This window comes from Pseudoalteromonas sp. NH0006-46 (assembly GCF_057547735.1).
Map to the genome: position 1 here is coordinate 57,672 of NZ_BAAJML010000012.1, position 57,177 is coordinate 114,848.

Annotated in this window: 48 protein-coding genes and 2 pseudogenes; 27 read left to right on the forward strand and 23 right to left on the reverse strand. The window is 40.1% G+C overall.

Features of this window, described 5'->3' with window-relative positions; translation table 11 throughout:
- Positions 1-116: 116 nt before the first annotated feature.
- Entirely contained in the window at positions 117-503 is a 387-nt protein-coding gene (locus AC27I2_RS17955) for a YkgJ family cysteine cluster protein (RefSeq protein ID WP_487205070.1), read from the reverse strand.
- A 353-nt stretch (positions 504-856) separates the two neighbouring features.
- Between AC27I2_RS17955 and AC27I2_RS17960 the strand changes: the two genes are divergently transcribed.
- Together AC27I2_RS17960 and AC27I2_RS17965 are read left to right on the forward strand one after the other, a co-directional pair.
- The gene (locus tag AC27I2_RS17960) at positions 857-1,285 is read left to right on the forward strand and encodes a hypothetical protein (RefSeq protein ID WP_058403943.1); all 429 of its coding nucleotides are present in this window, start codon (positions 857-859) and stop codon (positions 1,283-1,285) included.
- A gap of 69 nt (positions 1,286-1,354) precedes the next feature.
- A complete protein-coding gene (locus AC27I2_RS17965) occupies positions 1,355-1,954 on the forward strand; it encodes a DUF1287 domain-containing protein (protein WP_219423073.1) in 600 nt (199 codons plus the stop codon).
- A gap of 27 nt (positions 1,955-1,981) precedes the next feature.
- Here AC27I2_RS17965 and yfaE read toward each other — a convergent pair whose 3' ends face one another.
- The 5 genes from yfaE to ubiG all read right to left on the reverse strand — a co-directional run bounded on the left by yfaE (position 1,982) and on the right by ubiG (position 7,535).
- Positions 1,982-2,254 (reverse strand): class I ribonucleotide reductase maintenance protein YfaE, encoded by a 273-nt coding sequence (yfaE, locus tag AC27I2_RS17970; RefSeq protein WP_058403944.1) that lies wholly within the window; start codon positions 2,252-2,254, stop codon positions 1,982-1,984.
- Complete coding sequence (nrdB, locus tag AC27I2_RS17975) at positions 2,254-3,384, reverse strand: class Ia ribonucleoside-diphosphate reductase subunit beta (protein WP_006794448.1); 1,131 nt, start codon at positions 3,382-3,384, stop codon at positions 2,254-2,256. Before nrdB ends, yfaE begins: the two co-directional genes overlap by 1 nt.
- A gap of 65 nt (positions 3,385-3,449) precedes the next feature.
- Complete coding sequence (gene nrdA / locus AC27I2_RS17980; protein WP_487205071.1) at positions 3,450-5,732, reverse strand: class 1a ribonucleoside-diphosphate reductase subunit alpha; 2,283 nt, start codon at positions 5,730-5,732, stop codon at positions 3,450-3,452.
- Between the two features lie 412 nt (positions 5,733-6,144).
- Positions 6,145-6,825, reverse strand: coding sequence for an HAD family hydrolase (locus tag AC27I2_RS17985; RefSeq protein ID WP_487205072.1), 681 nt, complete (start codon positions 6,823-6,825; stop codon positions 6,145-6,147).
- Complete coding sequence (gene ubiG, locus AC27I2_RS17990) at positions 6,825-7,535, reverse strand: bifunctional 2-polyprenyl-6-hydroxyphenol methylase/3-demethylubiquinol 3-O-methyltransferase UbiG (RefSeq protein ID WP_487205073.1); 711 nt, start codon at positions 7,533-7,535, stop codon at positions 6,825-6,827. Before ubiG ends, AC27I2_RS17985 begins: the two co-directional genes overlap by 1 nt.
- Before the next feature lie 177 nt (positions 7,536-7,712).
- On the opposite strand from ubiG, the gene gyrA reads away from it, so the two are divergent.
- From gyrA to AC27I2_RS18040, 10 genes are all read left to right on the forward strand, one after another.
- A complete protein-coding gene (gene gyrA, locus AC27I2_RS17995) occupies positions 7,713-10,412 on the forward strand; it encodes a DNA topoisomerase (ATP-hydrolyzing) subunit A (RefSeq protein ID WP_058403948.1) in 2,700 nt (899 codons plus the stop codon).
- A 117-nt stretch (positions 10,413-10,529) separates the two neighbouring features.
- Positions 10,530-11,612 (forward strand): 3-phosphoserine/phosphohydroxythreonine transaminase, encoded by a 1,083-nt coding sequence (gene serC, locus AC27I2_RS18000; protein ID WP_487205074.1) that lies wholly within the window; start codon positions 10,530-10,532, stop codon positions 11,610-11,612.
- The gene (gene aroA, locus AC27I2_RS18005) at positions 11,612-12,889 is read left to right on the forward strand and encodes a 3-phosphoshikimate 1-carboxyvinyltransferase (RefSeq protein WP_487205075.1); all 1,278 of its coding nucleotides are present in this window, start codon (positions 11,612-11,614) and stop codon (positions 12,887-12,889) included. The genes serC and aroA overlap by 1 nt, the downstream gene beginning before the upstream one ends.
- Before the next feature lie 106 nt (positions 12,890-12,995).
- The gene (cmk, locus tag AC27I2_RS18010) at positions 12,996-13,706 is read left to right on the forward strand and encodes a (d)CMP kinase (RefSeq protein WP_138530164.1); all 711 of its coding nucleotides are present in this window, start codon (positions 12,996-12,998) and stop codon (positions 13,704-13,706) included.
- Positions 13,707-13,801: 95 nt separating this feature from the next.
- Positions 13,802-15,469 (forward strand): 30S ribosomal protein S1, encoded by a 1,668-nt coding sequence (gene rpsA, locus AC27I2_RS18015; RefSeq protein WP_006794164.1) that lies wholly within the window; start codon positions 13,802-13,804, stop codon positions 15,467-15,469.
- A gap of 66 nt (positions 15,470-15,535) precedes the next feature.
- Positions 15,536-15,823: an integration host factor subunit beta gene (ihfB, locus tag AC27I2_RS18020; protein WP_006794165.1), complete on the forward strand. Its 288-nt coding sequence runs from the start codon at positions 15,536-15,538 to the stop codon at positions 15,821-15,823.
- A gap of 21 nt (positions 15,824-15,844) precedes the next feature.
- Positions 15,845-16,126 carry a lipopolysaccharide assembly protein LapA domain-containing protein gene (locus AC27I2_RS18025; protein ID WP_138530166.1) on the forward strand — a complete coding sequence of 94 codons (282 nt, stop codon included), beginning with the start codon at positions 15,845-15,847 and terminating at the stop codon, positions 16,124-16,126.
- A 2-nt stretch (positions 16,127-16,128) separates the two neighbouring features.
- Positions 16,129-17,265 (forward strand): lipopolysaccharide assembly protein LapB, encoded by a 1,137-nt coding sequence (lapB, locus tag AC27I2_RS18030; RefSeq protein WP_487205076.1) that lies wholly within the window; start codon positions 16,129-16,131, stop codon positions 17,263-17,265.
- Positions 17,266-17,428: 163 nt separating this feature from the next.
- Entirely contained in the window at positions 17,429-18,133 is a 705-nt protein-coding gene (pyrF, locus tag AC27I2_RS18035) for an orotidine-5'-phosphate decarboxylase (RefSeq protein ID WP_487205077.1), read from the forward strand.
- A gap of 93 nt (positions 18,134-18,226) precedes the next feature.
- Complete coding sequence (locus AC27I2_RS18040; RefSeq protein ID WP_487205078.1) at positions 18,227-18,601, forward strand: hypothetical protein; 375 nt, start codon at positions 18,227-18,229, stop codon at positions 18,599-18,601.
- A gap of 37 nt (positions 18,602-18,638) precedes the next feature.
- Here AC27I2_RS18040 and AC27I2_RS18045 read toward each other — a convergent pair whose 3' ends face one another.
- Positions 18,639-19,475: a CvfB family protein gene (locus AC27I2_RS18045; protein WP_138530170.1), complete on the reverse strand. Its 837-nt coding sequence runs from the start codon at positions 19,473-19,475 to the stop codon at positions 18,639-18,641.
- Positions 19,476-19,477: 2 nt separating this feature from the next.
- Positions 19,478-20,800, reverse strand: coding sequence for a DEAD/DEAH box helicase (locus AC27I2_RS18050; RefSeq protein WP_487205079.1), 1,323 nt, complete (start codon positions 20,798-20,800; stop codon positions 19,478-19,480).
- A gap of 199 nt (positions 20,801-20,999) precedes the next feature.
- Here AC27I2_RS18050 and trhO point away from each other — a divergent pair, with 199 nt between their 5' ends.
- The 5 genes from trhO to AC27I2_RS18075 all read left to right on the forward strand — a co-directional run bounded on the left by trhO (position 21,000) and on the right by AC27I2_RS18075 (position 28,967).
- Positions 21,000-22,007: an oxygen-dependent tRNA uridine(34) hydroxylase TrhO gene (gene trhO, locus AC27I2_RS18055; RefSeq protein ID WP_058403958.1), complete on the forward strand. Its 1,008-nt coding sequence runs from the start codon at positions 21,000-21,002 to the stop codon at positions 22,005-22,007.
- A gap of 171 nt (positions 22,008-22,178) precedes the next feature.
- On the forward strand, positions 22,179-23,192 hold the full coding sequence (locus tag AC27I2_RS18060) for an efflux RND transporter periplasmic adaptor subunit (RefSeq protein ID WP_219423066.1): 1,014 nt from the start codon (positions 22,179-22,181) through the stop codon (positions 23,190-23,192).
- 2 nt (positions 23,193-23,194) lie between these two features.
- Entirely contained in the window at positions 23,195-26,275 is a 3,081-nt protein-coding gene (locus AC27I2_RS18065; RefSeq protein WP_487205080.1) for an efflux RND transporter permease subunit, read from the forward strand.
- An 88-nt stretch (positions 26,276-26,363) separates the two neighbouring features.
- A complete protein-coding gene (locus tag AC27I2_RS18070; RefSeq protein ID WP_487205081.1) occupies positions 26,364-28,259 on the forward strand; it encodes a DUF294 nucleotidyltransferase-like domain-containing protein in 1,896 nt (631 codons plus the stop codon).
- Positions 28,260-28,262: 3 nt separating this feature from the next.
- Positions 28,263-28,967 carry a 3'-5' exonuclease gene (locus tag AC27I2_RS18075; RefSeq protein ID WP_487205082.1) on the forward strand — a complete coding sequence of 235 codons (705 nt, stop codon included), beginning with the start codon at positions 28,263-28,265 and terminating at the stop codon, positions 28,965-28,967.
- 55 nt (positions 28,968-29,022) lie between these two features.
- On the opposite strand, the gene AC27I2_RS18080 is transcribed toward AC27I2_RS18075, so the two are convergent.
- The 4 genes from AC27I2_RS18080 to pxpB all read right to left on the reverse strand — a co-directional run bounded on the left by AC27I2_RS18080 (position 29,023) and on the right by pxpB (position 34,551).
- Positions 29,023-30,603 carry a BCCT family transporter gene (locus AC27I2_RS18080; RefSeq protein ID WP_138530181.1) on the reverse strand — a complete coding sequence of 527 codons (1,581 nt, stop codon included), beginning with the start codon at positions 30,601-30,603 and terminating at the stop codon, positions 29,023-29,025.
- 381 nt (positions 30,604-30,984) lie between these two features.
- A complete protein-coding gene (gene asnB / locus AC27I2_RS18085) occupies positions 30,985-32,658 on the reverse strand; it encodes an asparagine synthase B (protein ID WP_487205083.1) in 1,674 nt (557 codons plus the stop codon).
- Between the two features lie 288 nt (positions 32,659-32,946).
- Complete coding sequence (locus AC27I2_RS18090) at positions 32,947-33,897, reverse strand: 5-oxoprolinase subunit C family protein (RefSeq protein WP_058403965.1); 951 nt, start codon at positions 33,895-33,897, stop codon at positions 32,947-32,949.
- Between the two features lie 3 nt (positions 33,898-33,900).
- Positions 33,901-34,551, reverse strand: a complete 651-nt coding sequence (gene pxpB / locus AC27I2_RS18095) for a 5-oxoprolinase subunit PxpB (protein ID WP_138530183.1) — start codon at positions 34,549-34,551, stop codon at positions 33,901-33,903.
- 246 nt (positions 34,552-34,797) lie between these two features.
- Here pxpB and msrA point away from each other — a divergent pair, with 246 nt between their 5' ends.
- Positions 34,798-36,087, forward strand: coding sequence for a peptide-methionine (S)-S-oxide reductase MsrA (msrA, locus tag AC27I2_RS18100; RefSeq protein WP_487205084.1), 1,290 nt, complete (start codon positions 34,798-34,800; stop codon positions 36,085-36,087).
- An 882-nt stretch (positions 36,088-36,969) separates the two neighbouring features.
- On the opposite strand, the gene AC27I2_RS18105 is transcribed toward msrA, so the two are convergent.
- The 9 genes from AC27I2_RS18105 to AC27I2_RS18145 all read right to left on the reverse strand — a co-directional run bounded on the left by AC27I2_RS18105 (position 36,970) and on the right by AC27I2_RS18145 (position 46,763).
- Entirely contained in the window at positions 36,970-37,851 is an 882-nt protein-coding gene (locus AC27I2_RS18105; protein WP_058551925.1) for a LysR family transcriptional regulator, read from the reverse strand.
- A 328-nt stretch (positions 37,852-38,179) separates the two neighbouring features.
- The gene (locus tag AC27I2_RS18110) at positions 38,180-38,836 is read right to left on the reverse strand and encodes a CoA transferase subunit B (protein WP_487205085.1); all 657 of its coding nucleotides are present in this window, start codon (positions 38,834-38,836) and stop codon (positions 38,180-38,182) included.
- Between the two features lie 14 nt (positions 38,837-38,850).
- Entirely contained in the window at positions 38,851-39,549 is a 699-nt protein-coding gene (locus tag AC27I2_RS18115) for a CoA transferase subunit A (RefSeq protein WP_058403974.1), read from the reverse strand.
- 251 nt (positions 39,550-39,800) lie between these two features.
- The gene (locus AC27I2_RS18120; protein ID WP_058403975.1) at positions 39,801-40,697 is read right to left on the reverse strand and encodes a hydroxymethylglutaryl-CoA lyase; all 897 of its coding nucleotides are present in this window, start codon (positions 40,695-40,697) and stop codon (positions 39,801-39,803) included.
- Positions 40,697-42,688: an acetyl/propionyl/methylcrotonyl-CoA carboxylase subunit alpha gene (locus tag AC27I2_RS18125; protein WP_487205086.1), complete on the reverse strand. Its 1,992-nt coding sequence runs from the start codon at positions 42,686-42,688 to the stop codon at positions 40,697-40,699. The genes AC27I2_RS18120 and AC27I2_RS18125 overlap by 1 nt, the downstream gene beginning before the upstream one ends.
- A gap of 8 nt (positions 42,689-42,696) precedes the next feature.
- The gene (locus AC27I2_RS18130; RefSeq protein WP_487205087.1) at positions 42,697-43,467 is read right to left on the reverse strand and encodes an enoyl-CoA hydratase/isomerase family protein; all 771 of its coding nucleotides are present in this window, start codon (positions 43,465-43,467) and stop codon (positions 42,697-42,699) included.
- Positions 43,468-43,480: 13 nt separating this feature from the next.
- Positions 43,481-45,088, reverse strand: a complete 1,608-nt coding sequence (locus AC27I2_RS18135; protein WP_487205088.1) for a carboxyl transferase domain-containing protein — start codon at positions 45,086-45,088, stop codon at positions 43,481-43,483.
- 10 nt (positions 45,089-45,098) lie between these two features.
- On the reverse strand, positions 45,099-46,274 hold the full coding sequence (locus AC27I2_RS18140) for an isovaleryl-CoA dehydrogenase (RefSeq protein ID WP_487205089.1): 1,176 nt from the start codon (positions 46,272-46,274) through the stop codon (positions 45,099-45,101).
- 54 nt (positions 46,275-46,328) lie between these two features.
- Positions 46,329-46,763, reverse strand: a complete 435-nt coding sequence (locus AC27I2_RS18145) for a MerR family transcriptional regulator (protein WP_010557391.1) — start codon at positions 46,761-46,763, stop codon at positions 46,329-46,331.
- A gap of 330 nt (positions 46,764-47,093) precedes the next feature.
- On the opposite strand from AC27I2_RS18145, the gene AC27I2_RS18150 reads away from it, so the two are divergent.
- The 7 genes from AC27I2_RS18150 (at position 47,094) to AC27I2_RS18180 (ending at position 54,788) form a co-directional block, all read left to right on the forward strand.
- Positions 47,094-48,275 carry a thiolase family protein gene (locus AC27I2_RS18150; RefSeq protein ID WP_058403979.1) on the forward strand — a complete coding sequence of 394 codons (1,182 nt, stop codon included), beginning with the start codon at positions 47,094-47,096 and terminating at the stop codon, positions 48,273-48,275.
- Positions 48,276-48,366: 91 nt separating this feature from the next.
- Complete coding sequence (locus AC27I2_RS18155) at positions 48,367-49,857, forward strand: CoA-acylating methylmalonate-semialdehyde dehydrogenase (RefSeq protein ID WP_058403980.1); 1,491 nt, start codon at positions 48,367-48,369, stop codon at positions 49,855-49,857.
- A 136-nt stretch (positions 49,858-49,993) separates the two neighbouring features.
- On the forward strand, positions 49,994-51,151 hold the full coding sequence (locus tag AC27I2_RS18160; RefSeq protein ID WP_058403981.1) for an acyl-CoA dehydrogenase family protein: 1,158 nt from the start codon (positions 49,994-49,996) through the stop codon (positions 51,149-51,151).
- Between the two features lie 10 nt (positions 51,152-51,161).
- On the forward strand, positions 51,162-51,947 hold the full coding sequence (locus AC27I2_RS18165) for an enoyl-CoA hydratase (protein ID WP_487205090.1): 786 nt from the start codon (positions 51,162-51,164) through the stop codon (positions 51,945-51,947).
- Entirely contained in the window at positions 51,947-53,098 is a 1,152-nt protein-coding gene (locus AC27I2_RS18170; RefSeq protein ID WP_487205091.1) for an enoyl-CoA hydratase/isomerase family protein, read from the forward strand. The genes AC27I2_RS18165 and AC27I2_RS18170 overlap by 1 nt, the downstream gene beginning before the upstream one ends.
- Positions 53,099-53,108: 10 nt before the next feature.
- Positions 53,109-54,008, forward strand: a complete 900-nt coding sequence (mmsB, locus tag AC27I2_RS18175) for a 3-hydroxyisobutyrate dehydrogenase (protein ID WP_138527714.1) — start codon at positions 53,109-53,111, stop codon at positions 54,006-54,008.
- Positions 54,009-54,017: 9 nt separating this feature from the next.
- Complete coding sequence (locus AC27I2_RS18180; protein WP_138527712.1) at positions 54,018-54,788, forward strand: SDR family oxidoreductase; 771 nt, start codon at positions 54,018-54,020, stop codon at positions 54,786-54,788.
- Positions 54,789-54,859: 71 nt separating this feature from the next.
- Here AC27I2_RS18180 and AC27I2_RS18185 read toward each other — a convergent pair.
- Together AC27I2_RS18185 and AC27I2_RS18190 are read right to left on the reverse strand one after the other, a co-directional pair.
- Positions 54,860-55,155: pseudogene (locus tag AC27I2_RS18185) on the reverse strand (tyrosine-type recombinase/integrase); the annotation flags it as partial.
- Between the two features lie 266 nt (positions 55,156-55,421).
- Positions 55,422-56,101 (reverse strand): annotated as a pseudogene (locus tag AC27I2_RS18190) (integron integrase); the annotation flags it as partial.
- 281 nt (positions 56,102-56,382) lie between these two features.
- Between AC27I2_RS18190 and AC27I2_RS18195 the strand changes: the two are divergent.
- Positions 56,383-56,799, forward strand: coding sequence for a hypothetical protein (locus AC27I2_RS18195; RefSeq protein WP_487205092.1), 417 nt, complete (start codon positions 56,383-56,385; stop codon positions 56,797-56,799).
- Positions 56,800-56,877: 78 nt separating this feature from the next.
- A partial coding sequence (locus tag AC27I2_RS18200) for a hypothetical protein (RefSeq protein ID WP_487117605.1) occupies positions 56,878-57,177 on the forward strand: 300 nt, incomplete at its 3' end.

Below are 57,177 nucleotides of genomic sequence, written 5' to 3' on the forward strand. Positions count from 1 at the left end.
GTTGTGATATAATATAACAGTTCAAAATTAGCGGATCAACAATGTTATACTATAACTTATGATTTTGCGTTTAATTAACTAAAATTAGTGTTAAGTCACTGAAGTAAAATTGTGATTCATCTACTATCAATCATTAATACATTGAGTTTGTCTTGGGCACGTTTTTGATTTTTTAAATCGCTGGGCTCTATCATTTCACATTCATCGCGAATCATTTCGGCTATAAGGCTAGGGTATTGGCGACAATCTTCAGGTCGATCTAAGTAAATATTGCATATGAACTTATCTTTAGCGTTTTTGTGTTTTTTAGGCTCAATTGCTAAAAAAGGGCAGCCGCTTAATTTATTACCTGTGTCTGGATCAAACCAAATTTGATTACCTTGTACATATTGATAAATTTCAGGATTAAATAGTGCCCACATTTCTACTTCTTCTGTTGAAACGTCGAGGTCACCACCACCATATTTGGTACAGCATTTACCACATTGGTTACACGCTTTCATAGCCTATCTATCTTTAGATTTTTTGATAGTTTTGAGTGTAACAGCCCATCTTCAAATTGTTTGAAATTATTATTTTTATTAATTTAACCATTTCATACTTATGTATGAGCAGTAGATAAATTTAATTCATGTGGTGTGCTTTAAAAATAAAAGTAATTAAGGTTATTTAAAAAGTGTGAATTTTTGTGACAGGGTAGAATTTTATAAACCACTTATACTTTAGTTATTATTTCGCATTTAAATTGTTTGCTGCACACTTTAATGTTGTATGATCGTCCTAAAGGCATATTTAATTAGCCATTTAAATCTATATTTTGCTATTTTAAGCATAAATACATTGAGGGTGATACGTAATGATGAATACAAAAGTATACAAAGCGGTACACGATTTGGCTGAAGAGTTAATGAATGCGGCAAACAAAAATGATCGTAAACGCTTTGAGTTACTTTTTTCTAAACTTAAAGCGATTTGTGAAGAAAACGAAAATACATCTAAAGATCACCCTGTTCAGTGGGAAACACTTGCTGATTTTACAGAAGAGTTAGAAGACGCTATTACCACTTACGAAAAGGCGTTAGCAAAATCCATTGCTATTAATAATAAAGACCATATGTCGTCAGTTGCATTTTCTATGGCAACATTACAATTAGAACTTGGCCAAAAAGAAGAGGCTATAAAAAATCTTCAAAGTGCTAAAGTTAGTGCAAATAAAATTGAAGATAAAGAACTTAAAGCCGAAATACATGACCTGTTAGAATCACTGGTTGAAGAAGAAGGCTAATTGAAAGCGCAATTTAATTTTTGTATATAGAATTAATGGCCATGAAGGTAGCGTTTTAAAAGGGGAGTTATGTTCAAACACGGTTTATATTTATTTACATTTTTACCCTTCTTTACGCTTGCTAACTCTTTCAATCAGCAAATAACCGCAGCGCTGATTGAAAGGACCACACATAATATTACGTATGACGGCAGTTATCATTCAATAAAATATCCCGGTGGTGATGTACCAAGTAATATTGGTGTTTGTACCGATGTTATTATTCGCGCTTACCGTCAATTGGGTGTTGATTTACAACAAAGAGTACATGAAGATATTCGAGCAAATTTTGCTAGATATCCGTCTCAGCGAATTTGGGGTCTAAAAAAGCCGGATAAAAATATTGACCACCGGCGCGTACCAAACCTTCAAGTATTTTTTAAGCATAATGGCATAGAATTGGCCATTTCTAGAAACTCACGTGATTATAAAGTTGGCGATATAGTTACTTGGAAGCTGCCTGGTAACTTACCTCACATAGGTATGGTTGTTACAGAAGCTTCAAACAGCGGTAAAAAAGCTCAAATTGTACATAATATAGGGCGCGGGCCAGAACTAAGCGAAATGCTATTTGATTATAAAATTACTGGTCACTATCGTTTTACTAATAAACACTATAATGATCAGTAAGGAATGTTACTGCTATAAAGGTATTTATTATTTTAGATTAATACGTATATCGCCGTTGGGTTTACTACAGCATAAAAGTATTTCACCATCGCGAACAAATGCGAGTGGTTCTTCGTTATATTGAACATTACCAGACACTAAGGTTGCTCGGCAAGCACCGCAGTAGCCTTCACGACATTGATAAGCAACATCTATTTTTTGAGATTCTAAGCAGTGTAAAAGAGAGGGGCAGCCAGGGCTATATTCAATGCGCTGGCTGTTTTCTGCAAGTGTTACACTTGCAGTCGTTTCATTGCTCATTATAAATCAAAGTCACCAAATTCAGCTGCATCAACTTGTGAGTCTATTTGACCTACAAGGTATGAACTGATTTCAGCTTCTTGTGGCGCAACTTGAACATTATCAGATACTAGCCATGAATTAATCCATGGAATAGGGTTGCTGTTGTTTTCAAATTGAGCCGGTAAGCCAATAGCAGTCATACGTGCATTAGTAATGTATTCAACATACTGACATAAAATATGCTTGTTTAAACCAATCATTGACCCATCTTTGAATAGGTATTCTGCCCATTCTTTCTCTTGCTCAGCAGCTTGTACAAACATTTTAATTGCTTCGTCGCGACATTGGGCTGCAACAATTGCCATTTCTGGGTCGTCTTTACCATCTTGCATGATATTTAAAATATGCTGTGTGCCAGAAAGGTGAAGTGCCTCATCACGTGCAATTAGCTTGATAATTTTAGCATTACCTTCCATCAGTTCACGCTCAGCAAATGCAAACGAACACGCAAAGCTGACATAAAAACGAATTGCCTCAAGAATGTTTACCGACATCATCGCGAGGTAAAGTTTCTTTTTAAGTTCGAATAAATTAACAACCACTGTTTTACCATTAATTTCGTGCTTGCCTTCACCGTAAAGATTGTAAAGTGAAACAGAGTTAATTAAGTCATCGTAGTAAGTTGTTACTGCATCGGCACGTTCGCTAATTTTATCGTTACTAACTATGTCATCAAAAATAAGTTCTGGTGATTGTGTTACGTTACGAATAATGTGGGTGTACGAACGGCTGTGAATTGTTTCACTAAATGCCCACGTTTCTATCCACGTTTCTAGCTCTGGAATAGACACAATAGGAAGCAAGGCAACGTTAGGAGAACGGCCTTGTACACTATCGAGTAATGTTTGGTATTTTAAATTACTTAAAAATATGTGTTTTTCATGCTCTGGTAGCGCCTGAAAATCTAAACGGTCTTTACTCACATCGACTTCTTCTGGTCGCCAAAAGAAAGACAATTGCTTTTCTATTAACTTCTCAAAAATAGGATATTTTTGTTGATCGTAACGCGATACGTTAACGGTCTGGCCAAAAAACATTGGCTCTTGCATTTGGTTATTATGATTACGACTAAAAGTAGTATAAGACATGTTTATCACTCAAAAAACTATCAGAACAAAGCGGGCTGTATGCCCGCTTAAGATAAAATTAACGACTATATTTTACACGCGCCGCCTGCACAGTCGTCATCTTCCACTTCTGGAGTGTCGTCTTGTGCATCAGATGCGCCATCACGGGTATTATGGTAATACAAAGTTTTGACACCCAATTTGTAGGCGCTAAGTAAGTCTTTTAATAAGACTTTCATAGGTACTTTACCGCCTTCAAATTTATTTGGATCATAATTTGTGTTTGCAGAAATAGTTTGGTCTACAAATTTTTGCATGATACCAACAAGCTGAAGGTAACCATCATTAGAAGGAATGTCCCAAAGTAACTCGTAGTTGTCTTTTAAACGTTCGTACTCAGGTACAACTTGTTTTAAAATACCATCTTTACTTGCTTTAACACTAATATGACCACGTGGCGGCTCGATACCATTTGTCGCGTTTGAGATCTGCGATGACGTTTCTGATGGCATTAATGCACTGAGTGTAGAATTACGCATACCGTGTTCTTGTATGCTTTTACGCAATGCATCCCAATCAAGGTGCAGCGGCTCATCACAAATTTTATCTAAGTCTGTTTTATACGTATCTGTTGGCATAATACCTTGAGAGTACGTTGTTTCGTTAAATTTAGGACATGCACCACGTTCTTTTGCAAGTTCGTTTGACGCTTTCATCAAGTAGTACTGAATCGCTTCGAATGTTTTGTGTGTTAGTGCATTTGCACTGCCGTCTGAATAACGCTTACCATTTTTGGCTAAGTAGTAGGCGTAGTTAATTACGCCTATTCCTAACGTACGGCGTCCCATCGTTGCATTTTTAGCAGCAGGTACCGGGTAGTCTTGGAAATCGAGTAAATTATCGAGTGCACGCACTGCTAGTTCAGCAAGTTCTTCTAGTTCATCTAATGACTCAAGCGCACCAAGGTTAAATGCAGACAGTGTACATAATGCAATTTCGCCTTCTTCATCGTTAACGTTGTTAAGCGGTTTTGTCGGTAATGCAATTTCTAAACATAAATTAGATTGACGAATTGGTGCTACTTTCGCTATAAACGGGCTGTGTGTATTACAGTGATCAACGTTTTGTAAGTATATTCGGCCAGTACTTGCACGCTCTTGTGCGAACACAGAGAACAACTCAATTGCTTTAATACGCTTTTTACGAATAGAGTCGTCTTGTTCGTATTTAACGTATAACGCATCAAATTCGTCTTGGTCTTCAAAAAACGCATCATAAAGACCCGGTACGTCTGATGGGCTAAATAACGTGATATAATCGTCTTTGATTAAACGAGAATACATTAATTTATTAAACTGTACGCCATAATCTAAGTGACGAACGCGGTTGTCATCAACACCACGGTTATTTTTAAGAACTAAAAGGTTTTCTACTTCTAAGTGCCATAGCGGATAGAATAAAGTTGCTGCGCCACCACGTACGCCACCTTGCGAACAACTTTTAACAGCTGTTTGAAAGTGCTTGTAAAAAGGAATACAGCCAGTGTGGTACGCTTCGCCGTTACGAATGTGGCTTCCTAATGCGCGAATGCGACCCGCATTAATACCTATACCAGCACGTTGAGAAACGTATTTTACTATAGCCGATGACGTAGCATTGATTGAATCTAGGCTATCGCCACATTCAATAAGCACACATGAGCTGAACTGGCGAGTTGGCGTGCGAACACCCGCCATGATTGGCGTTGGTAATGAAATTTTAAATAGCGATACCGCATCATAAAAGCGCTTTATATATGAAACACGTGTTTCTCGTGGGTAATCTGCAAATAAGCTTGCAGCGACTAAAATATATAAAAACTGCGCACTTTCATATATTTCACCCGTTACACGATTTTGAACTAGATATTTACCTTCTAATTGTTTAACTGCAGCGTAGCTAAAATTTAGATCACGAGAATGGTCTAGGTATTCGTCTAATTCATCAAATTCTTGTTCTGTGTAGTCAGCGAGTAAATGTGCGTCATAGCGCTTATCGCCAACCATTTTTGTTACATGGTCAAATAAACGCGGAGGCTCAAATTTACCATATGCTTTTTTGCGTAAGTGGAATACAGCTAAACGTGCAGCAAGGTATTGGTAATCAGGTGATTCTTTAGAAATCTGATCGGCAGCCGCTTTAATAATCGTTTCGTGAATATCTTTAGTACGAATACCATCATAAAATTGAATATGTGACTTTAATTCAACCTGAGAAACCGAAACGTTATTTAAACCTTCGGCGGCCCATTCTATAACGCGATGGATCTTATCAAGATCAAGAGGCTCTTTGCGCCCGTCACGTTTGCTTACAGATAACTGTTGGTTCATAGCTTTGCCTGTATTCCTTGGGGATAATGTATTTTTGACCAATGTTGTACGTCTCAAAAAGAGAAGTAGTGCTCATTTTTTATAAGTTTTACCAAATCAGGTAAATTTAATTGAATAACATTTGGCCACAATATCTGGTGTTGTTCAATTTAGAGATCACAAGATAGTGTGGTCTGAGTTGATTTGCAAGGGGCATAATTGCCCCTATTTGTGGATAACGTTGGGATAACGTAATTGTGTTAGTAGGCATTAACCTTTGATCATTCATTTGAGTTGAAATTTTTAAAAATCAACTCAGGATCGACTAAATTTACACATTTTGAAAATAAATTTCGCCTGCTTTTTTTATCATCAAGCTTTGTGTATAAAGTGTCACAATCACAACATATAGTGTTTATATCTATAATGGGCACTATATATGGTTAAATGCGTCAATAGGGCTATACCAGTCAAAATCAGCTTTCCAAGTCAATGCTTCTGACTCACTTGGAATGTAACCCCACAAAGCAGTCGCTGTGGGCATACCTGCTGCTTTACCTGCCTGAATATCACGCTCAGCATCACCTATGTATAAACAGCGAGCTGGTATTACGTCCATGAGTTTAGCGCAATGAAGTAAAGGCATCGGAGAGGGTTTAGCTTCTTCAAGGGTGTCTCCGCTAATTATAACCGAAGCATTTTTTAAAGCGGGGATCGCAGCGACTAGCGGCTCGGTTAAAAAACCGGGCTTGTTTGTCATGATCCCCCATTTGATCTTTTTGTGATCAAGTGCAATGAGTAGTGGTTCAATACCGGCAAAACAGTGGGTATGCTTTGCAATGTTTTGTGCATAGTTATCGACCAGTTGCTTTATCAATTGTGATTGTGCAAGAGAGGGCCATAACTCTTTAAAGCCAGCTTCTAATAATGCTGCTGCACCATTAGACGCTGCTGGACGATATACCTCACTGGTTACTTCAGTAATTTGATTTGAACGCAGTACACTATTAAGAGCAGCGCCTAAATCGTCAGCTGTGTCGAGTAACGTCCCGTCTAAATCAAACAAAAATGCATCATATTGATAAAGTGCTGAAGGTAACTGTCCGCTTTTCATTACACCAACTTCTCAAAATGAAGAATATAGTTAACACTAACATCACTATTGAGTGTGTACTGTTTAGAAAAGGGGTTATACGAGAGCCCTGAGCTTGCACGTACTTTTAAGCCCGCTTCTTCGGCCCATGAAATTAGTTGTGCAGGTTTTATAAACTTATTATGGTCGTGTGTTCCATCAGGAACCATTTTCAATAGTTTTTCAGCACCTACAATGGCAAACAAGTAGGCCTTAGGAGTTTTGTTAAGGGTAGAAAAAAAAACGTCAGCACCGGGTTTTGCAAGTTTAGCAACCGCATGAATAATCGAAGCAGGGTCGGGGACGTGTTCGAGCATTTCCATACAGGTAACGACATCAAAGCGCTCAGGGTGCTCATCAGCAAATTGTTCAGCAGGTACTTTTATATATTCAACGGGTACATTGGTTTCTAAACTATGCAACTTGGCGACAGTTAAAGGCTCTTGCCCCATATCAATGCCTGTTACTTTGGCTCCCATACGTGCCATGCTTTGGCTTAAAATACCGCCACCGCAGCCCACATCGAGTGTTTCTTTGCCAAATAAGCCTTGAGCTTTATTTGCAATAAAATCTAGGCGTAACGGGTTAATTTCGTGTAAGGGTTTAAACTCACCCTCTAAATCCCACCAACGCTCTGCGATGGCTTCAAACTTTGCTATTTCTGCGTGATCTACATTTTGATGTTCGGTCATAAAATACTTCCTCGTCAATCTGAGGCCATTATATAGGCCTAAATTGATAAATCGCAAAGTTTTGCGCCTGTAAATTAAAATTAATTGTGATAGCATGTCCGTTAGTAATAATAACAATACTCTTTAAAACCCAATACCGGGTTATTAAGAGCTGCTACTGAAGGAATGTGATATCAAATGACTGATCTCGCCAATGAAATTCTGCCAGTCAATATTGAAGACGAGTTAAAAAACTCCTACTTAGATTACGCAATGAGTGTAATTGTAGGACGTGCATTACCAGACGTACGTGATGGCTTAAAGCCAGTTCATCGTCGCGTTTTGTTTGCAATGAACGAGCTTAGTAATGATTGGAACAAGCCTTACAAAAAATCGGCACGTGTTGTCGGTGACGTAATCGGTAAATACCACCCACACGGCGATAGCGCAGTTTATGACACGATAGTTCGTATGGCACAGCCATTCTCACTTCGTTATATGCTTGTTGATGGCCAAGGTAACTTCGGTTCAGTTGATGGTGATTCAGCTGCAGCAATGCGTTATACCGAAGTACGTATGGCTAAAATGTCACATGAGTTATTAGCCGATCTTGAAAAAGAAACGGTTGATTTCGTACCTAACTACGATGGCACAGAACAAATTCCTGATGTTTTACCAACTAAAGTACCTAATTTACTAGTAAATGGTTCTTCTGGTATTGCGGTAGGTATGGCAACAAACATACCACCCCATAACTTAACTGAAGTTATTAATGGCTGTTTAGCTCTTATTGTTAATCCTGATTTAACCATTACTGAATTAATGGATTACATCCCAGGCCCAGATTTCCCTACAGCCGCAATCATTAACGGTAAAAAAGGGATTGAACAAGCGTATCAAACCGGCCGTGGTAAAGTGTACATGCGTGCACGCGCCGACATTGAAACGGATGAGAAAACAGGTCGTGAAACAATTATTGTTCATGAAATCCCTTATCAAGTTAACAAAGCTCGTTTGATTGAAAAAATCGCTGAGCTAGTTAAAGATAAAAAGATTGAAGGGATCAGCGCATTACGTGATGAATCAGATAAAGACGGTATGCGTATCGTTATTGAGATTAAACGTGGTGACGTAGGTGAAGTTATTTTAAATAACCTATATGCGCAAACACAATTACAAACAGTGTTTGGCATGAACATGGTTGCGCTTATTAATAATCAGCCTAAGTGTTTTAATTTAAAAGAAATGCTTGAAGAGTTTATTATTCACCGCCGTGAAGTAGTAACTCGTCGTACAGTATTCGATTTACGTAAAGCGCGTGACCGTGCTCATATGCTAGAAGGTCTAGCAATTGCACTCGCCAACATTGACCCAATTATTGAACTTATTCGTAAGTCTCCTACACCGGCAGAAGCTAAAATAGCGTTAACTGCTCGCTCGTGGGAACTCGGTAATGTGAAAGCCATGCTTGAAAAAGCAGGTGAAGCTAACGTTGCTCGCCCAGATTGGTTGGCTGATGATTTAGGTATACGCGATGGCCAGTACTTCATTTCTGAGCAACAAGCTCAAGCGATTCTTGATTTACGCTTACACAAGCTAACAGGCCTTGAGCACGAAAAAATCTTAAGTGAATACCAAACACTGCTTGATTTGATTGCTGAACTGTTACACATATTGGCAAGTCCAGAGCGCTTAATGGAAGTAATTCGCGATGAATTAGTTGAAATTAAGGCGCAATACGGTGATGAACGTCGTACTGAAATTAATGCAGCTGCGCATGACATTAGCCTTGAAGACCTGATTACTGAGGAAAATGTTGTAGTGACACTTTCTCACGAGGGGTATGTTAAGTATCAGGCATTGTCTGATTACGAAGCGCAACGTCGTGGCGGGAAAGGCAAGTCTGCAACGAAGATGAAAGACGAAGATTTCATCGAGCGTTTATTAGTTGCAAACACGCACGATACTATTTTGTGTTTCTCTACAGCAGGCCGCTTATATTGGTTAAAAGTGTATCAATTACCACTTGCAAGCCGTGCAGCCCGCGGTAAGCCAATTGTAAACTTGTTACCGTTAGAAGCTGACGAACGTATTACTGCTATATTGCCAGTACGTGAGTACGAAGAAGATAAATACATCTTTATGGCAACTGCTTTTGGTACCGTTAAGAAGACACCATTAACAGCCTACAGCCGTCAGCGTGCTAGCGGTATTATTGCTGTTAACCTTAATGAAGGCGACAGCTTAATTGGTGTTGATATTACCGATGGTACGAACGAAATAATGCTGTTTACTGATGCGGGTAAGGTTGTTCGCTTTAAAGAAGCTGAAGAATCTGCTGTTGTAGATGAAAACGGTAACCCAGTACTTGACGAAGAAGGTAACCCTGAGATTCGTTTCAAAGGTGTTCGTCCAATGGGTAGAACGGCAACCGGTGTACGTGGTATTAAAATGACCGACGAACAACGTGTAGTATCGCTTATCGTACCAAAAACTGATGGTGCTATATTAACTGTAACTGAAAATGGTTATGGTAAACGAACTCAGCTTGAAGATTACCCATCTAAGAGTCGTGCAACACAGGGTGTTGTATCAATTAAGGTGAGTGAGCGTAATGGTGCTGTAGTAGGTGCTGTTCAAGTTGATGACAACGACGAAATAATGCTTATTTCAAACCGCGGAACGTTAGTGCGTACTCGTGTGAACGAAGTTTCAACGGTTGGTCGTAACACACAAGGTGTTATTTTGATCAGAACTATTGACGAAGAGCAAGTAGTTGGTTTACAACGTATAGAAGAAATTGAAGTTACAGAAAGTGACTTAATTAATACTGAAGACGTTGAAACAGTAGATACAGTTATAGATGAAGTCGTGGATGACACTCCTCCTTCAGAATAATTGAGATTGAAAAAGCGGCCTTGGCCGCTTTTTTTAATGTTGTTGAAAAAAATTAATACAGCGTGGATTTAATATTTTCATGTTGAGTATATAAATTACTGGAATGAGGCAAAGGTAATGAGTAAATATAATTTTTGTGCAGGGCCGGCTATGCTTCCGCAAGCGGTAATGCAAAAAGCACAAAAAGAATTCTTAGATTGGCAAGACATGGGCGTTTCTGTAATGGAAATTAGCCACCGCAGTAAAGAATTTCTAGCATTAACTGCAAAATGTGAAGCAAGCTTAAGACGCTTAATGAATATTAGTGATGAATTTGAAGTTCTATTTATGCATGGTGGTGGTCGAGGTCAATTTAGCGCAGTACCCCTTAATCTTCATCAAGCGGATAAAAAAGCGGTCTACTGTGAAAATGGAGTGTGGTCTAAAAGCGCTACAGACGAAGCTAATAAGTTTACTTCAACAATTAGTGTTGATGTACGCAACGATAAAGATGGGCAATTTTCTATAAAAAACGTGGCTGACTGGGTGTTACCTGCAGATGCCTCATATATTCATTACTGTCCAAACGAAACCGTAGATGGATTAGAAATTTTTGAGGTACCAAGTCATCCAACAGCTCCCATTGTCGCCGATATGTCGTCGACTATATTATCTCGTGAAATCGACGTTAATCAATTTGATTTAATTTACGCTGGTGCGCAAAAAAATATCGGTCCATCAGGTATCGCTATTGTTATTGTGCGCAAAACATTACTTGAGCGTGAAGGACTAGCAAAACCAGGTATTTTAGATTATGCCCTTGAAGCTAAACAGGGCAGTATGTTTAATACACCACCTACATTTGCATGGTACTTAGCTGCTGAGGTGTTTGAATGGTTAGAAGCACAAGGTGGTGTAAAGGCGATGGAAGCACACAACATCGCCAAAGCAGAACTTCTTTATAATTTTATTGATGAGTCTTCTTTTTATACCAATAAAGTAGCCAAGCATTGCCGCTCACGTATGAATGTACCATTTTGGCTTAATGATGAAAGCTTAAATGAAAAGTTTGTATCACAATCTAAAGAAGCTGGTTTATTGGCACTTGAAGGTCACAGAATAGTAGGTGGTATGCGTGCAAGTATTTATAATGCAATGCCACTTGAAGGCGTACAAGCGCTTGTTGATTTTATGGCAGCTTTTGCGAAGGAGAATAGCTAATGGAGCAACTTCGTTTAGAGCCTATATCCCGTGTTAATGGGACTGTGACATTGCCTGGGTCAAAAAGTTTATCTAATCGGATTTTACTACTGGCTGCTTTAGCGAACGGAACAACAGTTGTTGAGAACTTACTCGACAGTGATGATATTCGTCATATGTTGGGGGCCTTAGCACTTTTAGGTGTAACAGTTACACTTAATGATGACCGTACAGTTGCAACCGTGCACGGTGTCGGTGGAAAATTTAAAACACCTAATGAGCCATTGTTTTTAGGTAATGCGGGCACTGCATATCGCCCTTTAACAGCAGTGCTTGCGGCTGTAAGTGGTGAGTATGAATTAATTGGTGAAGCACGTATGGAAGAGCGCCCAATAGGGCATTTAGTAGACGCTCTTCAAGCGCTTGGCGGTGATATTACCTACACTAAGCACAAAGACTACCCGCCGCTGAAAATTGTTGGTGGACAAATTAATGGCGGTGAAGTTGAAATTGATGGCAGTATTTCAAGTCAATTTTTAACCGCTTTATTAATGGCTGCGCCTTTGTTCACGGGTGATACAAAAATTACAATTAAAGGCACTTTAGTTTCTAAGCCGTACATTGATATTACATTAGGCGTTATGGCGCGTTTTGGCATTACCGTTGAACATTCAGATTATTCAACATTTAAAGTCAAAGGCGGGCAGCAGTATCAATCACTTGAGCGTATTATGGTTGAAGGTGATGCTTCATCAGCTTCTTATTTTGTAGCCGCAGCAGCTATTGCTGGTGGTGAAATAGAAATTAAAGGTGTGGGCGCTAAATCAGTTCAAGGTGATATTGGCTTTGCAAAGGTGATGGAGCAAGTTGGTGCAAAAATCGATTGGTATGATGAGCGTTTAGTCGTTAGAAAAGGCGACTTAAAAGGGGTCGACATTGATGCCAATGCTATACCTGATGCTGCCATGACACTTGCAACTGTTGCACTGTTTGCTAAAGGTCCAACAGCTATTCGTAATATTTATAATTGGCGTGTAAAGGAGACTGATCGACTTTACGCCATGAGCACAGAGCTACGTAAAGTAGGTGCAGAAGTTGTTGAGGGTGAAGATTTTATTGAAATAACTCCCCCATCAACATTTAATGATGTCGCCATTGATACTTACGACGATCACCGTATTGCTATGTGTTTTGCAATGGTTGCAGTAGGGGGAAAGCCTATAACAATCAATGATCCTAAGTGTACCTATAAAACATTTCCTACGTTTTTCAATGTATTAGCATCGGTTAGTGAATAGACTTTTTATAACTATTTATAAAAAGTTACACACTAATAGCAGATATATTTTAATAACTGGCGTATAATGTCGCGGATTATTTAGGTGTGCATTGCAGGAGGTTTAAATGCAGGCGTTATTAATGCCCGTGATCACCGTTGATGGCCCAAGTGGTTCTGGTAAAGGAACTGTTTGTCGTTTGTTAGCCGATAAGTTGGGTTGGGATGTATTGGATAGTGGTGCAATTTACCGCGTTTTGTCCCTTGCAGCACTTCACCACCAAATTGCATTAGACAACGAAGAGGCACTTGTACCGCTGGCTGCAAATTTAGATGTGCAGTTTTTGGTGGATAGCCAGACTAATGCTGGAAAAGTTATTTTAGAGGGAGAGGATGTTACGACCACTATTCGTAATGAAGAAGTGGGCGCAGCTGCATCAAAGGTAGCTGCACTTCCTCGCGTTCGTGAAGCGCTATTGCGCCGTCAACGCGCTTTTAGAACCGAAAATGGTTTAATAGCAGACGGCCGTGATATGGGAACTGTTGTGTTTCCAGATGCGCCATTAAAGATCTATTTAACAGCGAGCGCACAAGAGCGTGCTCGTAGACGCTTTGTTGAGTTGAATGAGCGTGGGCTTGATGTTACACTAAGTGGTCTATTAGAGGACATTCAAGCTCGTGATGACCGTGATATGAATCGCGCCGTTGCGCCGCTTGTTCCTGCAGAAGATGCAATTGAACTCGATACTAGCGAGCTAAATGCACAGCAAGTATTTGATAAGGTTATGACTTTATTGGATGCAGCTATTTCTGAGGGAAAACTTCCTAAACGAAGTTAAACACATTTTATGCACCAGCAGGATGCCAGTGCTATTTTAACAACCCCATGCAGCATGGTTGCTTATTGGTATTAATATATGAGACGTATATTCGTATGTCAGAAAATTTTGCGCAGTTATTTGAAGAAAGCTTAAAGGGTTTTGAAGCAGAGCAAGGCTCTATCGTTAAAGGTACAGTAATCTCAATCGAGAACAACATTGTACTTGTAGATGCTGGTCTTAAATCAGAAAGTGCTATCCCTGCAGAGCAGTTCAAAAATGCTGCTGGTGAACTAGAAGTTGCTGTTGGCGACGAAGTAGATGTTGCACTAGATGCAATCGAAGACGGTTTCGGTGAAACTATCCTTTCTCGTGAGAAAGCGAAGCGTCACGAAGCGTGGATCCGTCTTGAGAAAGCATGTGAAGAGCAAGAGACTGTTACTGGTGTTATCAACGGTAAAGTTAAAGGCGGTTTCACTGTTGAAGTTGATTCAATCCGTGCTTTCCTACCTGGTTCACTTGTTGATGTTCGTCCAGTACGTGACACAACTCACCTTGAAGGCAAAGAGCTTGAATTTAAAGTAATCAAGCTTGACCAAAAACGTAACAACGTTGTTGTTTCACGTCGTGCAGTTATCGAATCAGAAAACTCACAAGAACGTGAAGAGCTTCTTGCTAACCTTGTTGAAGGTCAAGAAGTTAAAGGTATCGTTAAGAACCTTACTGACTACGGTGCGTTCGTTGACCTTGGTGGTGTTGATGGTCTACTACATATCACTGACATGGCGTGGAAGCGTGTTAAGCACCCTTCAGAAATCGTTAATGTTGGCGACGAAATCGCAGTTAAAGTTCTTAAATTCGACAAAGATAAAACTCGTGTATCTCTAGGTCTTAAACAACTTGGTGAAGATCCATGGGCAGCTATCGCTGGTCGTTACCCAGAAGGTTCTAAACTTTCTGGTCGTGTAACTAACCTTACTGACTACGGTTGCTTTGTAGAAATCGAAGAAGGCGTTGAAGGTCTAGTACACGTTTCTGAAATGGATTGGACTAACAAGAACATCCATCCTTCAAAAGTTGTTTCACTAGGTGATACAGTTGAAGTTATGGTTCTTGAAATCGACGAAGAACGTCGTCGTATTTCTCTAGGTCTTAAGCAATGTATTGCTAATCCTTGGCAAGAATTTGCTCGTCTACAAAACAAAGGCGATCAAGTTACTGGTAAGATCAAATCAATCACTGACTTCGGTATCTTTATCGGTCTTGACGGTGGTATTGACGGTCTTGTACACCTTTCAGACATTTCTTGGAATACACCTGGCGAAGAAGCTGTACGTGAATTCAAGAAAGGCGACGAAATCACTGCTATCGTATTGCAAGTTGACCCAGAGCGTGAACGTATCTCTCTAGGTGTTAAACAAATCGAAGCTGACCCATTCAATAACTACCTTGATGCAAACAAAAAAGGTGCTATTGTTAAAGGTAAAGTGACTGAAGTTGATGCGAAAGGCGCAACTGTTGAACTTATCGAAGGCGTTGAAGGTTACATCCGTGTAGCTGATATTGCTCAAGAGCGCGTTGAAGATGCAACTACTGTTGTTTCTGTTGGCGACGAAGTTGAAGTTAAATATGTTGGTGTTGATCGTAAGAACCGGACTTTAAGCTTATCTGTTAAAGCTCTTTTCGAAGCTGAAGAGAAAGAAGTACTAGAGAAGCTTAAGAAAGAAGAGCCAGTGTTTGAAAACGCAATGGCAGCTGCTTTCGCAAATGCACAAAAAGACTAATTTATAATTAGTTTTTAGTTGGGAGGGCAATTATTGCCCTTCCTATATCTTTTTTAAGGAAACGCTATGACTAAGTCAGAACTGATAGAAACACTTGCGGAACAACATGCACACGTTCCAGTGAAAGATGTTGAAAATGCTGTAAAAGAAATTCTTGAACAAATGGCCGGCTCATTATCTTCTTCAGATCGGATTGAGATCAGAGGGTTTGGTAGTTTCTCTTTGCATTTCCGCGCTCCTCGCACAGGTCGCAATCCTAAGACTGGCGATACTGTAGAGTTAGATGGAAAGCACGTACCTCATTTTAAACCAGGTAAAGAATTACGTGACCGCGTAAATGCGAGCATTGCCTAGTTAATATAACGGAGTAGTTACTTGTTCAAGGTATTGAAAATTATTCTGGTTGCACTATGCCTAATTAGTGCCTTTGTATTAGGATCACAAAATCCGCAGTTAGTACAAGTAAATTATATTATAGCCAGTAATACATTACCTTTAGCTGTAATAATAAGTATCTGCTTTTTGTTAGGTGTTTTAATAGGTTTTTTTATAAGCTTCAAGTTGTTTTCTCAGTTGAAGTGGCAAAACTACCGGTTAAAAAAGCAATTGTCGCCTGAGAAAAATAAAAATAAGCCTGACGTTAATAAAGACACCTAATTATGATTGAGCTTTTGTTTTTATTACTACCTGTCGCAGCCGGTTATGGCTGGGTTATGGGAAAAAACAGCGCTAAGAATCATGCCCATCAACTGAATAGACAAATTACGTCTGAATACAGTAAAGGTTTAAAATTTTTATTAGACCGTGAAGAAGATCAAGGCTTAGAACATTTAATAAACCTACTTGAAGTTGCCGCTGATTCGGTTGAACACTATTCCACTCTTGCAACAATGTTTCGTCGTCGAGGCGAATTAGATCGTGCAATAAAAATACATGAACTCCTCCTAAAACATCCTAGCTTAAGTGAGCAGCAAGCTGCAACGAGTCGTTTAGAACTCGCTGAAGATTATATTATGGCTGGCTTATTAGATGGCGCAGAAGAGCATTTAGTTTGGCTAGTCAAAGCAGGGCACGTAGAGGCTCTCGATCCTATTATTACTTTGTATTCGCAAACTCGTGAATGGGATAAAGGCATTAATATGTTTGAATCTCATAGCGAGCTACTTTCTAAAGAGCAGCAATTTAAAGCCATAGCGAATTTTTATTGTGAAGCTGCGCTTAGTGATAATAATCCTCAAATTATGCGTAAAGCGATTAGTTTAAATTATAAAGCAGTTAGGCCCTTGTACGAGCTAGGTGTCATCGCTTTTTCCAAAGAGGATTACGTTAAAGCTATTTACTACTGGCGTGAACTAATCTGTCAGTTTACGTTGTTTGCGCCGTTATTTATTGATGAACTAGCGCATAGTTATAAACAACTTAACTTAACACATCAATTTCATGAACTAGTAAGCGATTTACTAGACAAAGGTGGTGTTCTAATAAAAATAAAACATTGCCAAGCGCTCCTAGAACAAGGTCACACTAAGCAAGCTCTTGATTTTTTAACTGATAGTTTAAAAAGGCAACCTACAATCAGAGGTTTTAGCTTTTTACTGCAACTTATGGGTGATCAAAATAAAAATACAAAAGAAGTGCTCAATGAAATTGATAAACTTGTTACGTCATATATAGCGACTAAGCCAGACTTTCAATGCCAGCATTGTGGCTTCACAAGTTATACAATCTATTGGAATTGCCCTTCTTGTAAACATTGGGAAACCATTGTCCCAAGTAGAGGTTTAGACGGATTTTAATAACCCCTAAATACTTAATTATTGTAGAGCCCTTACAAATTCGACTAGAAGTTTAACTAGCGCCAATAGACTAATTAAACCTCCTTATTAACTTTGTGTAAGTTCGCTAAGCTAACTAAGTAAAATATACAAAAACTCTTTACTGCTATACATTAGGATAACTATGTCTTTCGAAAATTCAAAAAAAGTACTTATCGCTTTAGACTACGACGATCAAGAAACAGCGTTAGCATTTGTAAAACAGCTTTCGCCCGATACTTGTCGTTTAAAAGTAGGCAAAGAAATGTTTACATACTTTGGTCCTGAATTTGTAAAAGAATTAATTGAACTTGGTTTTGATGTTTTTTTAGATTTAAAGTTTCATGATATTCCTAATACAGTCGCAAAGGCAGTCACAGCGGCTGCAAAAATGGGGGTGTGGATGGTAAATGTTCATGCATCGGGTGGTTTCGAAATGATGACTAAAGCAAAAGTGGCTTTAGAACCGTTTGGTGATAAAGCCCCAATTCTTATTGCTGTTACTGTATTAACAAGTATGGATGAGTCAGAATTAGAGCGATTAGGTATAAATAAATCACCTCAGGAGCAGGTAATATACCTTGCAAAACTAGCCAAGGAAGCAGGCCTTGATGGTGTTGTTTGTTCCGCGCAAGAAGCGAGTGTTTTAAAGGCTGAGCTTGGTGAGCATTTTAAATTAGTTACACCCGGTATTCGTCCTGAAGGTAGTGATGCAGGCGACCAGAAAAGAATAATGACTCCAAAAAAAGCAATTGAAGCAGGTAGTGATTACTTAGTAGTAGGCAGGCCGATTACTAAAGCATCAAATCCAGTAAAAGTACTGCAAGATGTTAATGACTCTATAAAATAGTTTACAAAAAACAGCAAATAAGTACTAAACCCCTTACGTTATGTGTAATTTGTGTTACATTTATAATATCAAAATGTTGTGAGGGGTTTTATTTTGAAGCTATTAATTGGTTCATTGGTCATTATCATCGCAGGCTTCTCTTTTAATAAATATGTGTTTTCGAGTAAAGCATATGATGGAGTTACAACAGTAACAGATGTTATTTCAGCGTATCCTGTAAATATGTTTGATTTTAAAAAAACAATGAAAGACTACGCACATCACCTTTGTTACAGAAATTCCGACACATTGAATGCCCAGGATATAAGTGTTAGTGCTTGTTTAACAAACCATGACGAAAAAAAATTAGAGTGTGAAAAAAAGGTGTTCAGGTTAGCACCATTGAACTTAGAATCAGAAAGGGAAGTACTTGATTATTCAAGGCAATATACGCAATGCACATTGCCTTATAAGTATATTTTAGGTTAAACACTCATTATATAAATATAGAATGAGTGTTGTTTAATTATTTCGATTTCAAGCGAATTGATTTTGCTTCAATTTCAATAAGCTCTTGCTTAAACAAACCACCAATTGCCTTTTTATAATTTGCTTTACTCGTAGAGAAAACTTTTTTGATAAGCTCAGGATCAGATTTATCGCCAATAGCGAGTATTCCGCCTTCGTTTTTAAGCTTTTCCATTATTTTATCGCCAAGCTCACTTACCTTGCCCATGCCTGGTTTTTCTAGCACAACGTCAATTTTTCCGTCTTCTCTAACTTTTTTAATAAAGCCCTTAAGTTTTTGCCCTACAAATAAGTTTTTAAACACCATGTTGTAAAACACAACACCAAAGTGAGATTCTTCAATAAGCACTTTGTAGCCAATATCTGTTTTGCCAGCAACAATTAAATCAACCTCTTGAAGATTGGTGTATTCAGGTTCATCTTTCGATAAAAAGCGATTAAAGTTAGTTGAAGCACAAATGCGTTGGCTGGCATTATCAAGGTACAATCGAACTAAATAAGAATGTCCCTCTTGCATGCGTGGCTTTTGTTCATTAAATGGGGCTAGTACATCTTTTTCTAATCCCCAGTCCAAAAAAGCACCGATACTATTTATTTCTTTGACACGTAAAAGGGCGTACTCACCTACCTGAGCATGTGGCTTTCTAACCGTTGCAGTTGGCAAATTAGCATTATCTAAATATATAAACACGCTAATGCTATCACCGGCTTCAAGTTCATCTTTGATTTCGTTTTTTGGTAAAAAAACTTCACCTAAATCATGACCGTCCAAGTAAGCGCCTTCATTACTTACTTCTTTTACAAATAGTGTTTGTGTTGTTCCAAGGTAACTCATAATTATTCCTGCTCAGGCTTTTTCTTACGGCGCATTGGTGAATCGCCATCGATATTCATAGGGGCTTTAATGGGTGCTACTGGTTTTTTGGGTTTTGCTTTACGTTTTATTTGTGGCTTTTTATCATGCGTTACTTTTTTAGCTTTAAGCGTTGAAGCAGGTTTTTTCTCTTTTATGCCTTTAAATTTAGCTTTAAGTCCGTCAATACTTGCAAACTTAAGTTCATCATTTAAAAAAGATTTAATTGATAAATAACTAGCCCAATCTTTAGGGCCGACTAACGAAATAGCAGTACCTTTAAAGCCAGCACGTCCAGTTCTACCTATTCGGTGTACATATTCTTCAGCATGCTTTGGTAAATCGAAGTTAATCACATGGGTTACGCTTAGTAAATCTAAGCCACGGGATGCAACATCAGTGGTAATTAATATTTTAAAGTTTCCTCTGCTAAACGAGTCCATAATGTCTAAGCGTTTGCTTTGTGTTAAATCACCCGCAAGTGCAACTGATTTAAATCCTTTGTTGTTTAGCTCTTCGCTCAAACGACTTGTATCTGCCCGGGTGGCAGTAAATATTATGCATTGGCCAACTTCGTCTTGCTTTAAAAAGTGTGCTAATAACGCTTCTTTGTGATCTAGGTGGTCGGCTAGGTAGAGTGTTTGCGTTATATCGCTGTGTTGCTCGTTTGCAGCGCTAAGCGTAATTTGTTTTGGTTTTTTTAATAAATTACGCGAAAGCGCATCTACTTGTGCATGGTCAAGCGTCGCTGAAAATAATAATGTTTGTCGAAGGCGGTGATTTGCTTCGTCATTAATTAGTTTTAATTGTTCGGTAAAACCCAGATCTAATATGCGGTCTGCTTCATCAAAAATCAGCAGCTCTAACCCACTTAACTGTAAAGAGCGTTTAGTCACATGATCAGCCAGACGACCCGGTGTTGCAACTACAAACTGTGGGTCGTTTCTTAATGCTTTAATTTGGTCGTTAAAGTTCTCACCACCTAATACTTTAACTGCCTTAATAGCAGTGCCTGCTATTAATAAACGTAGTTGAGTAAAAACTTGCGTGGCTAGTTCGCGTGTAGGGGCAACAATAAGTACACGTGGATCGCGTTTACTGAGTGCTTTTTGTTTCATAACCCGTTGAACTGCTGGTAATAAAAACGCCAAGGTTTTGCCCGACCCAGTCTTCGACTGAGCAAAAATGTCATGCCCTGCAAGTGCGGTAGGCACTGCATGTGCTTGAATGTCTGTGGGCTGGGTGATCCCTTGATGTGCTAATTGTGTTTCAAGGCGAGTATCAATCCCAAGATCAGTAAAGTGCAATGTAATGTTCTCCAATGTGCAACTTAAATTAATTGCTGCATTATAGCGTACACATGGCTTATCCCGACAGCAAAAAGCAATGTATGCTGCTATTTTTTGCAATTAATCTAAAAAAGCGTAAAATACGCGCCCCATATGCGCCGGATTTACGATTCGGTAAACGCCAATATTGGCTTATTAAGGCAAAATAGGAAATAAAATGACAGCTGTTCATAAAGACGATCTTACCAGCGAACACTTTGTAGTGTGCGCATTATACAAATTTGTAGGTCTGCCAGAGTTTGAGGCATTACGTAAACCTTTATTAGAGGTTATGGAAGCAAACGAAGTTCGAGGCACATTACTTTTAGCTGCAGAAGGGATAAATGGCACTGTTTCTGCAAAAAGAGAAGGCATTGATAACCTCCTTGCATGGCTAGATGAGCAGCCAAATTTAAAAAATATTGTCACTAAAGAATCTTATGACGACGAATGCCCGTTTTACCGCACAAAAGTAAAACTAAAAAAAGAAATTGTAACAATGGGCGTAGAGGGAATTGATCCCCTTAAAGTCGTGGGGAGCTATGTTAAACCTCAAGACTGGAATGCATTAATTTCTGACCCAGAGGTTGTTTTAATTGATACGCGTAATGATTACGAAATTGAAATTGGTACATTTCAAAATGCCGTTGATCCCAATACAACCACTTTTCGTGAATTTCCGCAGTGGGCAAAAGAAAATCTTGATCCAGAAAAACATAAAAAAGTAGCTATGTTTTGTACAGGTGGCATTCGCTGTGAAAAATCAACGGCCTATATGAAAGAACAAGGCTTTGATGAAGTTTATCACCTTGAAGGCGGAATACTTAAGTATTTGGAAGAGGTGCCAAAAGAAGAAACCATGTGGGAAGGCGAATGCTTTGTTTTTGATAATCGCGTTGCTGTAAACCATGACCTACAAAAGGGATCGTACGATCAGTGTCATGCGTGTCGTATGCCTATTACTGAACAAGAAAAACAAAAGCCTGAGTATCTAGAAGGTGTTTCATGCCATCATTGTATTGATAACGTCACTGATGAGCAGCGCGCGCGCTTTGCAGAGCGCCAAAAACAAATTGAACTTGCTCAAGCTCGTGGTGAAGGGCATATAGGTAATGAAGCACAAACTGTTCTTCAACAACGCAAAGAAGCTAAAAAAGCACAAAAAGATGCGCAACGCGCAAAGTAATTCATCGGTAATAGTTATTAAATAAAAAAGAGCTTCACGGCTCTTTTTTTTGCCTTCATTTTGTTATTCATCTTATATAGTTGAGCATTCAGCGTTAACACGGGCTAGTTTTGATCACAGTTTTGTTACACTGCGTATAGTGGTTAACAAAATTGTCTATTAGGTGGTTCTTTGAAATTGCGCATACTTCTATTAAATATCTACTTGTTATTATTCATTTTTAGCACCGCAGCATCAAGTGCAAATGTAATGGTACAAAAAGTAACAACGGAACGTACAAAAGAAGAGGTGAAAGCTGTAGGAAATGCAGAAGCAATTCATTCCGTTATATTATTCCCTGCTGTCGGTGATAGAGTTACAGCAGTTCACTTTAAACCGGGTAACTTTGTTAAAGAAGGAGATGTTTTAGTTGAACTAGACTCTCGTAGGCAAAAAGCAGCCCTTCAACAAGCAGAAATAACCCTAGCAGACACTCAGCGTACACTTAACAGACTCAGCGAAAGTCACAAAAAAGGGGCAATCCCTAAAAGTGACTTAGATGATGCGAAAACTCTGCATGCACTTGCCGAGGTTGCACTTATCAATGCAAAAACAGACCTAGAAGATAGAACAGTACTTGCGCCATTCGATGGTGTGATGGGGCTTACTGATGTTGAAAAAGGGGATCGCATTACTGAGCAAACAGCCATAGCGACTATTGATGATACCCGCAGTTTGTATATCAACTTTAACGCACCTGAGTCAGCTGTCTCTATGCTAAAAAATAAAGGCATTGTTGAAGTAACACCATGGCAAAGTGCAAAAGCCATTAATGCTCAAGTTTCATATTTAGATTCGCGAATAAATCCACAAACCCGTACCTTACGTGTTAAAGCCAAACTGGAAAATACAAATGATCAGTTTATGCCAGGTATGAGCTTTCGAATTAATATTACAATGCAAGGGGAGTCATACGCGGTTGTGCCTGAAGCTGCACTTATGTGGGGAGCAACAGGTCCCTACGTTTGGAAAAGTATAAATAAAAAAGCTACGCGTATTGATGTAAAAATAGAGCAACGCTTAGCTGGGCGATTGCTAGTTTCAGGTAACTTAAATGAGAACGATATATTGGTTGTTGAAGGCGTGCAACGTCTACGCGAAAACCAAGCATTAACGTTCGCCAATGTTAGTAATTTAGAGGAATAATAATGAAAAATTCCCCTATGATGCAAGATCTCCCTTCAATGGCAATCCGCCGACCTGTGCTTATTGTTGTTTTAAATCTATTAATTATAATTGCAGGTTTAGCTGCAATCGCTGGCATTGAAGTTAGAGAGTTACCAGATGTTGATAGACCGCGTATAACAGTCTCAGCATCATTTCCTGGTGGGTCACCCGAAACGGTTGATACAGAAGTAACCAGCAAACTGGAAGGGGCGATAGCCCGAGTGAGTGGCGTTAAATCAATACGTGCGCAAAGTGAAGAGGGCAGTGCTCGTATTGTTGTTGAGTTTCGCCCTGGCGTTGACTTAGACAATGTAGCTAACGAAACCAGAGAGTCTGTTGCTCGTGTGCAACGAGAGTTACCAGAGGAGGTGGAGCGTGTTGCCATTATCAAAGCCGATAACGATGCAGAAGCGGTTGTATCCCTCACTGTGTCAAGTAGTAGTCTGGCTCTTGAAGCCCTTACTGAGCGAGTCGAAACCGATTTAGCACCTCAATTTCTAACAATACCAGGCGTTGCCGATGTAAGGTTGAACGGAGACCGTAAACGCGTTTTACGTGTTCGTTTAGATCCCCTTAAATTAAGCAGTTTCAATCTTACTATTCCTGATGTAGCAGACGTTTTACGAGAAGCGCCCTTTGATGTGCCCGCAGGTAGCCTTAAATCAAGTGACCAACAAGTAATTGTTAGAGCCGATGCAACTTCTATTACACCTAGTGAAGTTGCAGATATTATCGTTAGCGGCGATACACGAGTAGGTGATATTGCATCGGTCTATTTTGGTCCTGCAGATCCACGCTCTATGGTTCGTTTAGATGGCAAACCCGTAATTGGTATGGAGGTTATTCGCCAAGCACAGTCTAATACAATTGAAATATCGGATGAAGTTCTTCAGTTGCTCGAAAACATGCGCAAACGATTCCCTGAGCTCGAATTTACGCTAACCTCAGATGACGCGCAATTTATAAGAAGCTCAGTTGATGAAGTCATCAACTCCTTAGTGCTTACCGTTTTGTTAGTGGTAATAACATTATGGGTATTCATAGGTTCGTGGCGCGCTACACTTGTGCCTGCTTTTGCTATACCTGTTGCGCTTATAGGTTCACTTGCTCTTATTTGGACCCTTGGTTTTTCTATCAATATACTCACTTTATTAGCGCTTGTGCTAGCCACGGGTTTAATAGTCGATGATGCAATTGTTGTGAGTGAAAACATACAACGTCAAAGAGGCTTAGGACTTGGTCGGCGCGCTGCCGCTGTCATAGGTACGAGAGAAGTATTTTTTGCGGTTGTTGCCACAACTGCGGTATTGGCAGCGGTTTTCATTCCTATTGCTTTTTTACCTTCTACTGCAGGACGATTATTTAGAGAGTTTGGCGGGGTGCTTGCCGGCGCCGTTATTATTTCAAGTTTTGTTGCATTATCACTTGTTCCTGCATTGACTTCAAAATTAAAACTGAAAAAACAAAGCAACCACCCGTTTGCTAAAGTAGGCAATAAGCTCGTTAAGCTTTACAGTACAACCATAAAAAGTGTTTTGAACCGTGCTTGGTTAGTTCTCATTGCGTGCATATTAATAGCCTTTGGTTCTGGTGCATTGTATCTAAACCTCGATAACGAACTTTTACCAACAGAGGACAGGGGCAAAATACGAATTTTTGCCAGAGGACCTGATGGTGTAGGTTTGAACTTTATGGACAGGCAAGCAATGCAGATGGAAGATATTTTGTTGCCTTTCGTAGAAAGTGGTGAAATAGAATCTATTTACACCGTTGTTGGGCAATGGGACCCTAATATTGTGTTTATAACGGTTCCTCTTAAGCATTGGGATGACCGCCAATTTACTCAGCAAGAAATCATTAATAAAATTCGTGGTCCGTTAGGTGAAATTCCAGGCGCAGCCGGACGTGCATCGGGTTCAAACAGTTTAAATTTAAGAGGCCAAGGTGGCGGAATAGAAATCGCTTTATTAGGCCAAGACTACCAACAAATTTTTATTGCTGCGCAAGACTTTGCAAAACAAATTGAAAATGCAATCCCAGGTACAGCGCCTGTGCGAGTATCTTATCAGCCGTCACAACCACAATTACGTGTAAATATTGATAGACGAAGAGCCGAAGAGTTGGGTGTATCGCTAAGTGATATTTCAATTACACTTCGTGCCGCCATAAATGGTGATGATATTGCTGATTTAAACATTGGCGACCAATCAATACCTATTATGTTGCAAGTGCAAAACCAAGTTATTCAAGATCCAAGTGATTTAGCAAACCTGTATGTGGCAAGTTCACAAGGAAGGTTAGTCCCAATTAGTAGCTTAGCTAATATTAGTGAAGAGGGCGTTGCTGCAGAGCTTGAGCGTCATGCTCAGCGTCGTGCTATTGAATTGGATATGGAATTACCCAATGGGATGACGATTGCAGATATAGTCGAGCAAATTCGTAATTTGTCTCAGCAATCTTTGCCTCAGGGCATTACTCTTGCGTTTAAAGGCGAAGCGCTGACCTTCGAAGAAACTGCAAACGAAGTCCTTCTAACTTACGTTTTAGCATTCTTAATTGTATTGCTTGTATTAGCTGCTCAATTCGAAAGTGTTAACAGTGCCATAGTGGTAATGCTAACGGTTCCATTTGGTATTACCTCTGCCATCTTAGCGCTGTATTTAACGAATACGTCTCTCAATATTTATTCGCAAATTGGCTTAGTAATGTTGATTGGTCTGATTGCAAAAAATGCTATTTTACTTGTTGAATTTGCAGACCAACTTCGCGATCAAGGCTTATCTGTGCGTGAGGCCGTTGAAGAGGCTGCGCTGGTTAGGCTACGTCCAATCACTATGACACTCGTTTCTACGTTGCTTGGTGCACTACCATTAATATTATCAAGTGGGGCAGGTGCCGAAGCGCGTAATGCAATAGGTTGGGTTGTATTTGGTGGGCTGTCGCTTGCTGTTTTATTTACTTTATACTTAACACCAGTCATCTATTTAGGGCTTGCGCGTTTTACTAAGCCAAGAGGGGATGAAACTAAACAGCTTGCTCAAGAGCTTGAACATACAGAGTAAATCTTTATGAGCCTAATTAATCTTTTTTCTTTAAAAAACGGTTAATTAGGCCCACAATTGCATTACTGGATATTAGTAGGGATCTATAATGCAAAGCGAGCAAATTGAAATAGCGCAATTTTTATCACAACACCCTCCTTTTGATGATCTTCCTCAAAAAGCATTAGATGAACTTGCCCAACAAGTTGAAGTCAGTTACTTCAGGGCTAATACCGATATTTTACAATATGGCCAAGACATAGCTGATTTATACATAATAAGAAGTGGCTCTGTTGAAATGTACCGACGTGATGGTGAGCTGTATAACCGTTTAGCCACCGCAGGAATATTTGGGCAAATGGGGTTACTAATGAATCGAAAGGTGCGTTTTCCGGCTACAGCGCTCGAAGACACCTTAGTTTATTGTATAAACGTTGACATTTTTTTGCAGTATTGTGATGAATATGAAGTATTTGCAGATTACTTTGAAACGGATGGTAACGTGCGTTTGCATCAGGCAATTGTAGAACAAGCCGATGGAAACGATTTAACCACTGCCAAAGTTAAATCGTTACTTCACAGAGAGGTTGTCACAGTTGACGCAACTGAAACAGTAAAAAATATTGCACAGCTAATGACTGATGAATCGGTATCGTCAGTGCTAGTTACCGACGTTAATAAGCCCGTAAATAACGACCCCCAAGAAGATGACGGGCAAGTTGTTGGCATAATAACAGATAAAGATTTACGCACTAAAGTTGTGGCGCAGGGGCTTGCTTTCAACACACCTGCACACTTTATTATGTCCACTAACTTAGTGCTACTTGATCAAAATGACTATATATTTGAAGCTGTGTTGGCAATGCTCAGAGATAACTTACATCATCTTCCAGTGGTACAAAAAAAACGGCCGATAGGTGTTATTTCTTTATCAGATATTTTGCGTTATGAATCGCAGAGTAGCTTATTGTTGGTGCGTGGTATATTGGCACAGCAGTCTGTGGAAGATTTAGCCCACTATGCAAATCAACTTCCCCGTGTATTTGTGCGCATGGTAAATGAAGACGCTAACTCTCACATGGTTGGTACTGCAATGGCTGTCATTGGCCGTACCTTTAAACAACGACTGCTAATACTTGCAGAAGAAAAGTTCGGCCCGCCGCCAGTACCTTACTGCTTTATTGCATTAGGCTCTATGGCAAGGGATGAACAACTTATTGTTACCGACCAAGATAATGCACTTATATTAGATAATAGTTATGACGATGAAAAACATAATACATATTTTCAAAACTTAAGTGACTTTGTTTGTTATGGATTAGCTCAATGTGGCTATAGCTATTGCGACGGTGAAATTATGGCATCCTTTAAAAAGTGGCGAAAAACACAAGACCAATGGTTTGAGCAATTTTCCCAATGGATTGCTGAGCCTAAACCACAGGCTTTGCTTAATAGCTCTATATTTTTTGATTTAGACGGTGTGTGGGGTAAAACAAAGTGGGCTGATGAGTTAAAAACATTTATTGCAAAGCAAAGTGCAAGTAACAGAGTGTTTTTAGCTAACATGGCATCAAATGCACGAAATAGAACACCTCCTCTTGGTTTTTTTAAAGGGTTTGTTCTCGAGCACAACGGACAGCATCAAAAGTCTATGAACTTAAAACGACGCGGTACTGCGCCATTAAGTGATGTAGTGCGTGTTCATGCACTTGCAATTGGATCTCGTAAGCAAAATTCATTTGATCGCTTAGAAGATATTATAGAAGCCAATGTTTTACCTGAAGGTAAAGCGCAAGATTTACGTGATGCGTTAGAGTACATTTCAATGACGCGTATACGCCATCAGGCATGGCAAATTGAACAGGGTGAAGCACCCGATAATAACCTTGACCCTCATTTACTTTCTCCTTTCGAACAGCGACATTTGAAAGATGCTTTTGCTATTTTAGATAAGGCGCAAAGTTACCTTAAATTTTGTTATAGCGCACACTCAGGTGTGAAATAATCTATGTTTTTTAAAGAAGTAATAAACTGGAAAATACGTTATGCACAGCTTGCCGATGATGCGCAAAATAATTTAATAAAAGAGTTTTATTTATCGGCATTTAGCAATGCTAACGCCGCTGTAAAAGAGATTTCTTTTGTTGCATTAGATTTTGAAACAACAGGGCTAAATAGCCAAACAGATGATATTGTGAGTGTAGGATTAGTTCCTTTTACATTAACGCGAATATACTGTAAACAGAGCAAGCACTGGCTTGTTCAGCCAAGACGAAACCTAAGTGAATCGTCTATTGTGATCCACGGTATTACTCATAATGATGTAGATAACGCGCCCGACTTTGACAACATTATTGCTCCTTTGCTTGATGCGTTACGTGCTAAGGTGATTGTTGTTCACTATGCGGCAATCGAACGTGGCTTTTTAAACAGTGCCTTAGTATTGCGATTAAGAGAGCATATTGAGTTTATGGTTGTTGATACCATGGAACTTGAGCGCAGAGCGCTCAAGGCAAAACAAGGCTTAATTGGGCAGTTATTTAACTATAAATTGGGGTCGTTGAGGCTAAATGACTGTCGCAAACGTTATTCACTACCAGTTTATGAAGGGCATCATGCGCTAACTGATGCGCTTGCAACAGCTGAACTATTGCAAGCTCAATTACGCCATCATTACACTGAAGATACCCCATTGTGTGAGATATGGAGCTGAACACATACAAATAAAAACGCCGCAAAAAATGCGGCGTTTTATTATTATTAATTTATTATTTAGTCGGTCTAGGCTCAGTTCTTAAACCTAACAACAAGCTCACACACATAAGTAAAAGCACAAACGTAAATGGTAAGCCTGTTGAAACTGCACCTGCTTGTAAGGCCTCAATAGCCTGTGTTCCGCCAATCCACAACAATGCTGCGGCAATAGCGCCCTCAACCGTAGCCCAAAATATACGTTGTGGAACAGGGGCGTCAATTTTACCACCAGCAGTAATAGAGTCGATGACTAACGAACCAGAGTCTGAAGAGGTAATAAAAAATACAAGTACAAGCACAATCGCAATAAACGATAATATATTTGCAAGCGGAAGCTCATCTAACATCTGAAACATTGCTAAAGGAACCTCAGTTAAGCCATTAAGCCCAAGCGCGCCTACACCATTTATAATTTGGTCAATTGCAATACCACCGTAAATAGACATCCACAATACCGTTACTAACGTTGGGATTAGTAAAACAGCGATTAAAAATTCACGAATAGTGCGCCCACGTGAAACACGAGCTATAAACATGCCAACGAAAGGTGACCACGAAATCCACCATGCCCAGTAAAATACAGTCCAACCGTGCATCCATGTTTCGTCTTCACGGCCATGTGGGTTGCTTAAAGGAATAATGTTTTCAACATAGCCCATCACGGTATTTGGAATGTTGCCCATAGCTACAGCAAATCCCACAAGGCAAACAAACAATAACAATACAAACGCTATTAGCATGTTTATATTACTAAGTAGTTTTACACCGCCATCAATGCCGCGAACAACAGAGATAACCGCTAATAAAGTAACCCCTACAATCACTAATATTTGCGAACCAATACCGCCTTCTAAACCAAAGACATGATTAATACCTGCAGAGGCTTGTTGGGCACCCAATCCTAGAGAGGTAGCTAGACCAAACAAAGTCGCCAAAACAGCCAAAATATCAATAATATGACCCGGCCATCCCCACGCCTTATCACCTAAAATAGGGTAAAAAATCGAACGAATTGATAGTGGTAGCCCTTTATTGTAAGCAAAAAAAGCAAGGGATAAACTCACCACTGCATAGATTGCCCACGGATGAAGCCCCCAGTGAAACATGGTTGCTCCCATAGCTAGCTTTGCTGCTTCTGGCGTGTTTGCTGCAACGTTTAGCGGTGTTTCGTACCAACCAGTATAATAAGCAACAGGTTCAGCTACACCCCAAAACATAAGGCCAATACCCATACCCGCTGCAAATAACATGGCAAGCCATGAAAGACGTGTATGAGATGGTTTAGCTTCACTTCCTCCTAAGCGTATATTTCCATATGGAGATACAATAAGTGCTAAACAGAAAACGACAAAAAAGTTAGCAGCCCACATAAATAGCGCATCGAAGTTATTAATGATATCGAATTTAATTGTATCTAGTGCCGTTTTAGCTGTTTGTGGCTCAGTAACAAGTAAGGCAACTAAAAATAAAATAATAAGGCCCGCACTGATCCCAAAAACAGGGTTATGAATATCAAACCCCCACTTTTGAACGTTATCCTGTCCCACGGTGTAATCTGTATTGTCGATACTATATTTGTCATGATTTTCCTTCATGCAATACCTCTTTTTTAATTATAAATAACTGGTTTATCCAGCCGCCCATTAAATACATTAGTCTATATACAGAGAATGAAAAATAATTTGAAGACTAACTAATAATATTCCTATCTTACAGATGATATGAGGTTGCATAAACGTTTAAAGTAACAAATAGTCAAAATATCGTGTTTTTTGGGTATTGTTAGCCATATAAATAGCGATTTTAGAAATTAATGATATGCAGGCAATATTTATAAGGTTAGAACTTAAACTATAATTTAACAAATAGTTATTTATAAACTAAGTGGTCTATTAAGGTTGGGATGTAAACTGTAATAAATGGGGTGGGGGAGTTTTATACACTGCATAAAATTTATGCAGTGTATAAATTAGTGCTTATTTTTTACCTGTGTAAGCGTCGTTGTGAACGCCCGCTGCACGACCAGAAGGGTCTGCATTGTTTTGGAACGACTCATCCCAAGCAAGTGCTTCAGGAGTTGAACAAGCAACTGACTTGCCATGTGGTACACACTTTGCTGATGCGTCACCTGGGAAGTGCGACTCAAAAATAGTACGGTAGTAGTAAGCTTCTTTTGAATCAGGGGTATTAATAGGGTATTTGAACTTTGCATTAGCAAGGTCTTGATCGCTTACTTGCTCTTCAACATACTCTTTTAATGTATCTATCCAGCTGTAACCAACACCATCAGAAAACTGTTCTTTTTGGCGCCATAAAACTTCATCTGGTAAATAACCGCCAAAACCTTCACGTAAAATATGCTTTTCAATTTTGCCATCTTTGCACATTTTTGCTTCAGGATTGATGCGCATAGCAACATCAACAAATTCTTTATCAAGGAATGGTACGCGTGCTTCAACGCCCCATGCGGCCATCGACTTATTAGCGCGCAGGCAGTCAAACATATGAAGTTTAGAAACTTTACGGTTTAGTTCTTCATGAAACTCTTGTGCATTAGGAGCCTTGTGGAAATATAAGTAACCACCAAATAATTCATCTGCACCTTCACCAGAAAGAACCATTTTAATACCCATGGCTTTAATTTGACGCGCCATTAAATACATAGGGGTTGATGCACGAATTGTGGTTACATCATAGGTTTCTATGTGGTAAATGACCTCTCGAAGCGCATCAATACCTTCTTGAATAGTAAAAATGATAGGGTGATGCACCGTACCAATCATATCTGCAACTTTTTGAGCCGCCGCTAAATCGGGCGAACCTTCAAGGCCAACTGAAAATGAGTGAAGTTTGGGCCACCAAGCATCGCTTTCGTCGTTATCTTCAATACGTTTAGCAGCAAAACGCTGTGTAATAGCAGAAATAACTGATGAGTCTAATCCACCTGACAGTAATACACCGTATGGTACATCACACATAAGTTGGCGTTTAACGGCTGCTTCTAATGCGTCTTTTACATCTGCCGACTCTGCGCTGTTATCTTTAACTGCGTCGAAAGTTTGCCAATCACGTTTGTAATAAGGCTTAAGTTCACCATCTTTACTGTAAAGGTAATGGCCAGGGGGGAATTCTTCAATGTGTTTACAAATTGGAGAAAGTGCTTTCAGCTCAGAGGCAACATAAAAGTTACCATGTTCATCGTGGCCAGTGTAAAGCGGTATAATACCGATATGATCACGACCAATTAAGTAGGCGTCATTTTCTTCATCGTATAGGCAAAACGCAAAAATACCATTTAAGTCATCTAAAAACACAGGGCCTTTTTGTTTGTATAGCGCTAAGATAACTTCACAATCAGACTGCGTCTGGAACGTAAAATCAGTGTCTAAATTCGCAGCTAACTCTTTGTGATTATATATTTCCCCATTTACCGCTAATATATTCGTTTTTTCTGGGTTGTATAAAGGTTGCGCACCGCTAGATACGCCAACAATTGCAAGACGCTCATGAACTAAAACTGCTTTTTCAGACGCGTAAACACCAGACCAATCTGGCCCTCGGTGTCGTAGTAATTTTGACATTTCAATTGCTTGGGTACGCAATTGAGCGGGATCAGATTTTATATCTAATACCCCAAAGATTGAACACATAGTAACTCCTCATTCCTATTATGTGTGCAGAACAGCCAATTTGCTGAACTGCGAACCCTTGTTTTATCAGAAATAATTACTCAAGTCACACAGCTTTTGCAATTAATTAAGAATAATTTATGCACCAATGTTTAACTCGTTGCACCTTGTTGGTTAATAGGGCGAAACTCTGATTATTTTTGCATCAATTTGCTGTGTAAACTCTGAACTATTAATTAGACAATCAAGCAGGCCGAACTTGTTTATGTAACTAAGTAGTGCAATGAACTACATTAAATTACGCGCGGTTTAACGTCCCCCATTATTGCCTAGGCCTCTACTTTTAAGTGCAATGCTTAACTGGTTTAAATGGCCTTTGAGTTTTTGTTTAGCTTTTAGTGCTTGTTCAAACGTCACGTATTCAAATTCAATTGTATCTAGCGGTTTATATTGAGCAAATTGATGTAAATCTGCTTCAATGACGGTGCCTAATAAGGGATAACCTCCCGTTGTTTGTGCATCGTTTAACAATACAATGGGTTCTCCATTTGGGGGCAGTTGGATACTTCCTGGACTCACAGCAAGAGAAGGTAATGAGTGTGAGTGAGTTAAAGAATAATCATCACTTTGGAGTCTTACGCCCATACGGTTACTATTGTGACTCACTTTAAACGACGACTGAGTAAACCCATTAATGATCTGTTTGGAGAAAAGCTCTGCGTATGGGCTTGGGTATACACGCACAATTTTACGTTTTGGCGGCATAAGTGCGCCGCATTGAGTAAATTCTGATTGGTAAGGAGTAATTTTAATATTGTCACCGGCTATGAGCGATTTGCCATTTAGTCCGCCAAAACCAGCATTTAAATCAGTGGCTCTAGAATTCATAATAACCGAGCTTTGAATTCCCCCTTTAACGGCAATGTAGGCTCTTAATCCGGCTCTCCCTGTTGAAAACTTAAGCACTTGTTTTTGTTTTACATTGTATGTCCAACCCGGGTAAATAGGTTTTTCATCAAGTGTTGCATTTAAATCAGCACCAAATAAGGCAATAACTGTGTTGCATTCAAACTCAAGTTCGCACATGCCAACAGTCACCTCAAGCACAGCGGCATTTTTATCATTATTTAAAAGGCAGTTTGCTATGGTTTGTGCATAAGGGTCTAAGCTACCAGACTGACTAACGCCTAAATGGCGGTATCCGCTGCGTCCAAAATCTTGAATGGTCAGTAATGGGCCACTTTTAATCACTTTAATCATGATTTATTTCCCCACCGAAATAGGTATAAATTCGAGCGTATCACCTGGCTGTATTAAACATGGTTTTTTTAGCTTTGCATCAAACAAGGGCGTGTCAGTATGGCCAATAATATGCCAACCACCGGGCGAATCTGAAGGGTAAATCGCTGTTTGCTCAGCGCCAATAGCAACAGAGCCTTTAGGCACTTTTAGGCGAGGCTCGGAACGTCTTGGTGTATAAAGATGTTCGTTTAACCCGTTTAAGTATGCAAAACCAGGTAGAAACCCTAAAAATAAAACAGCGTACTGCGCTTCACTGTGAAGATTAATGACGTCATCAATACTTAAATTATGAAAGTTGGCAACGTAGTTTAAATCTGCCCCATTGTAATGCGTCTTAATTTTATGATGTTTAGCAACAAACTCATTTGGCTTAATGTTATTCCAAATACCTAGTAATTCTTCATGCCATTTGGCTAACTCTATTTCTTGCTTAAGATACAAAGTGAGTGAGGTCATAGCTGGTACAACGTCGATAAATGACCCACTTGTATTACAGTGGCTTGCTAAAGACCAAATTTTGTTTTGAATACTGAGAGTGTCGTTAGCGCTTAAATGAGATGCATCAAACATTAGGCTATTGTTTGATAGAGCGTAAACGTGAGGATTTTGCATTGGTAAAACCTAATTCGGACATCATTAAGCAAACCTAACACATATTGAGTTAATTATTGACAACCTTGAGACTAACAAAAAACATTTTATACAAAATAGTTTATACACTAATTCTGTAATTTCATTGCCAATGAGGTTTAAAAGTAAACTTTATATCTTAAGCCTCGTAATAAATAAGCACGTAGTTTGAAATAATAATCAAGATTAAATGGTCTCAATGAGTACGGACTTGTTTAGAGGTATATTATGAATTATCAGCAATTATTATATTTATCGGGCGCTGCCATTATATTTAGCGCAGGCACTTTTGCTTTATCAATGGAAAAAGTAGAACAAAGCAATGTAGAAGCGAGCATGCATGTAGAAATCCTTGTACTAGGATCGGGGTGTTTTTGGGGCGCAGAAAAACGCTATGAAGCACTAGAAGGAGTGATTGATGCAGAGTCTGGCTATGCTGATGGAAAAGGCTTTGAGGCTACTTACAGAAATATTACTAAGCAATCACGTCGTTTTGACGAAAACAACTACGCTGAAGTAGTCAAAGTTACTTACAACAGCAATATTATTTCCTCACAAGCATTACTTAAAAATTACTTTGAAAGTCACGATCCTACCCAGCTAAACAAACAAGGTAACGACATTGGTACGCAATACCGTTCAATTATTTTAACGAGCAACAATGAGCAAAGTGACACTGCTTTCAAGGTTAAAGCGCAGTACCAACAATTATTAACCAATGCAGGGTATGGAGATATAGTCACTGCAATAAAGCCACTCGAGGGGTTTATTGCCGCGGAAGAATACCATCAAAATTATTTACAGAAAAATCCTAATGGCTATTGCCCTGATCATTCTACTGGTGTTGTTTTTGAACCAGTACCTGATGAAACTAAAGACAACACTGCATTGTTAGCAGGTAAGCAAATAGTGGTTATAGACTCACGCGATTATTGCCCCTACTGCGAGAAGTTTAAAAAAGAGGTGGCGAATGACTACAAAGGAACGATTCCTTTATCATTTAGATTTGCCGATCAATTAGATGGATTAACGATTAAATCGGCTACTTGGGCAACACCGACTATTCTATTTTTAGAAAATGGCGAAGAAGTATACGGACGCCAGGGCTATGCAAACCGCGATACTTTTTATAAAGCCCTAGGGGCATTTAAATTAGGAAATAGCGAAGCCTATAAGGTCGCATTTAATGCCAAAACAGATCGTCCTTATTGTAAAGAATACAAAATATTTAAAAATACTCCAGATGGTACCTTTGTTGACAAGCTCAGTGGAGAGGCTTTGTTTGATACCCGTGATCGCTTTAATTCTGGCACAGGTTGGCTGTCGTTTACGCACCCTGTTAAAAATAGTGTAACCGAACATGAAGACAACAGTTGGGGCATGCAGCGCATAGAGTTGAGGTCTAAAAGTTCAGGAATTCATTTAGGTCACTTATTTCCGGGCGAAGGCCCAAGAGGGGAAGACAGATATTGTATCAATGCAACCGTATTAGACTTTATACCTCGCGATAATAGCTAACATTACATATAAACCAATTGGTCTATAAGTAAAGTTAGTCCACTGAATTAAGTGACGGTGTGAGGGTATGGAAACATTGCCTAGTAAATAATTACGCTAAAGTTATTTAAAAGAGAGTTTTGTACGTTGGCAGTGGCGCTAGGTGGATTAGGGTTACTATTTATGTAATGTTTTACTCGTTTGTAAATAGGCATAAAAAAGCCCTTAATTACTTAAGGGCTTTCAAATATTTGGGATAGGGTGTAATTAAGTTGTAAAATAAAACAGCCCAAACTAGGTCACCACCTAACTTGAACTGTTTTTCACACTGACAACATCTTCACACACAATAAAGATTCGATTACTGCCAAAGGCAGGTTTTAATATTATGTGGCCGTTGGGAGGGAATAAAAACAGCCCAAACTAGGTCACCACCCAACTTGAACTGTTTTTCACACTGACAACATCTTCACACACAATAAAGATTCGGTTACTGCCAAAGGCAGATTTTAATATTATGTGGCCGTTGGGAGGGAATAAAAACAGCCCAAATTAAGTCACCACCTAACTTGAACTGTTTTTCACACTGACAACATCTTCACACACAATATAAAGATTCTTTTCTATATTTATATGAGTCATAAAAACTAAATTGGTTTCAAATTTAGTCTCTTTATATAACAACTCATTCGCCATAAATGCTTTCGTTAAATAGACTTTATGTTGTTTCCTAAATTCAAACAAACGATAAAAATAAAACTGATAAGTGAAAAAATTTAAACCATAAAAAAATTAAATAAAAAAAGCCAACTTATTGATAATAAATTAGCTTTTTCATTAATTTTATGTGAATTTTTTATTAATTATGCAGCTAAGAATAATTATATTTATGCTGAAAAATGATTATTCTTGAGTTTTTCTAAAAGTATCAACTACCCATTTAGCAAACAGATCAAGAGGGTGATTGGCTACATTCGAGTCATGTTGAACCAAGTAATATTTATCTTTTGTTGTTAATGGCTGTTCAAATAACTTATACAACCATTGCTCGTCTAACCAGCTTTGGCTTATTGGTAAAGGTATTAGCGCAATTCCCATACCTTGCTGTGCAGCTCGTGCTACACCAAACATACTATCTATTTGAATAATCTGCGTAGGCGAGAAGTCATCTATGCCTACTTTTTCAGCCCACTGGTGCCAAGCCCAAGGTCGCGCTTTATGGAGAATAAGCGGAACTTGGTTTAATGCTTGTAAATCGTTCTTTTTCCACTGTTCAAGTAATTTTTTATTACATGCAGGGATGTATTCTAAATTAAACAATTCAGTCACTGCACCTTCCGTTGGCTTACTCGAAGAAAGCACAATAGATAAATCACTATGGCGGGTAAGTTCTTTGCGTGTTTTGAGTGTATCCATTTGTAAATTTATATTTGGATGCTGAGTAGTCCACTCACTTAATTTTGGCATCAGCAATTCGCTGGCAAAAAATTCTGGCAGCGTAATTGTGATATTCGTGTTTTGTTGTAATTGACTAAACTCGTTAATGGTTCCCTCTAGCATGGTAATAATAGGGGAGATCGCATCAAAAAAGTTTTTTCCAGCCGTAGTTAGGCTTATAGAGCGAGTTTTACGATGAAATAGCTCTATACCAAGTTGTTCTTCTAATTGTTTTATTTGGTGGCTTACCGCCGACGGCGTTAAGTACAGCTCATTAGCTGCATGCTTAAAACTTAGGCTTCTTGCTGCAAAGCAAAAAGAACGAAGACCACGAATAGGAGTTTGCATGTGTTCCAGTATTTAATTGTTAGGATTGCCTGTATAGGCAAAAATCGAACCAGATGTTATTTGCCAATATTATCAATAACTTAATTTTATTGATAGAGTAACTTCACAAATTTGGTGCATCATAACGACAAAATAGTGCAATAACTCTAGCCGAATAACACAGCATCTATGCATCTACTATAGATAAAATTTAATTAAACGTGTATTAATTAACCAAAAAAATAACATTGAGGACAAAAAAAATCCCTCTTACGAGGGATTTTGGGTAACTCAGCGCCATTGGCACTGGGAATGAGGTCGGTACAGGGTGAAACTAAATAAGCTAAGCTTATAAAACCATTTCTGGTACTTCACCGTCAACAAGTAATTTACCTGCTGTTTTGCTAATGATTTCATCTACAGATACACCTGGTGCACGCTCTATAAGATGGAATGCGCCGTCTTTAACTTCTAAAACGGCTAAATCTGTTACTATCTTTTTCACACAATTCACACCGGTTAGCGGTAAACTGCATGACTCTAGTAACTTAGACTCACCATGCTTGCTGGCATGGGTCATTGTAACTATTATATTTTTTGCGCCAGCGACTAAATCCATTGCGCCCCCCATGCCCTTTATGAGCTTTTTTGGGATCATCCAAGATGCAATGTTTCCATATTGGTCTACTTCAAATGCACCTAGAACGGTTAAGTCTACATGACCACCCCGTATCATGGCAAAACTATCTGCACTATTAAATATGGCGGCACCTGTGGCTGCTGTCACGGTTTCTTTACCCGCATTAATCATATCAGCATCAAGTTCGGCTTTAGTCGGGTATTGACCCATTCCTAGTAGGCCATTTTCTGACTGTAGCATAACTTCAATATCATCAGGTACATAGTTTGCGACGAGTGTCGGAATTCCTATGCCCAAATTAACGTAGTAGCCATCTTGTAGCTCTTGCGCAACACGCATTGCAACTTGTTCACGTGATAATGCCATTTTTATGCTCCTGCTTAATCTCGTGTTGTTACACGTTCAATGCGTTTTTCAAAGTTGCCTTTGATCACGCGATTTACATAAATACCAGGGGTATGGATTTGGCTTGGTTCAAGCTCACCTGGCTCGACGATTTCTTCCACTTCTGCCACCGTAATTTTACCTGCAGTTGCAGCCATTGGGTTAAAGTTCATAGCGGTATGTCTAAATACTAGGTTTCCATAGCGGTCAGCCTTCCATGCTTTAACAATGGCAAACTCGCCAGTGATCGACTCTTCTAAAATGTAAGGGCGGCCATCAAATTCTTTTACGTCTTTGCCCTCAGCTATTGGAGTACCGTAACCGGTGGCGGTGTAAAACGCAGGAATACCCGCGCCGCCGGCTCGCATTTTTTCAGCAAGTGTACCTTGAGGTGTTAGCTCAACATCTATTTCACCACTTAGTAATTGCTGCTCAAATAGGGCGTTTTCGCCTACATACGAGGCAATCACTTTTTTTATTTGTTTGTCTTGCAATAAAATGCCTAAACCAAAATCATCAACACCACAGTTGTTTGATACAACGGTCAACTCTTTTGTGTTCATCTTTTTAATTTGCTTTATTAACCCTTCAGGTATTCCACATAAACCAAAACCACCGGCGATAATGGTATCACCGTCTTTTAATCCTTCCATTGCAGCTTCGTAGCTTGCAACTACCTTATCAAAACCGGCCATGAGTCTCTCCTCATTGTGTGTTATTTGTTGTTAATCATCATCTCATAAGATAGCTATTTAACCTGAACTCTGGTTAAGAGATTTACTAACATATGAATTAGGGTGATATTTAAGTTTATTTTCTCTAGTCAGAGATTTTCAGTGAAAACAAGGCGAATTTACGCGTCAATAGCTGGCCTATTGCAAGTAAATTCAACGCAGTTAGTGCTGAAAATAGCTGCTAGAGATAGATTTATTATCCAGAGCTCAGGTTATTTTGTGTGTAGTGCCACAGATACTTTGCTCACAGGTTGCTTACCAAGTGCTTTAGTTATTTCCCAGCCAGCATCACTTAACCTTTGTAAATCAATTCCGTGTTCAATGCCAAGCCCTTGCAGTAAGTAAACTACATCTTCGGTGGCAACATTTCCTGACGCACCTTTAGCATATGGGCACCCACCAAGGCCCGCAACTGCCGCGTCAACCGTTGAAATGCCTAGGCTTAGTGCTGCGTAAATATTTGTAAGCGCTTGTCCGTAGGTGTCATGAAAATGCACTGCAAGCTTGCTGCTATCTATATGCATCAATAGTAATTCTATAAGTTGAGTTACTTTTTTTGCTGTGCCAACACCAATGGTGTCTCCAAGGCTTACCTCGTAACAGCCCAAATCTAATAGCTTTTGTGTTACGTCAAGCACAGCCTTGGGGTCTATGTCTCCTTCGTAAGGACACCCAACTACACAGCTTACGTAACCACGAACACGAATATTGTGCTGTCTCGCAAAATTCATCACTTCACTGAAACGCGTGATACTTTCGTCAATTGAGCAGTTGATATTTTTATTACAAAACGACTCGCTTGCGGCGGTAAAAATTGCAAATTCCTTAATACCAGTACTATGGGCAGCGTGCGCACCTTTTAAATTAGGTGTTAGTGCACTTAAATTAACATTTGGTAAGTCAAGTGCGTTAATAACATCTGCTGAGTCAGCCATTTGTGGCACCCACTTAGGGGATACAAATGCACCGGCCTCTATATCTTTTAAACCAGCTTGTGCAAGTGCATTAATAAGCAAAATTTTATCTTGAGTGGTGACTATGCTCTCGTTTTGTAGGCCGTCACGCGCACCTACCTCAACAATACGAACTGAGTTAGGAAAGGCGCTCATTAGGCACCTTCCTGAACTGTTGTATCCTCAACAATTGCGAGTAGGGCACCGTGTGATACTAATTCACCTTCACCAAAACAATAGCTTTGTAAAATACCATCATGGGGTGCATTGAGTGTGTATTCCATTTTCATGGCCTCAATAATCACAACAGGATCGCCTTTAGTAATAGTACTCCCAACGCTAACTAAGTGTTTAACCACAGTACCATTGAGTGGTGCAGCTAATGGCAGTGCATCACTTTCGTGTGAACTTATATAATGCTTATTCATTAGCTCAAGTTTGGCTTGCAGCGCTTTATTCATAACAGTGATGGCATCATTACTTTGTGATACATGCGCAATATGCTTATCACCATCAATAAATACAGTACAACCCCCATTGACCACAGTACCTTGAAGGCTAAATACCGTGTTGTTATGGGTAATGTCGTACCCTTTTGCGGTTTTAATTGCACTTAACTGTAAATCTTTAAAGGGTACTTTAATTACGCTTGGAGAATTTAATGTAAATCCGCTAAGTTGCTGCCATGGGCTCGCGTTCTTTTCCTCAGCGTGTTTGTTATTTAATGAACACAAATACGCAAATGCGCCAATTAGCTCGCTAGATTGCACAAGCGTATTATTAACAGCAACTAACGAGTCGCCTTGTTCTGCAATAAAGTGTGTACTCGGTGCGCCTTCATTAAAGGTAGGGTGCTGAGCTAAGTTATTTAAAAAACCAATGTTTGTGCTAAAACCAGCTAGGTGAAACTGTTCGAGTGCTTGGCGTAAGCGCCCTAATGCTTGTTCGCGGCTATCATCATGGACTATGAGTTTAGCAATCATCGGGTCGTAATATGGGCTAATTTCATCCCCTTGCGCAATGCCTGTATCAATACGTACAAACTCATTTTGGTTTGGAGTATGCATCGCCTCAATCGTACCTGAGCAAGGTATAAAATCATTAGCAGGATCTTCGGCATAAATTCGCGCTTCAAAACTATGACCCTGTAGCTGAATATCTTCTTGGGCTAAAGGAAGTGGAAGTCCGCCAGCAATATTTATTTGCCAGTTTACTAAATCAACGCCAGTAACCATTTCAGTGACAGGGTGCTCAACTTGAAGGCGGGTATTCATTTCCATAAAGAAAAACTCATCGCCACACAATAAAAACTCAACAGTACCAGCGCCGCGGTAATTTATAGCCAGTGCACAACGCACTGCAGCTTCGCCCATTTCTTTTCGTAGTGAACTACTTAAACCCGGGGCAGGGGCTTCTTCAATTACTTTTTGATGACGACGTTGTAAAGAGCAATCTCTATCCCCTAAATAAACGCAGTTACCGTGGTTATCTGCAAATACCTGCACTTCAACGTGGCGAGGTTGGTTAACATAGCGCTCTAGTAGTACTAAGTCGTTACCAAATCCGGCAATGGCTTCACGCTGTGCACCTTCAAGAGCGCTTATAAAGTCACTTGCTTTTTCAACAACGCGCATTCCTTTACCACCGCCACCAAATGCGGCTTTAATAAGTACAGGGTAGCCAATTTTTTCAGCTTCACTTTGCAAAAAACGAGGGTCTTGATTGTCGCCATAATAACCCGGTACTAACGGTACATTGGCTGCTGCCATTATTTCTTTAGCACGGGTTTTTGACCCCATGGCTTCAATGCTGCTAGCTAAAGGGCCAATAAACGCAATATTGTTTGCTTCGCACGCTTTAGCAAATTCACTGTTTTCTGATAAAAAGCCATAACCAGGGTGAATACAATCGGCGCCACTATTTTTAGCTACTTGCAAAATTTTATCGGTTACAAGGTACGAGTCTTTACTTGGAGCAGGGCCAATGTGGTAGGCCTCATCAGCCATTTTTACGTGTTGAGCATTTTTATCAGCGTCTGAGTAAACAGCAACAGTGGTTAACCCCATCTGCTTTGCACTTCGCATAATGCGACACGCAATTTCTCCACGATTGGCAATGAGTATTTTTTTTAATGCTTGTGTGTTCATAATTAATCCTACAGTTGCCATTGTGGTGGGCGTTTATCAAAAAAGGCACTCAAGCCTTCTTGGCCTTCTTCAGATACGCGTATGTTTGCAATCCGCTCGGCAGTAAGCTCAATAAGCTCGTCATTAATCGGTTTGTTAGCTACATCGTTAATTAAAGCTTTCGCAGCTTTAACTGCAACTGGGCCGTTATCAATGAGAGTTTGAAGCATATTGTCGAGTGCACACTCCAAGTTCCCCGTTACTTGATGAACTAATCCAAGCTGTTTAGCGGTATGCGCGTCAAACACTTCGGCAGTTAAAAAGTATCTGCGTGCAGCACGCTCACCTATGGCTCTTATTACATAAGGGCTAATAACTGCAGGAATAAGTCCAAGCTTAACTTCACTTAAGCAAAATTGTGCATCGTCTTTACTAAGGGCAATATCACAACAGGCTATTAAACCTAATGCGCCACCAAATGCAGCGCCTTGCACAGCACATACCGTAGGGTGTGGGCTTGTAGCTAATACTTGCATTAGTTTTGCAAGTTGCATTGAATCAGCAAGGTTATCAGCATAATCATTGTCAGCCATGGACTTCATCCATGCTAAGTCAGCGCCTGCTGAGAAGTGTTTACCTTCTGTTTTTAAAACTAATGCTCTAATATCAAGCGTATTAGCATGTTCAATACATTGAATTAATTCGTGTATTACTTCGCTATTAAATGCGTTTCTTTTTTCTGGGCGGCTTAAAACAAGTACAGCCACATTAGATTTTGTTATTTGTAGTGTTACTGACATTTACTGCGCTCCGTTACATTCTAAATACGCCAAATTGAGAGTCTTGCGCTGGTGCATTTTTAGCAGCCGACAATGCAAGCCCTAGTACGTTACGTGTGTCGGCTGGGTCAATAATGCCATCGTCCCACAAACGCGCGCTGGCATAATAAGGATGGCCTTGCTCTTCGTACTGGTCGATAATTGGCTTTTTAAATTCGCTAATTTGCTCATCGGTCATACTTTGGCCTTTGCGTGCTAAGCCGTCTTGCTTAACTTGGGCCATAACACCAGCTGCTTGCTCACCACCCATTACTGAAATACGTGCATTAGGCCACATCCACATCATGGTTGGTTCGAACGCGCGGCCACACATACCGTAGTTACCCGCGCCATAAGAGCCGCCAATTAATACTGTGAATTTTGGAACGTCAGCACACGATACTGCCATAACCATTTTTGCGCCGTGCTTAGCAATACCTTCTGCTTCGTACTTTTTACCCACCATAAAACCAGTAATGTTTTGCAAAAATAACAGTGGGATATTGCGTTGTGCACACAGTTGAATAAAGTGAGCGCCTTTTTGTGCTGACTCACTAAATAAAATGCCATTATTAGCGACTATGCCAACAGGGTTGCCGTAAATGCTAGCAAAGCCCGTTACGAGTGTTTCGCCAAAGTAGCGTTTAAATTCATCAAACGATGAATCATCAACAGTTCGGGCAATGACTTCGCGTACGTCAAATGGTTTTTTAAGATCGGTACCCACAATGCCGTACAGTTCATTTATATCGTACCGAGGCGCTTTTATATCTTTTAATAACGGCGCAGTAGGGCGTGTATAGTTAATACGCTCAATACATTGGCGTGCAATAGACAGCGCATGCTCGTCGTTTTCGGCAAAGTGATCAGCTACCCCTGATGTTTTACAATGAACGTCTGCACCACCAAGTTCTTCAGCCGTTACCTCTTCACCTGTTGCCGCTTTAACAAGCGGGGGACCTGCTAAAAATATCGTGCCTTGCTCTTTAACAATAATGCTTTCATCTGCCATAGCAGGTACGTACGCACCACCTGCGGTACATAATCCCATTACAACAGCAATTTGTGGAATGCCTTTGCCTGACATACGCGCTTGGTTGTAAAAAATACGCCCAAAATGTAACTTATCAGGAAATACATCATCTTGTTCAGGCAGGTTTGCACCACCAGAGTCTACAAGATAAATACATGGCAAATGGCATCGCTCTGCAATATCTTGCGCTCGTAAATGCTTTTTAACTGTAAGCGGAAAGTAGGTGCCGCCTTTAACCGTCGCATCGTTTGCAATGATCATGCATTCAATACCTTTTACACGGCCAATACCAGCTACGACACCTGCACACGGGATAGCTTGCTCATATACGCCAAATGCCGCAAATTGAGAAACTTCTAAAAATGGTGAACCTTCGTCAATTAATGTACTTATACGGTCTCGTACAAATAATTTACCGCGGCCTTCATGGCGCTCTTTTAAAGCAGCGCCACCACCTAAACTAATTGTTGCTACTTTATCGCGTAAATCATCCACCAGCATCGACATGTTTTTATGATTTTGCACAAAAGTAGGATCGTGTGGATTTACGCTCGATTTTAAAATCGTCATAATCTAATCCTTAGCGGCTTTCAGTGAATAGTTCGCGGCCAATTAGCATGCGGCGAATTTCAGACGTGCCGGCACCAATTTCATATAATTTAGCGTCACGTAGTAATCGGCCCGTTGCGTATTCGTTTATGTATCCGTTACCACCAAGAATTTGAATCGCATCAAGCGCCATTTTGGTTGCAAGCTCAGCGGCGTATAAAATGGCACCCGCGGCATCTTTACGCGTTGTTTCGCCGCGGTCACAGGCTTTAGCTACCGTGTAAACGTATGAACGGGCAGCGTTCATTTGTGTGTACATGTCGGCAACTTTGCCTTGAATAAGCTGGAATTGCCCAATAGGGGTATCAAACTGTTTACGCTCATGAATGTAAGGCACTACTATATCCATACACGCTTGCATAATACCAAGCGGGCCCGCGGCAAGTACAACACGCTCGTAATCTAGACCGCTCATAAGTACTTTTACGCCTTCGTTGAGGTTCCCTAAAATATTTTCTTCTGGTACTTCGCAGTTTTCAAATACTAACTCACAGGTGTTTGAACCACGCATCCCCAATTTGTCGAGCTTTTGCGCTGTAGAAAAACCAGGGAATGTTTTTTCCACAATAAATGCTGTTATGCCTTTAGCGCCGGCGTTTAAATCAGTTTTAGCGTAAATAACCAGAGTGTCTGCATCCGGGCCATTGGTGATCCACATTTTGTTACCGTTTAAAATGTACTTATCGCCTTTTTTCTCAGCTTTAAGCTTCATCGATACCACGTCCGAACCCGCATTTGGCTCGCTCATTGCTAGTGCACCAATATGTTCGCCGCTGATAAGCTTTGGCAGGTACTTTTCTTTTTGCGCTTGGTTACCGTTACGGTTAATTTGATTTACACACAGGTTTGAATGTGCGCCATAACTTAAGCCTATAGACGCACTTGCACGGCTAATTTCTTCCATTGCAATTACGTGCTCTAAGTAGCCTAAACCAGCACCACCAAACTCTTCAGGCACAGTCATACCTAATACGCCCATTTCGCCCATTTGCGGCCACAGTTGATTTGGAAATGTGTTGTCAAGATCGGTCTGTTCAGCAAGCGGCGCAATTTCTTGGCTTGAAAAACTATTTACATGGTCGCGGATCATATCGGCGGTTTCGCCAAGACCAAAGTTCATCTCTTTATAAAGTGAAATAGTGCTCATGATTCATTCCTGTGTGAGTGTGTGTTATCAGTGTGTTTTTGTTTTTAAAATAAACTACTCGTCTATTTTATTAAGTGTGTCTCTGCAGCGTCTTTCCGCGGTAACGAGTTCCATTAAAACAACTTTAATGTCGTCCATTTGTTGCGAAAGGTCGGCTTTTTTCTCTGAAATCAGATCAAGCATTGTGACTAGCTGTTTAGCGCTTGATTTATCAGCGTCATACAATTCAAACAAACGGCCTGTTTCAGCAAGCGTAAAGCCTAAACGTTTACCACGTAATATAAGCTTTAGGCGTACTTTGTCGCGCTTTGAATAAATACGGGTTTGGCCATTACGATCGGGTGATAAAAGCCCTTGGTCTTCGTAAAAGCGTATAGAGCGCGTTGTAATGTCAAACTCTTTAGCTAAATCGCTAATGCTAAAAGTTTGTTCATTACTGGTTGGTATAGTGGCAGAACTTGCAAAGTTTGTTTGATTATCTGGTTTCATTGTTGTATTTACCTCATTCGAATAACTCCAATATAAGTGAAGTTTACGTAAAGGTAAAGTGCTGGCTGATATGAAATAAATACAAATGCGGTGGTTAACAGTAAATGCAATTTAAATATTTAAATTACAAACACTTAATGTGCGTGGGGGCTGCATTAACTAAAAGTGGCAAAGAAACCTTACAGTTTAAAAAGTATAATTTTAACTGTTTTTAGTTGACGTTAGCGTAAACGTTAGTATTGTGTATGATTATTAAATAATAATTTAAAACACAATTAATAGAGTAAATATTCTAACAACTATTTACCTTTAAATACAATGGAGTTAGCAATGTCTTTAGAATCAGTGGTAATTGTAGCAGCAAAACGCACGCCTATGGGTGGTTTTATGGGCGCGCTAAGCGATGCTCAGTCTACTGAATTAGGTGCAACGGCTATTGCAAGTGCATTAGCGCAAACCGGATTAAATAGCGACGCAATTGACGAAGTGATTATGGGCTGTGTACTTCCCGCTGGTTTAGGCCAAGCGCCAGCTCGTCAAGCCATGCTTAAAGCAGGGCTCGCACTCAGTACGGGTGCGACTACCATTAACAAAGTTTGCGGTTCAGGACTAAAAGCGGCCATGCTGGCTAACGACTTAATAAAAGCCGGCTCTATACAAACAGCTATTGCTGGTGGTATGGAAAGCATGACCAACGCCCCTTACTTTATTCCAAAAGCGCGTGGCGGTATGCGCATGGGCCACGGTGAAATTAAAGACCATATGATGAGCGATGGCCTCGAAGACGCCTACGATAACAAAGCAATGGGGTGTTTTGCACAAGACACTGCCGACGAGTATGGCATTGGCCGTGAACAAATGGATAATTTTGCATTAAGTTCGTTAAGTAAAGCGAATGCTGCAATTGAAAACGGCAGCTTTGAAAACGAAATAGCGCCACACATATTACAAACACGAAAAGGCGATGTAACCGTATCGGTTGATGAGCAACCGGGTAATGCGCGTCCTGAAAAAATCCCAAGCTTACGTGCCGCATTTAAAAAAGACGGCACAATCACAGCGGCTAACTCATCATCTATTTCAGATGGTGGTGCCGCACTCATACTCATGAGCGAATCAAAAGCCAAGGCCGAGGGCCTAACACCCCTTTGTAGAATTGTTGCTCACAGCACTCATTCTCAAAAACCGAGCGAATTTACCGTAGCGCCTGTAGGCGCAATGAATAGTGTGCTTGATAAAGCCGGTTGGACAACGGATGACGTTGACCTTTGGGAAATTAATGAAGCGTTTGCCATGGTAACAATGCTTGCGATTAACGAGCTTAAGCTTGACGAAAGCAAAGTGAATGTAAACGGTGGAGCGTGTGCACTTGGCCACCCAATTGGTGCCAGTGGCGCACGTATTTTAGTTACGCTTATTCATGCACTTAAAAATCGTGGCCTTAAAAAAGGGGTTGCTTCTTTATGTATTGGTGGCGGTGAAGCCGTTGCAATGGCAGTAGAAGCTTTCTAAGTACCAATCACATTAAAAATACGCAGCAACATAACAATAATAAAGCTGCGTTATTTTTAAAACTAACACACTAATATAATAGGATTTACCCATGCACCAAGTTCCACTATTAATAGATGGCGAATTTATTAAATCAACTTCCAAAGAGCTAATCGATGTTATAAACCCAGCAAACCAAGAGGTTTTAGCACAGGTTCCTTGTACCACCGATGCAGAAATGGATGCAGCCATTGCTTCAGCCTCTGAAACATTTAAAACATGGAAAGATGTTCCAATCACAGAACGCGCACGCATCATGATGAAATACGCTGCGCTTTTAAAAGAACACCATGACGAGCTAGCCACTATTATTTGTCACGAATTAGGCAAAACCTTTGAAGATGCAAAAGGCGATGTATGGCGTGGTATAGAAGTTGTAGAACAAGCTGCAAATGCGCCTTCGCTGATGATGGGCGAAACAATGGAAAACGTAGCGCGTAAAATCGATACGTATTCATACATGCAACCATTAGGTGTGTGTGCGGGTGTTACGCCATTTAACTTTCCGGCGATGATCCCACTTTGGATGTTTCCGCTGGCAATTGTGTGTGGTAACACATTTATATTAAAACCATCAGAGCAAGACCCTCTAACACCAATGCGCTTAGCTGAACTATTTATTGAAGCGGGTGCACCTAAAGGCGTACTGCAAATTGTTCATGGTACAAAACCGCAAGTAGACCGCTTATTAGAAGATAAAGCCGTTCGTGCTATTTCGTTTGTAGGCTCGTGTGGTGTAGGTGCGTACATTTACTCTAAAGGCACACAAAACCTTAAACGTGTACAAGCGTGTGTGGGCGCAAAAAACCATATGGTTATTATGCCTGATGCGAGTAAGTCGCATGTTGTTAATAACTTGGTTGGTGCATCTGTTGGTGCTGCAGGGCAACGTTGTATGGGAATTTCGGTTGCCGTATTTGTTGGGCAAGCGAGCGAATGGGTAGATGAAATAAAAGCAGGCTTTGAAAAAGTACGCCCAGGTTTATGGGACGACAAAGACGCTGCCTACGGACCGCAGACGTCAAAAGCGGCAAAAGAGCGCATTTTATCACTTATCGAAAGCGGTAAAGAACAAGGTGCAACCTGTTTAATAGATGGCTCTCACTTTACAGTAGAAGGTTACGAGCAAGGTAACTGGGTTGGCCCAACTTTATTTACAGACGTTACAAAAGAAATGGACTTATATAAAGAAGAGATTTTTGGGCCTGTTTTAGCGTGTATGTTTGTAGACACATTAGAAGAAGCCATCGCCCTAATTAACGAAAGCCCATACGGCAATGGTACTTCACTATTTACTTCAAGCGGTGCAGTTGCACGTAAATTTCAGCACGAAATTGAAGTTGGCCAAGTGGGTATTAATGTGCCAATTCCGGTGCCACTGCCGTTTTTCTCATTTACGGGTTGGAAAGGCTCTTTTTATGGCGATACTCATACGTATGGTAAGCAAGGTATTCGTTTTTACACAGAAACAAAAACCATTACCTCACGTTGGTTTGAAGACGATATCGCTTCAGGGCCTAATATGAGTATTAACTTAAAATAATTAATAAACACACACTAAAAATAATAACAAAGACGGGCGCGAAGGTTTTTCACACACACATAAATAAGCCTTCGCCGCTCTTCACTCACAATCCCGTTACGGGAAAACTGACAACATACAACTAAAGAGGTCTACCATGGACTTTAACTTATCAGAAGACCAACAAGCCTTTGCACAAACTGCTCGCCAATTTGCCGAGTCAGAGCTTGCACCTCATGCGGCTAAATGGGATCGCGAGCATATTTTTCCTAAAGACACAATTAAAGCAGCCGGAGAATTAGGCTTTTGTGGTTTATACACACCAGAAGAAGCCGGTGGCCTTGGTTTATCACGTTTAGACTCAAGCATTATTTTTGAGCAGCTTGCGCTAGGCTGTACGGCAACTACCGCCATGCTTACTATTCATAATATGGCTACGTGGATGGTTGCCAGTTTTGGTACCGACGCAATAAAAGATCAATACGTAGAACAATTAGTAATGGGTGAGTTATTAGCATCATACTGTTTAACCGAGCCTGGGTCAGGCTCAGACGCTGCGTCGCTTAAAACCAAAGCAGTACGCGATGGCGACGAGTACGTTATTAACGGCTCTAAAATGTTTATATCGGGCGCGGGTGAAACCGAAGTGCTCGTTGTAATGGCGCGTACTGGTGGCGAAGGCGCTGCGGGTATTTCTGCGTTTGTAGTACCTGCTGATGCAAAAGGTGTTGAATATGGCAAAGCAGAAGAAAAAATGGGTTGGAATGCACAGCCTACACGCTTAATTAGCTTTGAAGATGTGCGTATTCCCGCACATAACTTACTAGGGGCTGAAGGCGAAGGTTTTAAGTTTGCAATGCAAGGCCTTGATGGCGGGCGAATTAACATTGCCACCTGCTCAATTGGTACAGCACAGGCCGCTTTAAATACAGCACGCGAATATTTAAAAGAACGCTCACAATTTGGTAAACCGCTGGCTGCTTTTCAAGCGTTACAATTTAAAATTGCAGATATGAATACAGAGCTTGTAGCTGCTCGCCAAATGGTAAGGCTTGCGGCATTTAAACTTGATACGGGCGACAGCGAAAAAACCACCTATTGTGCCATGGCAAAACGGTTTGCAACCGATGTTGGCTTTACAGTTTGTAATGAAGCGCTTCAAATACATGGTGGTTACGGTTACATAAAAGAATACCCATTAGAGCGCCACGTACGTGACGTGCGCGTACATCAAATACTGGAAGGCACAAACGAAATAATGCGTGTAATTATAGCGCGCCGAATTTTAGCTGAGTCTGCAAGCGAAATTTTATAAGGAGCACGGTATGTCTGAATCAAAACCAAGTATTGAGTTAACCACCCAAGGCCATGTTGCTATTTTAACTATGTCTAACCCGCCAGCGAATACCTGGACAAAAGACACCTTAATTGATTTAAAAAATAAAGTTAATGCGCTTAATAATGATAAAAATATTTATGCGTTAGTACTAACCGGTGAAGGCGAAAAATTTTTTAGCGCAGGCGCCGACCTTAATGTGTTTGCCAGTGGCGATAAAGGCATCGCTGCAGACATGTCACGTGTATTTGGCGAAGCATTTGAAGCATTGACTAACTTTAGAGGTGTGTCGGTTGCAGCAATAAACGGGTATGCCATGGGCGGCGGGCTAGAAGTTGCCCTTGCATGTGATATTCGCATAGCAGAAGAGCAAGCACAAATGGCACTGCCTGAAGCAAAAGTGGGTTTGTTACCGTGTGCGGGTGGCACGCAAAATTTAGCATGGCTTGTAGGTGAAGGCTGGGCAAAACGCATGATTTTATGCGGCGAGCGCTTAAAAGCCGATAAAGCCCTACACATTGGTTTAGTCGAAGAGGTTGTTGGCCAAGGTGAGAGTTTTTCTGCTGCGCTTAATCTTGCAAACCTAGTGAGTGAGCAAAGCCCTAGCTCGGTTGCGGCATGTAAAACATTGATTCAAAAAGGGCGCCACCAACCCATGGCGAGCGTTTTACCATTTGAGCGCGAACTGTTTGTTGGTTTATTTGATACTGACGATCAAAAAGAAGGCGTTAATGCCTTTTTAGAAAAACGAAAAGCAAAATGGGTCAATGGCTAATGAGTAATTTAACCTTATTAAATAAAGCGGATGATTCGGTACTTTTTGAGACGGCAACCGCGGCCAATGGCCGTTTAATTGGGCTTATTACACTTAATGCACCTAAGTCGTTAAATGCGCTTAATTTTAACATGATCAAATTGCTTACCCCTCAACTAAAGGCATGGGCAAACGACGATGCCATCGCAATGGTCATTTTAAAAGGCGCAGGGGACAAAGCGTTTTGCGCAGGTGGCGATGTAGTCAGCTTATATCATGCAATGGCACAAGGTGAGCCCACAAGTTTAGTTGAAGATTTCTTTACACAAGAATATAAGCTTGACTACCTAATACACACCTACGCTAAACCTATTCTTGTTTGGGGTAACGGCATTGTAATGGGCGGCGGATTAGGGCTAATGGCTGGCGCAAGCCACCGTGTTGTTACCGAAACTTCACGTATAGCCATGCCTGAACAAACAATAGGGTTATACCCCGATGTTGGCGGTAGCCATTTTTTGCACAACATGCCTAAATGTGTTGGCTTGTTTTTAGGATTAACGTCAGCATCTATTAATTGCGATGATGCATGTTTTGTATCGCTTGCCGATCACTTTATCGACAGCAGTCTATATAACACTATGCTAAATACTATTTTAGCTACCAGCTGGGCTACTACTGCAAGCGACAACCACACGGTATTAACTAATTTATTAAATCAGTTAAATGCGCAGTCTGCAGATATGCCAAAAGGCAACGTTAAGGCTAATTTAGACACCATTCAACAGTTAGGTGATTTAAGTACTTTACAACAACAAGTAGATTACTTATTAAATTTAAACACCGACGATAAGTGGTTGCAACGTGCACAAAAATCGTTAAAACATGGTTGCCCACTAAGTTGTGCGTTAGTCAGTGAGCAACTAAAAGCAAGTAAAGATAAAAGCCTTTTAGATTGTTTTAAAATGGAACTAGGTATGTCGGTTAGAGCCGGTGAAGTTGGCGAATTTCAAGAAGGCGTAAGAGCGCTATTAATAGATAAAGACGGCGCGCCTAATTGGCAATACAAAACACTTAGTGATGTACCACAAACAATAATAGAGAGCTTTTTTGCTAACAGATTTGGCGAAAACCACCCACTTGATGACCTAGACACGGCAACACAAAAATAAAGGAAAGACGATGAGTAAACTTAACATTGGTTTTATCGGTTTAGGAAATATGGGCGGCCCAATGGCGGCTAACTTAATTAAAGCCAGCCACAGTGTTACGGCATTCGATTTAAACCAGTCGGTCTTAAATGAACTTGCAAGCAAAGGTGCACACGTAGCTGAAAATGCAAAAGCATGCGCAACCAATGCCGATATACTTATTAGTATGTTGCCAGCGGGCAAGCATGTTAAATCGCTTTATTTAGGCAATAACGACGATAGCGGCTTGATTAATGTGCTTAGTAAAAACACCTTAGTGATTGATTGCTCCACAATAGATGCAGAGTCGGCCCGTGTGGTTGGCAGCGCACTTGGCGAGCAGGGCATTAGCTTTGTAGATGCACCAGTATCAGGCGGTGTTGCAGGTGCAGCGGCTGGCACGTTGACCTTTATTGTTGGTGGTGAACAAACAGCATTTGAAAAAGCACACACCGTATTGGTAGATATGGGTAAAAACATATTTCATGCAGGCGATATTGGTGCAGGCCAAGTTGCTAAAATATGCAACAACATGCTGCTTAGCATATTAATGGCAGGCACAAGTGAAGCAATTCAAATGGGTATTAACAATGGGTTAGATCCAAAAGTACTTAGCGACATTATGACCGCAAGTTCTGGTCGTAACTGGACGCTTGAGCTTTATAATCCGTGTCCTGATGTAATGGAAACAGCACCGGCTAGTAATAATTATAAGCCAGGCTTTATGGTCGATTTAATGGCAAAAGACTTAGGCCTTGCCATGGAAGCCGCACAGCAAAGTAATTCATCAACCCCTATGGGTTCTATGGCAAAAAACTTGTACACCATGCTCCAGCACCAAGGTGCAGGCAGTGATGATTTTAGTGCCATATTTAAATTGTTTTCAAAGTAGGAAAGTATTGTGGAAATCAAAAATAATACCGTCGTTATTACCGGTGGCGCACAAGGTTTAGGTTTTGCAATGGCGCAAAAGTTTGCCTTAATGGGCGCTAACATTGCGTTAATTGATATGGCGCAAGATCTATTAAATACAGCGTGCGAGCAGCTAACACAGCTTGAAGGTGTATCTGGCACTATAAAAGGCTACGCTGCAAACGTAACCGCAGAGAGCGAAGTAGAAAACGTATTTAATACCATCAACAACGACTTTGGCTACATTGGTGTACTTATTAACAACGCCGGCATTTTACGCGATGGCATGTTTATAAAAGCCAAAGACGGCAAAGTGGTTAAAAAAATGTCGCTTGATCAATTTCAATCAGTGATTGATGTAAACCTCACTGGCGTATTTTTGGCAGGGCGCGAAGCTGCAAGCCACATGATAGAATCAGGTAAAGGCGGGGTAATTGTAAACATGTCGAGCGTAGCGCGTGCGGGTAACATAGGCCAAACAAACTACGCTGCTTCAAAAGCGGGTGTTGTGGCACTCACCACCACATGGGCAAAAGAGCTTGGTCGCTTTGGTATACGCGTGGGCGCAATTGCACCGGGTGTTATTAGCACCGCTATGACCGACGTAATGAAGCCAGAAGCCAAACAACGCATGCTAGCAGTAACACCCGTAGGACGTTTAGGTGAAACAACTGAGATAGCTCATACTGCTCAGTATATTATCGAAAACGACTTTTTCACTGGTCGTGTAGTAGAGATAGACGGCGGTATTCGTTTGTAAACTAATGTTTATAAACGTATGCGTGTTAGGTGATTAAAAAGCACAGCCTTTTGGGTTGTGCTTTTTTTATTTTAAGTTTGGACCTTTATAATCTTAAAAAAAGGGCTAACAACCCGGTTAGCACCTTGTTGTCGTACATGGTATATATTTGCGTAGTCCGCACATCGCTTTGACCTAGTTGTGTTTGTACTGTGTTTATATCAGAGCCCCTTTGCAGCAAATGTGTAGCGAATGAGTGGTGTAAAGTATGAGGGGCAACGTGTTTACTTATATGTGCATCAAAAGCAGCTTTTTTAACCGCGGGTTGTATTTGCTTTTCATCAATATGATGGCGCCTTAATTGCTTACTCTCTGGATCAAGGCTCAGGGCCTGTTTATCTTTCGAAGTTAAATTTGCAGCAGTGTGTTTGGTATTTAGGCAAGGCAGAGTCTATGTAGTGTGGTTATTCCCCATAAATAGGCGATAACGTGGAATAAATGCCAAACATGCGCTGCCCGGAGGGTTCTGCCTAGGGGCAATTTACTATTTATTGCTCAGTTTTTACTTAGCCCACTAGGTTACAAACCTCTCGCCGCTATTAAATAGCCCTAGATTGAACAAATTTTAATCCTGAAAGGTCAACAGGCCCTAGTTTTATAACATGAGAATAAATATTGCCAGCCCAGCTGTTTATTTTGGTTTGGCTATTTTTTCGTAACAAATGCGGCATATACGCACCGCTATACAAAGGGTTTCTAAGATCTAATTGTAGGTAACTATCAACTAATTGTATTTGAGAACGTAATTGCGGTATGAGTTCTGCGGCAAGCGTTACAACACGATTTTTACCTCCTTTTCCATCCCAAATTCGAATGCAGTTATAGTCAATGTCAATATCGTGTACTCGTAAACGCAGTACTTCCATTAAGCGCATACCACTGCCATAAAGTAGTCCACAGGGTAAATAATGCTTTGCTACACAGTGTTTAAATAGTTCTGAAACTTCTGTTTGAGTAAGCACAACAGGTAGCTTTCTTGGGCGTTCACTTTTTACAAAGTTTAATGATAATGAGAGGGGGGTCTTGATTATTTCTTTATATAGGAAGCTTAGCGCATTTAGTGCCTGCGCTTGTGTGCCTTGCGCTACGTTTTGCGAGTTTACTAAATGGTTTAAATATAATTCAACTTGAGTGTCCCCCATAGAGGTTGGGTGCTGCATATTATTAAAGCGGATATAGCCACCTATCCAAAAAAGATAAGCTTCAATAGTGCTCTTTGCATACCGCTTTTTATACATAAGGTCTTTAATCATGGTTAGAAAGGGAGATTTCATAAATGATACTCAACTTTTAAAGCGTACTGTATATATAGACAGTTATTTGTATTATGTCCAATAACATTATTAAAAGTCGTTTTGGTGTATTTTAACGACAATAACTTTACAATATACGTAATCACTTGTTTACATTGAAGTTGTTTAGTGGAATTATTAAGAAATGTAATATACGCCGTTTTGGGGTGTTATAAACCCCCAAAGTGGTGTTCAATAAGCTGTTATATACAAAGGAAGTTTCGGTGTATTTAAAGGGTTTTATATTTACTTGCCTTACGTTCATGTCATTCTCATCTTTTGCGTGTAAGTGCGAGGGACTTGAATTAAATGAGGCTTTTGAAAACTCAAAATCTGTCATGTTAGTCGAAGTTATAGGTCTATCTCTTAAAGAGGCAGAAGATGATAGAGGCGTAGATATTTTCAAAAGAAAACTCATCGAAGCAAAGTTTAATGTAATCGAAAGTTTTAAAAACAATGAACAGGTTAGTTCTGTTGTAACTTCTTCTGGTAATTGCGGTATTCACCTATATCCTGGTCAAAAGTTTGTTTTGTTTGTTCCAAATTCCAGTTACTTTAAAAATTATGTTTCAACTTGCACTGGCTCTTATGGCTACAGAGGAGAGTTAAGCTTTGATGACAAAAGGTTTCGAAAGCTCAAAGAGTTTGTATATAACAACACGTTAAAGCAGGACAAATAACAGTTGGCTTTTGCTCCTGCGTCGCTTATTTTAGCCAACATATTATTTGCCTCTTAACGAGGCGTTATATGTCAAGGAGTGTCTGCCGCAATGTCAGGTTATAAATTTTCAGGTTACGACTTTTGTGGTGGCTATGATGATGGAAGCACCATCTTTATGTTTGTTGATCCAGAGGATGAATCAAAAGGTTTTACTTTATCGTTGAGAGACCATGAAGGATTTGATGATCATGATGAGTTACTTTATGAAGATGAGGGTGATGTGCCAGAAGAGTTAAAAGGTTTAATCCTATCTGAACTTAATCAAGTACTAACCGAGCATAAAGATAATACAGAGGCATGTGGAATTGTTAGTCGTTGCATTGCAGCTATTGGCATA

What these genes read in the sequence shown, in the direction of transcription:
- AC27I2_RS18065 (WP_487205080.1), top strand. Translation starts at nt 23,195, where the DNA reads ATGAAAAATTCCCCTATGATGCAAGATCTCCCTTCAATGGCAATCCGC.
- AC27I2_RS18090 (WP_058403965.1), bottom strand. Translation starts at nt 33,897, where the DNA reads ATGATTAAAGTGATTAAAAGTGGCCCATTACTGACCATTCAAGATTTT.
- trhO (WP_058403958.1), top strand. Translation starts at nt 21,000, where the DNA reads ATGACAGCTGTTCATAAAGACGATCTTACCAGCGAACACTTTGTAGTG.
- yfaE (WP_058403944.1), bottom strand. Translation starts at nt 2,254, where the DNA reads ATGAGCAATGAAACGACTGCAAGTGTAACACTTGCAGAAAACAGCCAG.
- AC27I2_RS18120 (WP_058403975.1), bottom strand. Translation starts at nt 40,697, where the DNA reads ATGAGCGCCTTTCCTAACTCAGTTCGTATTGTTGAGGTAGGTGCGCGT.
- pyrF (WP_487205077.1), top strand. Translation starts at nt 17,429, where the DNA reads ATGTCTTTCGAAAATTCAAAAAAAGTACTTATCGCTTTAGACTACGAC.
- AC27I2_RS17955 (WP_487205070.1), bottom strand. Translation starts at nt 503, where the DNA reads ATGAAAGCGTGTAACCAATGTGGTAAATGCTGTACCAAATATGGTGGT.
- AC27I2_RS17960 (WP_058403943.1), top strand. Translation starts at nt 857, where the DNA reads ATGATGAATACAAAAGTATACAAAGCGGTACACGATTTGGCTGAAGAG.
- cmk (WP_138530164.1), top strand. Translation starts at nt 12,996, where the DNA reads ATGCAGGCGTTATTAATGCCCGTGATCACCGTTGATGGCCCAAGTGGT.
- AC27I2_RS18070 (WP_487205081.1), top strand. Translation starts at nt 26,364, where the DNA reads ATGCAAAGCGAGCAAATTGAAATAGCGCAATTTTTATCACAACACCCT.
- AC27I2_RS18195 (WP_487205092.1), top strand. Translation starts at nt 56,383, where the DNA reads ATGTCATTCTCATCTTTTGCGTGTAAGTGCGAGGGACTTGAATTAAAT.
- AC27I2_RS18045 (WP_138530170.1), bottom strand. Translation starts at nt 19,475, where the DNA reads ATGAGTTACCTTGGAACAACACAAACACTATTTGTAAAAGAAGTAAGT.
- AC27I2_RS17985 (WP_487205072.1), bottom strand. Translation starts at nt 6,825, where the DNA reads ATGAAAAGCGGACAGTTACCTTCAGCACTTTATCAATATGATGCATTT.
- AC27I2_RS18165 (WP_487205090.1), top strand. Translation starts at nt 51,162, where the DNA reads ATGTCTGAATCAAAACCAAGTATTGAGTTAACCACCCAAGGCCATGTT.
- AC27I2_RS18155 (WP_058403980.1), top strand. Translation starts at nt 48,367, where the DNA reads ATGCACCAAGTTCCACTATTAATAGATGGCGAATTTATTAAATCAACT.
- AC27I2_RS18075 (WP_487205082.1), top strand. Translation starts at nt 28,263, where the DNA reads ATGTTTTTTAAAGAAGTAATAAACTGGAAAATACGTTATGCACAGCTT.
- ubiG (WP_487205073.1), bottom strand. Translation starts at nt 7,535, where the DNA reads ATGACCGAACATCAAAATGTAGATCACGCAGAAATAGCAAAGTTTGAA.
- rpsA (WP_006794164.1), top strand. Translation starts at nt 13,802, where the DNA reads ATGTCAGAAAATTTTGCGCAGTTATTTGAAGAAAGCTTAAAGGGTTTT.
- AC27I2_RS17965 (WP_219423073.1), top strand. Translation starts at nt 1,355, where the DNA reads ATGTTCAAACACGGTTTATATTTATTTACATTTTTACCCTTCTTTACG.
- AC27I2_RS18105 (WP_058551925.1), bottom strand. Translation starts at nt 37,851, where the DNA reads ATGCAAACTCCTATTCGTGGTCTTCGTTCTTTTTGCTTTGCAGCAAGA.
- AC27I2_RS18135 (WP_487205088.1), bottom strand. Translation starts at nt 45,088, where the DNA reads ATGACGATTTTAAAATCGAGCGTAAATCCACACGATCCTACTTTTGTG.
- nrdB (WP_006794448.1), bottom strand. Translation starts at nt 3,384, where the DNA reads ATGTCTTATACTACTTTTAGTCGTAATCATAATAACCAAATGCAAGAG.
- AC27I2_RS18115 (WP_058403974.1), bottom strand. Translation starts at nt 39,549, where the DNA reads ATGGCCGGTTTTGATAAGGTAGTTGCAAGCTACGAAGCTGCAATGGAA.
- aroA (WP_487205075.1), top strand. Translation starts at nt 11,612, where the DNA reads ATGGAGCAACTTCGTTTAGAGCCTATATCCCGTGTTAATGGGACTGTG.
- serC (WP_487205074.1), top strand. Translation starts at nt 10,530, where the DNA reads ATGAGTAAATATAATTTTTGTGCAGGGCCGGCTATGCTTCCGCAAGCG.
- AC27I2_RS18140 (WP_487205089.1), bottom strand. Translation starts at nt 46,274, where the DNA reads ATGAGCACTATTTCACTTTATAAAGAGATGAACTTTGGTCTTGGCGAA.
- AC27I2_RS18080 (WP_138530181.1), bottom strand. Translation starts at nt 30,603, where the DNA reads ATGAAGGAAAATCATGACAAATATAGTATCGACAATACAGATTACACC.
- pxpB (WP_138530183.1), bottom strand. Translation starts at nt 34,551, where the DNA reads ATGCAAAATCCTCACGTTTACGCTCTATCAAACAATAGCCTAATGTTT.
- nrdA (WP_487205071.1), bottom strand. Translation starts at nt 5,732, where the DNA reads ATGAACCAACAGTTATCTGTAAGCAAACGTGACGGGCGCAAAGAGCCT.
- mmsB (WP_138527714.1), top strand. Translation starts at nt 53,109, where the DNA reads ATGAGTAAACTTAACATTGGTTTTATCGGTTTAGGAAATATGGGCGGC.
- ihfB (WP_006794165.1), top strand. Translation starts at nt 15,536, where the DNA reads ATGACTAAGTCAGAACTGATAGAAACACTTGCGGAACAACATGCACAC.
- AC27I2_RS18145 (WP_010557391.1), bottom strand. Translation starts at nt 46,763, where the DNA reads ATGAAACCAGATAATCAAACAAACTTTGCAAGTTCTGCCACTATACCA.
- lapB (WP_487205076.1), top strand. Translation starts at nt 16,129, where the DNA reads ATGATTGAGCTTTTGTTTTTATTACTACCTGTCGCAGCCGGTTATGGC.
- AC27I2_RS18125 (WP_487205086.1), bottom strand. Translation starts at nt 42,688, where the DNA reads ATGAACACACAAGCATTAAAAAAAATACTCATTGCCAATCGTGGAGAA.
- AC27I2_RS18110 (WP_487205085.1), bottom strand. Translation starts at nt 38,836, where the DNA reads ATGGCATTATCACGTGAACAAGTTGCAATGCGTGTTGCGCAAGAGCTA.
- msrA (WP_487205084.1), top strand. Translation starts at nt 34,798, where the DNA reads ATGAATTATCAGCAATTATTATATTTATCGGGCGCTGCCATTATATTT.
- AC27I2_RS18130 (WP_487205087.1), bottom strand. Translation starts at nt 43,467, where the DNA reads ATGTCAGTAACACTACAAATAACAAAATCTAATGTGGCTGTACTTGTT.
- AC27I2_RS18160 (WP_058403981.1), top strand. Translation starts at nt 49,994, where the DNA reads ATGGACTTTAACTTATCAGAAGACCAACAAGCCTTTGCACAAACTGCT.
- AC27I2_RS18170 (WP_487205091.1), top strand. Translation starts at nt 51,947, where the DNA reads ATGAGTAATTTAACCTTATTAAATAAAGCGGATGATTCGGTACTTTTT.
- gyrA (WP_058403948.1), top strand. Translation starts at nt 7,713, where the DNA reads ATGACTGATCTCGCCAATGAAATTCTGCCAGTCAATATTGAAGACGAG.
- AC27I2_RS18150 (WP_058403979.1), top strand. Translation starts at nt 47,094, where the DNA reads ATGTCTTTAGAATCAGTGGTAATTGTAGCAGCAAAACGCACGCCTATG.
- asnB (WP_487205083.1), bottom strand. Translation starts at nt 32,658, where the DNA reads ATGTGTTCAATCTTTGGGGTATTAGATATAAAATCTGATCCCGCTCAA.